Origin of the sequence: Marivivens marinus (genome assembly GCF_035969385.1) — a bacterium.
Lineage (GTDB): Bacteria > Pseudomonadota > Alphaproteobacteria > Rhodobacterales > Rhodobacteraceae > SELP01.
This window is the reverse complement of record NZ_JAYKKJ010000004.1, coordinates 56,674-113,351: the sequence shown is the minus strand read 5'-3', so window position 1 is coordinate 113,351 and position 56,678 is coordinate 56,674. Positions and strand designations below refer to the sequence as shown.

53 protein-coding genes and 1 other RNA gene (2 of these 54 only partly in view) are annotated in these 56,678 nt (G+C 64.1%); 26 read left to right on the top strand and 28 right to left on the bottom strand.

Annotated elements, in window-relative coordinates; translation table 11 throughout:
* The 8 genes from U3648_RS07525 to U3648_RS07490 all read left to right on the top strand — a co-directional run.
* On the top strand, positions 1–599 hold the 3' portion of the coding sequence (locus U3648_RS07525; RefSeq protein WP_420858635.1) for a FadR/GntR family transcriptional regulator. It extends 145 nt beyond the left edge of the window; only the last 599 of its 744 coding nucleotides appear in the window; the start codon falls outside the window, past its left edge; the stop codon is at positions 597–599.
* A gap of 202 nt (positions 600–801) precedes the next feature.
* Positions 802–1,153, top strand: a transfer-messenger RNA (tmRNA) gene (gene ssrA / locus U3648_RS07520).
* 75 nt (positions 1,154–1,228) lie between these two features.
* Positions 1,229–1,864: a sulfotransferase family protein gene (locus U3648_RS07515; RefSeq protein ID WP_420858634.1), complete on the top strand. Its 636-nt coding sequence runs from the start codon at positions 1,229–1,231 to the stop codon at positions 1,862–1,864.
* A 21-nt stretch (positions 1,865–1,885) separates the two neighbouring features.
* Entirely contained in the window at positions 1,886–2,536 is a 651-nt protein-coding gene (locus U3648_RS07510; protein WP_420858633.1) for a DUF1194 domain-containing protein, read from the top strand.
* Between the two features lie 85 nt (positions 2,537–2,621).
* Positions 2,622–3,110, top strand: coding sequence for an SspB family protein (locus U3648_RS07505; protein WP_420858632.1), 489 nt, complete (start codon positions 2,622–2,624; stop codon positions 3,108–3,110).
* Between the two features lie 79 nt (positions 3,111–3,189).
* Entirely contained in the window at positions 3,190–4,584 is a 1,395-nt protein-coding gene (gene fumC / locus U3648_RS07500; protein WP_420858631.1) for a class II fumarate hydratase, read from the top strand.
* Between the two features lie 162 nt (positions 4,585–4,746).
* Positions 4,747–4,926, top strand: coding sequence for a DUF4169 family protein (locus tag U3648_RS07495; protein ID WP_420858630.1), 180 nt, complete (start codon positions 4,747–4,749; stop codon positions 4,924–4,926).
* The gene (locus U3648_RS07490) at positions 4,923–5,156 is read left to right on the top strand and encodes a ribbon-helix-helix domain-containing protein (RefSeq protein ID WP_420858629.1); all 234 of its coding nucleotides are present in this window, start codon (positions 4,923–4,925) and stop codon (positions 5,154–5,156) included. The genes U3648_RS07495 and U3648_RS07490 overlap by 4 nt, the downstream gene beginning before the upstream one ends.
* 17 nt (positions 5,157–5,173) lie before the next feature.
* On the opposite strand, the gene U3648_RS07485 is transcribed toward U3648_RS07490, so the two are convergent.
* From U3648_RS07485 to purC, 12 genes are all read right to left on the bottom strand, one after another.
* A complete protein-coding gene (locus U3648_RS07485; RefSeq protein ID WP_420858627.1) occupies positions 5,174–5,368 on the bottom strand; it encodes a hypothetical protein in 195 nt (64 codons plus the stop codon).
* Between the two features lie 273 nt (positions 5,369–5,641).
* Positions 5,642–6,955, bottom strand: a complete 1,314-nt coding sequence (locus U3648_RS07480) for a cytochrome P450 (protein WP_420858905.1) — start codon at positions 6,953–6,955, stop codon at positions 5,642–5,644.
* Between the two features lie 53 nt (positions 6,956–7,008).
* Positions 7,009–8,286: a hypothetical protein gene (locus U3648_RS07475; RefSeq protein ID WP_420858626.1), complete on the bottom strand. Its 1,278-nt coding sequence runs from the start codon at positions 8,284–8,286 to the stop codon at positions 7,009–7,011.
* Positions 8,287–8,361: 75 nt separating this feature from the next.
* Positions 8,362–9,114, bottom strand: a complete 753-nt coding sequence (locus U3648_RS07470) for a cytochrome c biogenesis CcdA family protein (protein ID WP_420858625.1) — start codon at positions 9,112–9,114, stop codon at positions 8,362–8,364.
* A gap of 242 nt (positions 9,115–9,356) precedes the next feature.
* The gene (locus tag U3648_RS07465) at positions 9,357–12,095 is read right to left on the bottom strand and encodes an Rne/Rng family ribonuclease (protein WP_420858624.1); all 2,739 of its coding nucleotides are present in this window, start codon (positions 12,093–12,095) and stop codon (positions 9,357–9,359) included.
* A 432-nt stretch (positions 12,096–12,527) separates the two neighbouring features.
* Positions 12,528–12,851 (bottom strand): hypothetical protein, encoded by a 324-nt coding sequence (locus U3648_RS07460; protein WP_420858622.1) that lies wholly within the window; start codon positions 12,849–12,851, stop codon positions 12,528–12,530.
* A 2-nt stretch (positions 12,852–12,853) separates the two neighbouring features.
* Positions 12,854–14,188, bottom strand: coding sequence for a sigma-54-dependent transcriptional regulator (locus U3648_RS07455; RefSeq protein WP_420858621.1), 1,335 nt, complete (start codon positions 14,186–14,188; stop codon positions 12,854–12,856).
* Positions 14,189–14,209: 21 nt separating this feature from the next.
* A complete protein-coding gene (locus U3648_RS07450) occupies positions 14,210–15,967 on the bottom strand; it encodes a sensor histidine kinase (RefSeq protein WP_420858620.1) in 1,758 nt (585 codons plus the stop codon).
* 46 nt (positions 15,968–16,013) lie between these two features.
* Positions 16,014–16,682, bottom strand: a complete 669-nt coding sequence (purQ, locus tag U3648_RS07445) for a phosphoribosylformylglycinamidine synthase subunit PurQ (protein ID WP_420858619.1) — start codon at positions 16,680–16,682, stop codon at positions 16,014–16,016.
* A 279-nt stretch (positions 16,683–16,961) separates the two neighbouring features.
* Positions 16,962–18,005 (bottom strand): zinc-dependent alcohol dehydrogenase family protein, encoded by a 1,044-nt coding sequence (locus tag U3648_RS07440; RefSeq protein ID WP_420858618.1) that lies wholly within the window; start codon positions 18,003–18,005, stop codon positions 16,962–16,964.
* A gap of 71 nt (positions 18,006–18,076) precedes the next feature.
* Complete coding sequence (purS, locus tag U3648_RS07435; RefSeq protein ID WP_129680520.1) at positions 18,077–18,307, bottom strand: phosphoribosylformylglycinamidine synthase subunit PurS; 231 nt, start codon at positions 18,305–18,307, stop codon at positions 18,077–18,079.
* 35 nt (positions 18,308–18,342) lie between these two features.
* Positions 18,343–19,104 (bottom strand): phosphoribosylaminoimidazolesuccinocarboxamide synthase, encoded by a 762-nt coding sequence (gene purC, locus U3648_RS07430; RefSeq protein ID WP_129680519.1) that lies wholly within the window; start codon positions 19,102–19,104, stop codon positions 18,343–18,345.
* A 148-nt stretch (positions 19,105–19,252) separates the two neighbouring features.
* Between purC and U3648_RS07425 the strand changes: the two genes are divergently transcribed.
* From U3648_RS07425 to U3648_RS07410, 4 genes are all read left to right on the top strand, one after another.
* Positions 19,253–19,567 carry a DUF1476 domain-containing protein gene (locus U3648_RS07425; protein WP_420858617.1) on the top strand — a complete coding sequence of 105 codons (315 nt, stop codon included), beginning with the start codon at positions 19,253–19,255 and terminating at the stop codon, positions 19,565–19,567.
* A gap of 144 nt (positions 19,568–19,711) precedes the next feature.
* A complete protein-coding gene (locus U3648_RS07420; protein ID WP_420858615.1) occupies positions 19,712–21,691 on the top strand; it encodes a phosphatidylglycerol lysyltransferase domain-containing protein in 1,980 nt (659 codons plus the stop codon).
* Positions 21,663–22,679 (top strand): betaine--homocysteine S-methyltransferase, encoded by a 1,017-nt coding sequence (bmt, locus tag U3648_RS07415; protein WP_420858614.1) that lies wholly within the window; start codon positions 21,663–21,665, stop codon positions 22,677–22,679. The genes U3648_RS07420 and bmt overlap by 29 nt, the downstream gene beginning before the upstream one ends.
* Positions 22,666–23,121, top strand: coding sequence for a hypothetical protein (locus U3648_RS07410; RefSeq protein WP_420858613.1), 456 nt, complete (start codon positions 22,666–22,668; stop codon positions 23,119–23,121). Before bmt ends, U3648_RS07410 begins: the two co-directional genes overlap by 14 nt.
* A 3-nt stretch (positions 23,122–23,124) precedes the next feature.
* Here the strand turns inward: U3648_RS07410 and U3648_RS07405 are convergent, their stop codons facing one another.
* On the bottom strand, positions 23,125–24,216 hold the full coding sequence (locus tag U3648_RS07405) for a PA0069 family radical SAM protein (RefSeq protein ID WP_420858612.1): 1,092 nt from the start codon (positions 24,214–24,216) through the stop codon (positions 23,125–23,127).
* A gap of 184 nt (positions 24,217–24,400) precedes the next feature.
* On the opposite strand from U3648_RS07405, the gene U3648_RS07400 reads away from it, so the two are divergent.
* Positions 24,401–25,102, top strand: a complete 702-nt coding sequence (locus U3648_RS07400; RefSeq protein ID WP_420858610.1) for a corrinoid protein — start codon at positions 24,401–24,403, stop codon at positions 25,100–25,102.
* A gap of 62 nt (positions 25,103–25,164) precedes the next feature.
* Here the strand turns inward: U3648_RS07400 and U3648_RS07395 are convergent, their stop codons facing one another.
* Both U3648_RS07395 and U3648_RS07390 read right to left on the bottom strand, forming a co-directional pair.
* On the bottom strand, positions 25,165–25,632 hold the full coding sequence (locus U3648_RS07395; protein ID WP_420858608.1) for a DNA polymerase III subunit chi: 468 nt from the start codon (positions 25,630–25,632) through the stop codon (positions 25,165–25,167).
* A 4-nt stretch (positions 25,633–25,636) separates the two neighbouring features.
* Complete coding sequence (locus U3648_RS07390; protein WP_420858607.1) at positions 25,637–27,109, bottom strand: leucyl aminopeptidase; 1,473 nt, start codon at positions 27,107–27,109, stop codon at positions 25,637–25,639.
* Between the two features lie 147 nt (positions 27,110–27,256).
* Between U3648_RS07390 and lptF the strand changes: the two genes are divergently transcribed.
* The 6 genes from lptF to rsmA are packed head-to-tail and all read left to right on the top strand — an operon-like array spanning position 27,257 to position 34,646.
* A complete protein-coding gene (gene lptF, locus U3648_RS07385) occupies positions 27,257–28,399 on the top strand; it encodes an LPS export ABC transporter permease LptF (protein WP_420858606.1) in 1,143 nt (380 codons plus the stop codon).
* Complete coding sequence (lptG, locus tag U3648_RS07380) at positions 28,396–29,481, top strand: LPS export ABC transporter permease LptG (protein ID WP_420858605.1); 1,086 nt, start codon at positions 28,396–28,398, stop codon at positions 29,479–29,481. Before lptF ends, lptG begins: the two co-directional genes overlap by 4 nt.
* Entirely contained in the window at positions 29,481–31,589 is a 2,109-nt protein-coding gene (locus tag U3648_RS07375; protein WP_420858604.1) for an LPS-assembly protein LptD, read from the top strand. The genes lptG and U3648_RS07375 overlap by 1 nt, the downstream gene beginning before the upstream one ends.
* A gap of 23 nt (positions 31,590–31,612) precedes the next feature.
* Entirely contained in the window at positions 31,613–32,833 is a 1,221-nt protein-coding gene (locus U3648_RS07370; RefSeq protein ID WP_420858603.1) for a peptidylprolyl isomerase, read from the top strand.
* Entirely contained in the window at positions 32,830–33,801 is a 972-nt protein-coding gene (gene pdxA, locus U3648_RS07365; protein WP_420858602.1) for a 4-hydroxythreonine-4-phosphate dehydrogenase PdxA, read from the top strand. Before U3648_RS07370 ends, pdxA begins: the two co-directional genes overlap by 4 nt.
* Positions 33,798–34,646, top strand: a complete 849-nt coding sequence (gene rsmA / locus U3648_RS07360) for a 16S rRNA (adenine(1518)-N(6)/adenine(1519)-N(6))-dimethyltransferase RsmA (protein WP_420858601.1) — start codon at positions 33,798–33,800, stop codon at positions 34,644–34,646. Before pdxA ends, rsmA begins: the two co-directional genes overlap by 4 nt.
* Positions 34,647–34,671: 25 nt before the next feature.
* On the opposite strand, the gene U3648_RS07355 is transcribed toward rsmA, so the two are convergent.
* A complete protein-coding gene (locus U3648_RS07355) occupies positions 34,672–35,433 on the bottom strand; it encodes a methyltransferase domain-containing protein (RefSeq protein ID WP_420858600.1) in 762 nt (253 codons plus the stop codon).
* Between the two features lie 67 nt (positions 35,434–35,500).
* On the opposite strand from U3648_RS07355, the gene gloB reads away from it, so the two are divergent.
* The 3 genes from gloB to U3648_RS07340 all read left to right on the top strand — a co-directional run bounded on the left by gloB (position 35,501) and on the right by U3648_RS07340 (position 39,784).
* Positions 35,501–36,268 (top strand): hydroxyacylglutathione hydrolase, encoded by a 768-nt coding sequence (gene gloB / locus U3648_RS07350; RefSeq protein WP_420858599.1) that lies wholly within the window; start codon positions 35,501–35,503, stop codon positions 36,266–36,268.
* A 172-nt stretch (positions 36,269–36,440) separates the two neighbouring features.
* Positions 36,441–38,771 carry an ATP-dependent Clp protease ATP-binding subunit ClpA gene (clpA, locus tag U3648_RS07345; protein ID WP_420858598.1) on the top strand — a complete coding sequence of 777 codons (2,331 nt, stop codon included), beginning with the start codon at positions 36,441–36,443 and terminating at the stop codon, positions 38,769–38,771.
* Between the two features lie 53 nt (positions 38,772–38,824).
* Positions 38,825–39,784 (top strand): M23 family metallopeptidase, encoded by a 960-nt coding sequence (locus tag U3648_RS07340; protein WP_420858597.1) that lies wholly within the window; start codon positions 38,825–38,827, stop codon positions 39,782–39,784.
* Here U3648_RS07340 and U3648_RS07335 read toward each other — a convergent pair.
* From U3648_RS07335 to U3648_RS07325, 3 genes are all read right to left on the bottom strand, one after another.
* Positions 39,781–41,946 carry a peptidoglycan -binding protein gene (locus U3648_RS07335; protein WP_420858596.1) on the bottom strand — a complete coding sequence of 722 codons (2,166 nt, stop codon included), beginning with the start codon at positions 41,944–41,946 and terminating at the stop codon, positions 39,781–39,783. The two genes, U3648_RS07340 and U3648_RS07335, sit on opposite strands and share 4 nt — an antisense overlap.
* Before the next feature lie 3 nt (positions 41,947–41,949).
* A complete protein-coding gene (locus tag U3648_RS07330) occupies positions 41,950–43,077 on the bottom strand; it encodes a biopolymer transporter ExbB (protein WP_420858904.1) in 1,128 nt (375 codons plus the stop codon).
* Positions 43,078–43,239: 162 nt separating this feature from the next.
* Positions 43,240–43,767, bottom strand: a complete 528-nt coding sequence (locus tag U3648_RS07325; protein ID WP_420858595.1) for a gamma-glutamylcyclotransferase — start codon at positions 43,765–43,767, stop codon at positions 43,240–43,242.
* A gap of 68 nt (positions 43,768–43,835) precedes the next feature.
* Between U3648_RS07325 and U3648_RS07320 the strand changes: the two genes are divergently transcribed.
* Positions 43,836–44,828 carry a DUF2125 domain-containing protein gene (locus U3648_RS07320; protein ID WP_420858594.1) on the top strand — a complete coding sequence of 331 codons (993 nt, stop codon included), beginning with the start codon at positions 43,836–43,838 and terminating at the stop codon, positions 44,826–44,828.
* Here the strand turns inward: U3648_RS07320 and U3648_RS07315 are convergent.
* The 3 genes from U3648_RS07315 to U3648_RS07305 all read right to left on the bottom strand — a co-directional run bounded on the left by U3648_RS07315 (position 44,825) and on the right by U3648_RS07305 (position 47,107).
* Entirely contained in the window at positions 44,825–45,532 is a 708-nt protein-coding gene (locus U3648_RS07315) for a DUF4336 domain-containing protein (RefSeq protein ID WP_420858593.1), read from the bottom strand. The genes U3648_RS07320 and U3648_RS07315 overlap by 4 nt on opposite strands.
* A complete protein-coding gene (locus U3648_RS07310; RefSeq protein WP_420858592.1) occupies positions 45,529–46,308 on the bottom strand; it encodes an extensin-like domain-containing protein in 780 nt (259 codons plus the stop codon). Before U3648_RS07310 ends, U3648_RS07315 begins: the two co-directional genes overlap by 4 nt.
* A gap of 73 nt (positions 46,309–46,381) precedes the next feature.
* Positions 46,382–47,107: a ZIP family metal transporter gene (locus U3648_RS07305; protein ID WP_420858903.1), complete on the bottom strand. Its 726-nt coding sequence runs from the start codon at positions 47,105–47,107 to the stop codon at positions 46,382–46,384.
* 177 nt (positions 47,108–47,284) lie between these two features.
* Between U3648_RS07305 and U3648_RS07300 the strand changes: the two genes are divergently transcribed.
* Positions 47,285–48,451, top strand: coding sequence for an alpha-hydroxy acid oxidase (locus U3648_RS07300; RefSeq protein WP_420858591.1), 1,167 nt, complete (start codon positions 47,285–47,287; stop codon positions 48,449–48,451).
* A 196-nt stretch (positions 48,452–48,647) separates the two neighbouring features.
* Here the strand turns inward: U3648_RS07300 and U3648_RS07295 are convergent, their stop codons facing one another.
* Positions 48,648–49,799, bottom strand: a complete 1,152-nt coding sequence (locus U3648_RS07295; protein WP_420858590.1) for an MFS transporter — start codon at positions 49,797–49,799, stop codon at positions 48,648–48,650.
* 158 nt (positions 49,800–49,957) lie between these two features.
* On the opposite strand from U3648_RS07295, the gene U3648_RS07290 reads away from it, so the two are divergent.
* Both U3648_RS07290 and U3648_RS07285 read left to right on the top strand, forming a co-directional pair.
* Positions 49,958–50,590, top strand: coding sequence for a 50S ribosomal protein L25/general stress protein Ctc (locus tag U3648_RS07290; protein ID WP_420858589.1), 633 nt, complete (start codon positions 49,958–49,960; stop codon positions 50,588–50,590).
* Positions 50,591–50,760: 170 nt separating this feature from the next.
* Entirely contained in the window at positions 50,761–51,129 is a 369-nt protein-coding gene (locus U3648_RS07285) for a DUF7716 domain-containing protein (RefSeq protein WP_420858588.1), read from the top strand.
* 82 nt (positions 51,130–51,211) lie between these two features.
* Here U3648_RS07285 and dusA read toward each other — a convergent pair whose 3' ends face one another.
* From dusA to U3648_RS07260, 5 genes are all read right to left on the bottom strand, one after another.
* A complete protein-coding gene (gene dusA / locus U3648_RS07280) occupies positions 51,212–52,204 on the bottom strand; it encodes a tRNA dihydrouridine(20/20a) synthase DusA (protein ID WP_420858587.1) in 993 nt (330 codons plus the stop codon).
* 63 nt (positions 52,205–52,267) lie between these two features.
* Entirely contained in the window at positions 52,268–53,701 is a 1,434-nt protein-coding gene (locus tag U3648_RS07275; protein WP_420858586.1) for a C69 family dipeptidase, read from the bottom strand.
* A complete protein-coding gene (locus tag U3648_RS07270) occupies positions 53,698–55,314 on the bottom strand; it encodes an amidohydrolase (RefSeq protein WP_420858585.1) in 1,617 nt (538 codons plus the stop codon). The genes U3648_RS07275 and U3648_RS07270 overlap by 4 nt, the downstream gene beginning before the upstream one ends.
* The gene (locus tag U3648_RS07265) at positions 55,311–56,297 is read right to left on the bottom strand and encodes an ABC transporter ATP-binding protein (protein WP_420858584.1); all 987 of its coding nucleotides are present in this window, start codon (positions 56,295–56,297) and stop codon (positions 55,311–55,313) included. The genes U3648_RS07270 and U3648_RS07265 overlap by 4 nt, the downstream gene beginning before the upstream one ends.
* A protein-coding gene (locus U3648_RS07260; RefSeq protein ID WP_420858583.1) for an ABC transporter ATP-binding protein crosses the window boundary here: on the bottom strand, positions 56,294–56,678 show its 3' end. 587 nt of this gene lie beyond the right edge of the window; 385 of the gene's 972 nt are visible here — the last part of the coding sequence; its start codon lies beyond the right edge, outside the window — the gene reads right to left on this strand; the stop codon is at positions 56,294–56,296. Before U3648_RS07260 ends, U3648_RS07265 begins: the two co-directional genes overlap by 4 nt.

Here is a 56,678-nt window from a genome sequence, read left to right as displayed (position 1 = left end):
TGTCACGCCCAACCGTGCGCGAGGCGCTGAAACGGCTGGCCGCGCAAAACCTGATCCGCACCCAGCGCGGCGCGACCGGTGGCGCCTTTGTCAACCGGCTGTCGTTCGAAGAGGCCTATGGCCAGCAGATCACCACATCGACCCTGCTTCTGTCGATGAACCAGGTCGATTTCGAAACCGCCTGCGAGGCGCGTTATACGCTGGAACGGGCGGTCGCCCGGCTGTCGGCGGAACGGCATGACGCCGATCAGATGGCCACCATGCGGGCGGAAATTCACCGGCAGGCCCAGCCGGGCCTGTCCGACGAAAGCTTCTGCGCCTCGGATGTCGCCTTTCACCGGGCGCTGGTGGACGGGGCGCAGAACCCGGTGCTGTCCTATCAACTGGCCGGCGCGGTCGAAGCGATGCAGCCCCTGATGAACATGATCACCTTCACCCAACGCAACCGGGCCCGGATCGTCGACCTGCACACGGCGATTGCCGACGGGATCGAAGCCGGTGATGGCAAGGCGGTGGACGAAAACCTCGCCGCGCTGTGCGACTACACGATCACGCTCGGGGTCGCGGCAATGGAGGCACGGGCGGCGAAGAACGGCTAGACGCGGCTATTAAGCGTGCAGACTGTAGTTTGTTCGGGACATCCGACCAGCGGCAGCGTGGACTGTCGCCGCGCCTGAACCGAGGGGCGGAAGCAAAGCGCCCGCCCCGTGGGGGCGGTTCGGGCGCTGCCAAATCTTTGATTTGGCATTCATCGCTATGCTATTGCTTACGCTTTTGCACAGTTGGAGCGCCTTCAATCGCCCCCTTTTCAAACACCCCCGCGCCCCCTATATCTAACCTGTCTCCCTCGGGGGACTATGGGCATAAACGTGCGTGAAATAAGCGGATCGGACCCGGGGGCGGTACCCGGCGGCTCCACCAAACATCCCTCGTTGGGGGCAGATGGGGCCGAAACAGGATCGACGAACGTGTAAAGACGTGGCTTTGTCCCGGTGAGCTACCACCGTTATCGGTGCGAAAAGTACAATTGCCAACGACAATCGTGCTCCGATCGCTCTGGCTGCCTAAGCAGTCCGAAAGATCGAAATCTAAGTCCTTGGGCTTTGCAGCCTAAGGCGGGGTTCGGAGGTACCTGGCAACAGAAACCTCCACTTTCCCAACAGACTAAAGGCCAGCGTTGATCCAAAACCGCATCCCCTGCATAGTCTGGGGAAAGGATGGGGATTGCATGGCACTGGACATCATCGGCGCCGGATACGGCCGCACCGGAACGGAGTCGCTGCGCAGCGCGCTGGAAATGCTGGGCTTTGGCCCCTGCCACCATATGCACGCGATCCGTGACACGCCCGCCCTGCTGCCCGTCTGGCAAGAGTTTGCGGACGGCAAGCATCGGGATTGGGACCGCCTGTTTGACGGGTTCCGGTCGCAGGTGGATTTCCCCGGCGCGGCCTATTGGCGGGACCTGATCGCCCACTACCCCAAAGCCCGCGTGATCCTGACCATCCGCGACCCTGAAAAGTGGTACGACAGCGTTCTCGCCTCGGTTCTTGAGTTGATGGCGGAGCGCGAGACCCTGTCGAACCCACACCACAGGGCCGTTCTGGACCTGTCTGACCGGCTGGTCGGCGAGGGCTATTTCGGGGGGCGCGGGCCGGACCGGGACCACATGATCGCCCGCTTCCAGCAACATACCCAAAATGTCATCGACACGGTGCCAGCCGACCGGCTGCTGGTCTATCAGGTGGCCGAAGGCTGGGGCCCGCTCTGCGCCTTTCTGGACGTGCCCGTTCCCGATGCGCCCTTCCCCCACGCCAATGACGCGGCCTCCTACCGCGACCACTGGGACGGGCCGTCCCCCGGCTGATCCAAGATGTGAGGATCGAAAATGCTCCTGCGCGCCGCACTGCTTGCCCTTACCCTGCCTTTCGAGCCGGTCCGTGCATGCGAAACCGCGCTTCTGCTGGCCATTGATGTGTCGAACTCGATCGATGTGGCCGAATACCGGCTCCAGACCGACGGGCTGGCCGATGCGCTGCGCGACCCGGAAATCATCGACGCATTGGTTCAGGGACAGGTGGCGCTGGCTGTTGTCCAGTGGTCCGGGGTGGACCGGCAGGAACTGACGATCCCGTGGGAACGGATGACCAGCCCAACCGAGGTGGAGCTGTTTTCCAACCGCGCCCGGGTCATGCCGCGGGCCTTTGTCATGTCCGACACCGCCCCGGCCGAGGCAATCACCTTCTCCATCTCGCAATTCGACTCGGTTCGGGATTGCCGCCGCCACATCATCGACGTGTCGGGCGACGGTACCGCCAACGCGGGGGCCGATGTGCGCCGCCTTCGGACCGAGGCGGAACGGCGCGGAATCACCATCAACGGGATCGCGATCGAGTCGATGGGTCTTGCGATCACCGGGTTCTTCCAGCGGGCCATCATCACCCGCGACGGGTTCGTGATCACCGCGCGCGGCTACCGCGACTACCCGGACGCAATCCGCACAAAGATCCTGCGAGAGGTCAGCCGGATTTTCGGCTAGCCCCCCGCCCCTGACCCCCGACGCCCCCTTTCATCCGGTTCCGAATCCCGTATGCTGCACCCAAGCGACCAAAGGGGGCCACCGCGTGCGACACTCCATCGATTACGGATCACTCATGCATCAGGCGATGCGTGGCCTGATCCAGGGCGTTCTCGAACGGGTGCAGCGCGAAGGCCTGCCGGGCGACCATCACTTCTTTATCACGTTCGACACGCTCCACCCCGATGTGGAACTGGCCGATTGGCTGTCCGACCGCTATCCGGGCGACATGACAATCGTCATTCAGCACTGGTTCGACAAGCTGGAGGTGACGGACGACGGCTTTGCCATCACGCTCAATTTCGGCAATCAGCCGGAACCGCTCTATGTTCCCTTTGACGCGATCAAGACCTTCGTCGATCCGTCGGTCGAATTTGGCCTGCGCTTTGAAAGTCAGGACGCCTCGGACGAAGACGACGAGGACGACATCGAGGACGAGGACAACGAAGCCCCGATGGATGAGATGGTCGAACCCGATGCTGCGCCCAAGCGCGGCGAGGCCGAGGTTGTCAGCCTCGACAAGTTCCGGAAATAACCTTTGCGGCATTTCGCCCGTTGCCCGGTGGGCCGCGCGGCGCTAAACGGCATGCAACGGCATACCAAAGGATCATGACATGTCCCAGACCCGTACCGAATCCGACAGCTTTGGCCCGCTCGAGGTCCCCGTAGACCGCTACTGGGGCGCCCAGACCCAGCGCAGCCTGATGAACTTTCCCATCGGCTGGGAAAAACAGCCCGTCGCGGTCGTCCGCGCCCTTGGCGTGATCAAGAAAGCCTGCGCCATGGCCAACAAGGCCAGCGGCAAGCTGGACGCGAAACTGGCCGACGCGATGATTGAAGCCGCGACCGAAGTCATCGACGGCAAGCTGGACGATCATTTCCCGCTGGTGGTTTGGCAGACCGGCTCCGGCACCCAGTCGAACATGAACGCCAACGAGGTGATCTCGAACCGGGCGATCGAACTGCTGGGCGGCGTGATCGGGTCCAAGGATCCGGTGCACCCCAACGACCATGTAAACATGGGCCAGTCGTCGAACGACACCTTCCCCACCGCGATGCATATCGCCGCGGCCATGACCGCGCGCGACGTGCTGCTGCCGGGGCTTGAGAAATTCGCCGCCGGGCTGGAAGCCAAGGCCGAGGAATTCAAGGACATCATCAAGATCGGGCGCACCCACACGCAGGATGCGACGCCCCTGACGCTCGGGCAGGAATTTTCCGGCTATGCCAAGCAGGTCCGCAACGGGATCGAGCGGATCAAGCTGGCCCTGCCCGGCATCTACGAACTGGCGCAGGGCGGCACCGCCGTCGGCACAGGGCTGAACACCGACAAGGGTTGGGACACCACCGTTGCGGCGAACATGGCCGAGATCACCGGCCTGCCCTTCGTCACCGCCCCCAACAAGTTCGAAGCGCTGGCCGCCCATGACGCCATGGTCTTCATGTCCGGCGCGATCAAGACCGTGGCGATGGCCGCCTACAAGATCGCCAACGACATGCGCTTCCTCGGTTCCGGTCCGCGGTCGGGTCTTGGTGAGCTGATCCTGCCAGAAAACGAACCCGGATCGTCGATCATGCCCGGCAAGGTCAACCCGACCCAGGCTGAGGCGATGACCCAGGTCTGCGCCCATATCCTCGGCAATGACGCGGCGATTTCCTTTGCCGGGTCGCAGGGGCACTTTGAGCTGAACGTCTATAACCCGATGATGGCCTATAACCTGCTGCAATCCATGCAGCTTTTGGGCGACGCGGCGGACAGTTTCACCGAACGGATGCTGATGGGCACCCGCGCCAATGAAGAGCGGATCGAGAAGCTGATGAAGGAATCGCTGATGCTGGTGACAGCGCTGGCACCGACCATCGGCTATGACAACGCAACGACCGTCGCCAAGACCGCGCATAAGAACGGCACCACCCTTCGGGAAGAGGCTGTCAAGCTGGGGTTCGTGGATGAAGAGACCTTTGACCGGGTCGTGCGCCCCGAACAGATGATCGGCCCGAAAGGCTGACAACAGACAAAATCGCATCATAGACCCGCGCCAACCGGCGCGGGTTTTTTTGTTTTATTTCATAAGGCTTTGACCCAAACCTCATTCAAAGCACGAAGAATGCCTCTTGAATGTGGCGCGGTTTCGATGTTCCCTGATCTTCCCGCAACAAGGTGGTCCCCCATGTCCGAGATCGTCAATCTGAACCGGTTCCGCAAGCAGGTCACCAAGGCCGAAGAAAAGGCGCAGGCCGATGCGAATGCGGTCAAGCACGGGCGCACAAAGGCCCAAAGACTGCTTGAAGCCGCGCTTGAGGAAAAGGCGCGCGCGCGGCTGGACCAGTTGAAGTTCGAAGACGAATGACCGCCCCGCCCGCAGGCCGCCCGGTGAAGCATTCACTGACCCTGCGCGGGCATCGGACGTCGGTGTCTCTAGAAGCGGAATTCTGGGCTGCCTTCCGGCTGGCCGCCGACGAAGAGGGTAAGGCGATCAACGAACTTGCCGCAGAAATCGACGCGACCCGGGGCGATGTCGGCCTCGCCTCTGCCATACGGGTCTGGGTTCTGAACAGGTACAGGTCGGCGCGGTCCTGACCGCGCCGAACGATCACTCAGGCTGCTTCCTGCGGATAAAGCGCGGAACGTAGGCTATCCAATTCCTGACGCCCCTTGGCGTTTTCCCGTTCGAGATCCCGCACAACCGGGCGCGGCCCCAGATCCGCGTCATCCGATTTCTCAGACAGCATGAAGCGGTCGGTCAGCGACGCTGCGCTTGCCTTGATAAGCTCGAAAAACTGAACTGCCATTGGCCGGTCCCCACTTACTGGTACGGCCCCCACGCTTCAACTTTAGCCCAAAATGCGGCCATGAAACCGCCTAATTTCAGGCGCGTTGCGCGGCACCAGCGTTAGGACTTTCTTAATACATTGATTTACTTTGCATTTACCGAACTTCACACGAAGAATGACGCCAAAAGATGACAAGTCTGGCCGATCTTTCCCCGTTTTGCCGTTGGATGGTTGGAAACAGTTCTTCCAGGCCTTCAAGGATCGTCGTGAATCAGGAAACCGGCGGTCGAATCACCGCCCAGATTCGGCCCCGCGTCGGTCCAGCCGCAGCCAGATGCCATCCGCCGCCCGGACAGTCAGATGTGCGACCGGGACCGGGACGCGCCCTTCGACCGGGGTAACCCGGAACTCCCGCAGGATCATTGCCAGCAATAGCGGCCCTTCAACCATCGCAAACCCCGCCCCAGTACAGACCCTCGGGCCTGCGGAAAACGGCATATAGGCGTCACGCATACAGGTCTTTCCGTTCTCTGTGCCCCAGCGCGCCGGGTCGAACCCATCTGGGTCGTCCCACATCCGTTCGTGCCGATGCAGATGCCAGGGCGACAAGACAACCTGCGATCCGGTCTTGACCGCCCTGCCCCGGAACTCCTCCGGGCAAGTGGTTTCGCGCACCATCATTGGCACAGGTGGATAGAGGCGCAGCGCCTCGCGGAACACATCCCGTGCCACCCGCAGGCGGGACACGGCAGAGAACTCGGGCGTCAGACCCTGCGCCTCCTCCGCCAGCCGGTCCTGCCACTCCGGGTGGGTTGCCAGCAGGTACAAAGCCCATGCAAGGGCCGAGGCAGATGTCTCATGCCCAGCCAGAAAGAAGATCGCCACCTGGTCGATCATCTCGGCCAAGTCGAACCGGTCGCCGGTTTGCGGATCCGTGGTGGTCATGATCTTCGTTGCCAGATCATCCGGGGCGGTCCCGGCCTCGATCTCGCGCAGGCGGGCCTCGGTCAGTTCGCCGATCAGCCCCCGGATCACCTTGGCCGTGCGCCGGGTTTCGCGGCTATAGAACCTGGGCATCCAGCGGGGGCCTGCGATAAAGGCACGAAGGTTCAGGATTGGCTGTTCGCGTTGATAGGCGCGGAATTCACGAAACACCCGCGCGGCGATGTCATGGTCAATCGGGATCGAAAACAGGGTCCGAAAAATCACATCGGCGGCAGCGTGGCTGGTCTCTTCCTCAATCTCGACAGGGGCACCCCCCGCCTTGCCGGCAAGCCGCGCATTGGCCGCCTCTCCGGCCGCCCACATGGCCGGGAAGGTATCGCGCAGCCGCCCGCCTTCGAAGGCCGGGTCGATGATCCGCCGCTGCCGTTTCCAGACCGCGCCATTGGTCAGGAAGACCGAATTGCCCAGCAGCGGGCGCAGCCCGGCACCGACCCGGTCCGACTTTGGGAAATCATCAGGCCGTTCGTTCAGCACCCGTTTCAGCAGCGCCGGATCATTCACCATGTAGCTGCGAAAGAACGGTGTTCGAAACTCTGCCATCCAAGCGCGATAAAGCTTGGCTGGCTGGGCCGACAGGATGTCCTGCCGAAACAGCCGCATATAGCGCCAAAGCGACACCCGATCGGGCCGCGACGGGGGCTTTGGCGGCAGGGTCACGGGGCGACCACCGTGGTATATTTCGATGCCGCCACATCGATCCGGCTTTGTGACGGGGCGCGTCCATCGTATCGGTCGGCCAATGTGACCGGCCCGGCGGTGATCTGGAAATAGTCATAATCGCCCGGTCGGTCAAAGGCGCACAGATATTGGAAATGCAGACGGAAGAACCGCCAGCGCAACTCTTTCCACCGTTCCGGGCTGAGGGTCTGGGTAAAGGCCGCAGACAGGACCAGCGGCCATTTCTGCCCGCGCGGGGCCACCCCCGACACCGCCACCGGATCGCACAGCGCAAAGGCGCAGCCGTCCCCCGGCGCGGTCACATCGATCCAGGCCAGTTCGCGCCGTTGCGACAGGAACATCAGGTCGCCGCGAAGTCGCCACGCCCGAGGCAGGAAGGACACCATCGGCACCACCTGCCCAAGGCTGAGGAACCCCAACGCGGGGCCAGTGGCGGGCACCCTGCCAGCCCGGATCAGGTCGGCCAGGATCGACACGCCAAGATGCGCGCCGGACGAATGTCCGACCACAAGAACCTCGTCCACTGTGGGATCGTTCAGCGCATCTGCGATCTGGTCGCCAAACTCGGCCATTCGCGCCTCCAGCTCGGGCGGGTTTTCCCCTTTCCAACGGGCGGAATAGGCGTAGTCGTGCATCAGGTAATAGGCGAACAGCTTACCATCGCGGGCCTTGAACCAGCGCAGGACAAGCGGGACGATGACTAGGAAGGGCACCCAGAACCCCGCCGTTTCCAGAAAGAGGCGCAGTCCAAGGCGGCTCCCTCCATCGCCCCAGAGCGGGAGCAACCCGGGAATTGCGCTAACGATCCGCCCGGCGATGACGCCCAGCACCACCCCGATCAGAAGTTGCAGGATCAGCATCCCGACCGGGTAAAGCGCGGCGATAACCGGCCCCTTGCGCATCCACATCAGCCGCCGCAGCGTGCCGCTGGCAATATAGGTCCAGGCCGTGCGGACAAGTTGCAGGTAAGTGGCCGGGATCGTGTTGGACATGGACCCGCGCACGATGTCGGACCAGACCAATACCTCGACCGAAGCATTGACCGGCGCTTCGTCGATCCGGGCCTCCACCTCCCAGCCATAGGCGCCATCGCCCTGTTTGGGGGAAATGCCGATGTCATAGCCTGAAATCTCGGCCTGTGCCGCGCTTTCCTTGCGGTACAGCTCGCGGTAGCGGCGCGGATGAATGGGATCGTAGCCGGGGATATAGAACACCCGGCGTCTGCGCACCTGCCGTTTTGCCTGCTCTGCCATGTGTCTGCCCTGGCTGCCTTTGGCAGCAGGATAGCCCAAGAACCCGGCAGGATTAAGACGGCAATTCGGGTGGGCCTAGCCGAGCGCGGCAAGCCCCGGGAAGGTTTCCAGCAACCAGTAGGAGAAGGTGGAAAACTGGCCCGTCAGCATCATCAGCCCAACGGTCCAAAGTAGCAGACCCGAGACCCGTTCGATCCGGTCCATGTGCCGCTTCATCCAGCCCATCGCCCCCTTCAGCCGCGGGAAGAACGCCGCGACCAGAAGGAACGGGATGCCCAGACCCAGCGCATATGCCGCCAACAGGGCGGTGCCTCGCGCAATGTCGCCTTCCAATGTCGCCAGCCCAAGGATCGCGCCAAGGATCGGACCAAGGCAGGGGGTCCAGCCAAAGGCGAAGGCCAGACCAAGAAGATAGGCGCCGAGTGCCGATCCACCCCGGTCGCCCGCGTCCACCCGCGCCTCGCGCATCAGAAACGGGATACGGAACACACCGATGAAATGGGCGCCGAAGACCATGATCAGGATCGCAGCGCCATAGTAGAACCAGTCCTGCGCCGACAGATACATCCGCCCGATGCTGGAAAAGGCGAACCCCAGAAGCAGGAACACCGTCGACAGCCCAAGGACAAAGAACACCGCCGCAAGGAACACGCGCCCACGTCCACCGCCGTCGTCCATGTCCCGCACCGACACGCCCCCCATATAGGCCAGATAGGGCGGCACGATGGGCAACACGCAGGGCGACAGGAACGACAAGACCCCCGCCGCCAGCGCAATCACCAACGCGGGCAGAAGTGAGGCATCCAGAAAAGTCGCGGCGTCCAACATGTCGGCTCCTGTTTTCTCTCACATAGGCGATGGTTTGACAGAGGTCACGAGGCAGGTGGTCGCATCCGGTCACAAGTTAGCGTGTTCAGTTCAACTGGAGACGAAAGAAGGCTGCCTCTCGCTTGCGCTTGAACGCGTATTCGATGTTCTTTTGTTTTTATGGACCTGAACCCGCTCTAGCGACAGGTTGAAAGGAAAACGCCGCCCCGGTCAGGGCGGCGTTTCCGGTTTCATCGGTCAGCCTAGCGGCCCATCGACCACCAACCACGGCGCTTGGGCTTGTCGTCCTTGGCCGGGGCCTCGGCGGTCACTGCTTCGGCCTCCGCCATGGCCGGTTCTGGCTGTGGCTCTTCGGAAGCCGGCGATTCCTTGGCGGCCGGGGTCGCTTCCGGCTGCGGTTCGGGCTCGGCCGGGGCAGCCTCTGCTTCTGCCGGGGCTTCCGGGGCCTCTGCCTCGGCAGGAGCTTCCTCAACCTTCTTCTTGCGAGACCGGGTCGCCCGTTTCTTCGGCTTTTCCTCGGCCTCGGCTGGGGTGTCCGCCGCTTCCTCCGTGGTCTCGGGGGCCTCAGCCTCTGCCGGGGCCTCCTCGACCTTCTTCTTGCGGGTCCGGGTCCGCTTTTTCGGCTTCTCCTCGGCCTCGGCCGGGGCTTCCGCCGCCTCTGACGGGGTCTCGGTCGCCTCGGCCTCAGCCGGGGTATCCTCGACCTTCTTCTTGCGGCTGCGGGTGCGCTTCTTCGGCTTCTCTTCGGCCTCGGCGGGGGCTGCGGCATCGTCCGGCGCATCGCCCGCGCCGTCGTCCGCACTAGTCTCATCAGCCTCGGACTGCGCGTCCTGCCCTTCGGCACCATCCTTGGCCCCGCCCCGACGGCGGCGACGCCGACGGCGCTTTTTCTTGGGCTTGTCGTCATCCGCGGCCTCCGATGCCTCGGGCGCATCCTGCGCCTCGTCATCGGCCTCCTCGGCAGCCAGCGCATCTTCCGCCTCTTCCATCAGGGCGGCGGCCCCGGTCACGACCGGCGCGGCCTCGGGCACGATGCGGGTCGCGGTCTTGAACTTCTCAAGCGCGTAGTCGGGCGACACCATCAGCGGGTCCGCCTCGATCCGGACAGCCATACCATAGCGGGCCTCGATCTCGGCGATGTGTTCGCGCTTCTGGTTCATCAGGAAGTTGGCGATGCCCACCGGGGCCTTGACCAGAACCTCGCGCGACCGGCCACGCACGCCTTCTTCTTCCAGCTGACGCAGAATACCAAGGGCCACGTTGTCGTCTGACCGCAAGAGACCAGTGCCATGGCAATGCGGGCACGGCTGGGTCGTCGCCTCGAGCATGCCGGGGCGCAGACGCTGGCGCGACATTTCCAATAGGCCAAAGCCCGAAATGCGGCCCAACTGGATGCGGGCGCGGTCGGTCTTGAGCTTGTCTTTCAGGCGCTTCTCGACGGCGGCGTTATTCTTGCGCTCGTCCATGTCGATGAAGTCGATGACGATCAGCCCGGCCAGATCGCGCAGACGCAGCTGGCGGGCCACTTCCTCGGCCGCTTCAAGGTTGGTCTTGAGTGCGGTCTGTTCGATCGACCCTTCCTTGGTCGCCTTGCCAGAGTTCACGTCGATGGCAACCAGCGCCTCGGTGATACCGATCACGATGTAGCCGCCGGACGGCAATTGAACCGTCGGGTTGAACATCCCGCCAAGGTAGCCTTCGACCTGATAGCGCGCGAAAAGCGGCAGCTGTTCGCTGTAGAATTTCACGTTCTTGGCGTGGGACGGCATGATCATCTTCATGAAGTCCTTGGCCGAGCGATAGCCGGCCTCGCCCGCGACGATCACCTCGTCGATCTCTTTCGAATAAAGATCGCGGATCGTGCGTTTGATCAGGTCGCCCTCTTCGTAAATCTTCGCAGGGGCGATGGATTTGAGGGTCAGTTCGCGGATCTGTTCCCACATCCGCTGAAGGTATTCATAGTCGCGCTTGATCTCGGCCTTGGTCCGCTGGGCGCCCGCGGTGCGGACGATCAGGCCCGCGCCTTCCGGCACGTCGATCTCGGCCGCGATTTCCTTGAGCTTCTTGCGGTCGGCGGCATTGGTGATCTTGCGGGAGATGCCGCCGCCACGGGCGGTGTTCGGCATTAGCACGCAGTAACGGCCAGCCAGCGACAGATAGGTGGTCAGGGCAGCACCCTTGTTGCCGCGCTCTTCCTTGACGACCTGAACCAGCATGATCTGCCGGACCTTGATCACTTCCTGGATCTTGTACTTGCGGGGGCGCGGTTTGCGGACCGGGCGCACCTCTTCGCTGTCATCTTCTTCGGCGACACTTTCGATGGTGTCGTCCTTGTCGACAGACTGAACCACGGCGTCATCGTCGGTGTCCTCGTCCTCCTCCTCGCCTGCGGCGGGGGTTTCGACTGGGGTCTCGGCGACGGTCTCCATCGGGCTGCTGCCCTCTTCGACGACCATCTCACCGGCTTCGGCCTCATCCTCGCCCAGATCAAGGACTTCCATCCCCTTGATATCGCCAGAGATCACCTCTTCCGGCGCTTCCTCGGGCAGCTCGACCTCGGCGGTGGCGATTGCGTCGCCATTGGTCGCATCGGCGGCTTTGGCCTTGGACCGGCCGCGCCCGCGACGGGACCGGCTGACCTTCTTGGCCTTCTTTTCCTCTTCGCTCTCTTCCTCGGCCTTCAGGCTTTCGGCATAGGCGCGTTCCTCGGCCAGAAGCGCCTCGCGGTCGGCCACAGGGATCTGGTAGTAGTCGGGATGAATTTCCGCGAAGGCAAGGAACCCGTGGCGGTTGCCACCGTAGTCCACGAACGCCGCCTGAAGCGACGGTTCGACCCGTGTTACCTTTGCAAGGTAGATGTTGCCGGCCAGCTGCCTGCGCGACTGGCTTTCGAAATCAAATTCTTCGACCTTGTTTCCATCCACCACGACAACGCGGGTTTCTTCCGCGTGCGTGGCATCGATCAGCATTTTCTTTGCCATGTTGTCCAATTGCATGGCGCAAACCAGCGCGCGCCCCGGGGGGCGCGGAAGATCTTGCGGCATGTCTGATTAGGGCGAGCGGGGTCGCGCAGTTAGACAACACAACAGGGGACGGGCCACCAAGGGCCGCCTGCATCCTGCCTGTATCACCTGCGCGGTGCATCGCGTTTCTTCTCCGATCCCGGCCGAATTGGTGGCGGGACCCATTCACTGGCCCGGGCGCGTCCGATCAATCCTCGCGCGATCCAGGGCGTTCTTCTGGCCCAAATGAGCCAAATCCGTTCCATCGTCGGGGTTCCGCCGGGTCATTGCCCGCGAACACCCGAAGACGGGTAAAATATCCGGGCGGCATCGCGCAGCGTCGCGCGAACGTCCGTATCCTCTACATAGGGGAGGAACCCGGCAATTGACAATGGGCAATCTTTGGGCGGCTCAGGCCCAATCGTGACGATCGAACGACAAATCGCCCGATGTGGCCCGCAGGATGACCCGCGAAAACGCCTGCCCGCTAGGGCTGCGCTGCGCCTCGCGCACTGCGTTCAGATGACGGGACAGGACAGCACAGATGTCGGCGTCAATCTCGGGACCGCCCCCGTCGAACCGCACGACGAACAGACGATCTGCCCCGCGCGTCGCTTCGGCCCGCCAGTTGCGCGGGTCAACGGCCAGCGCCGACAGCGCATCGAACAGCGCCCTCAGATGGGTCGCGTCGGCCAATTGCCCGGCCTTGCCCCGCTGAAACAGCCCGCCAAACACGCCTAAAGGTAGTCGGACCGTTGCAGGCCGTACTTGGCCATCTTTTCGTTCAGGGTCCGGCGCGGCAGGCACAGTTCATCCATCACCGCCACAATCGACCCCTTGTGCCGCCGCATGGTATTGTCGATCAACATCCGTTCAAAGGCTTCGACGAATTCCTTAAGCGGCTTGCCTTCGGTCGTGATCGCCGGTTTCTGGCTGTCGTCCGCATCCGCCATGAGGAGCGAGGTGATGGACCCCGTCCCGCGCCGGTTCTGCAGCACCGCGCGTTCCGCCACGTTGATCAGCTGGCGCACGTTTCCGGGCCAGGGAGCCTGCAGCAGCTGCGCCGCTTCCTGTGCGCTGACCTGTGGCGCGTCACAGCCGTATTCTTCAGAAAACTGTTCGCCCAGCTTGGTGAACAGGGTCAGGATATCCTCGCCCCGCTGGCGCAGCGGCGGCACGGTGATCCGCAGCGCGGCCAGCCTGTAGAACAGATCCGGGCGCAACACGCTTTCGCAGGTCTTGCCTTCGTCCTGAAGGTTACAAATGGCAACGATCCGGGTTTCGGCCGGGGTGCCCTGATCGTTGATCGCCGTCAAAAGCCGGGCCTGAAGGCTGGTCGACAGCGCCTCGATATCCTCCAGAACCAGGGTGCCACCGCGCGCCTCTTCCACGGCGGGGATCGGTTCATCTTCGTTCGCGGGGCCAAACAGGCGGCGGCCAAGGCTGTCCTCGTCATAGGCGGAACAGGAGATCAGGACGAATTTCTTCGACGCGCGCGCACCAACCGCGTGCAGCGCATGGGCCACGAGGGTCTTGCCCGTGCCGGTTTCCCCTTCGATCAGCACATGGCCGTCCGCCTGCCCAAGATCGAGGATATCTTCCTTCAGACGCTCCATCACCGGGCTGGTGCCGATCAGTTTCTTCATCAGGGCCGATCCGTCCGACAGTTCCTTGCGCAGGGCACGGTTGTCCAGTGTCAGTCGGCGGGCATTGCTGGCCTTCTTGGCCAGTTCGGTCATCCGGTCGGGGTTGAAAGGCTTTTCAAGGAAATCGAAGGCACCGATGCGCATTGCTTCCACCGCCATGGGCACATCGCCATGGCCCGTGATCATGATCACGGGAAGGGCACTGTCGACGCCCTTGAGCTTTTTCAGGAACTGCATCCCATCCATGCCCGGCATCTTGATGTCGCTGACCACGATCCCCGGATAATCCGGCCCCAACCCCTTCAGCGCGTCTTCGGCGCTGGCATAGGTTTCGGTATCGAACCCCGAGAGGGCCAGCCACTGGCTGATGGACTGGCGCATATCCCGTTCGTCGTCGACGATGGCGATCTTCATGGCCTTGCTCATGGCCAGGTCCCTTTCTTCGTTCTACTCGGCCGCTTCGGCCCCTGCCTTCAAGATAGGAAGCTGCAATTCGAATACAGCCCCCCCTGCGGTCGCGTTTCGCGCGGTCAGCCGCCCCCCAAGGTCGTTGACGATGCCAGAGGAAATGGCAAGCCCCAGCCCGACCCCTTCGCCCGGCTGCTTGGTGGTGTAAAACGGTTCGAACAGGGCATCGAGGTCGTCGATACCCGGCCCGTTGTCCCGGATCGTAAGCCGCACGGTTTCCCCCACTGCAAGCAGGATGTCGATGCGGGGCTCTTCGGCCGCCTTGGTCGCGTCCAGCGCATTGCGCAACAGGTTCACGATCACCTGTTCCAGCCGCAGCCGGTCGCCGAGGATCATCGACGGTTCGGTCGGTAGGGTGCGGGTGATTTCGACCTTCCGCACCTTCAGCTGCGGTTCCATCATCGCCAGTGCGGATGACAGCGCATCGCGTGTATCCACAGGTTCAAAGGCATCCGCGCCCTTGCGGGCATAGGATTTCAACTGCCGGGTAATCGCCCCCATCCGGTCGATCAGATCGTCGATCCGCTGGAAGGACGACAGCGCCTCGTCCGGACGCTTGCGCTGAAGCAGAAGACGGGCCCCGGCAAGGTAGGTCTTCATCGCCGCAAGCGGCTGGTTCAGCTCGTGACTGACCGCCGCCGACATCTCGCCCAGCACGGCCAGTTTCGAACTTTGCGCCAGCGTCTGTTCGGCCACCTCAAGGGTCTTTTCGACCTTTTCACGTTCGGCGATTTCCCGCTGGAGACGGATGTTCAACTGGCGAAGCTCCGCCGACTCGCGCTGGAAAAAGATCAGGCGCGACGCTGCCTTGCGCGATGAAACCCAGAAGACCAATGCCAGCAGAATCGCGAACCCCATGATTTCGAGGGCAAGAATACCGTTCACCCGCTCGCGGACGCTGGCATAGGTGGTGTAGGTGACCATCTTCCACCCCTGAAACGGGATCCGCGCCTCGCGGCGCAAGACGGCCTCGCCCAGCAGGTAGGCGTCGATCGGAACCGCGGCCCAGTCCTGCGTTGCCCGAACCGCCCGTTCAATGGCCGACGGGGCCGACTGGCGCTCCAGAGCGGCGGTTTCCTCAAGCCCCCGCCAGCGGGGTTCGGTGGACAGGATAATGAGGCCCGCGCTGTCGGTCACCAGCACCGCATCCGAGATATTGGCCCAACTACGTTCCAGTTTGGCCAGATCGACCTCGACCGTGATGACCCCAAGGCCGGTGCCCGCATCATCGACCCTGCGTGAATAGACGAAGGAATAGCCGCCGTTGTCCCGAGGGCTGACGGTAAAGACAGTCGTATTGGTCCGCAACGCGTTGACGTAGTAGGCATCTGTCCGGTGGTTTTCACCCAGCCGGTTGCGGTCGGTCGCGGCCACCGTGCGCCCGTCCCGGTCCAGAAGCATAAGGGACGCCGCCCCGATTTCATCGACAAAGGACAAAAGCCGCTGGGTGGACCGGGAATACTCCGCCGACCGAAGGGCACCGATCAGTTCCGGGTCGCGCGCCAGAAGCTGCGGCACGATGGAATTGCGCTGCAACTCGCTCAGCAGGTTGCCCGCGTAGAGGGTCATCCGGACCTCGGCCCGGTTGCGCGTGGTTTCGGTGAACCGTTCAGTCAGTAGCTGGTTGGTGACATAGATCACCGCGACCGCGATCGCGACAAAGGCGATCATCGCCAGCCGAAGAACCCAGACGGTCCGGCGAGTGCGGTCCAAACGTGCCTGCGATGCGCGTGCCATGGGGACGATCCTAGGGCCCTGCCCCGCCCGTCACAAGACGGCCGCGTCAGGCGTTGGCAAGCTGACCGATCAATCCGCGGAAAAGCGCCTGCCCATCGGTGCCGCCGTGGCCTTCGTCCACCGCGCGTTCCGGGTGCGGCATCATCCCCAGAACCCGCCGGTTGTCCGACAGGATCCCGGCAATATCGGCGACCGCCCCGTTGATCGGGGTTTCATAGGTGAAGGCAATCCGGTCTTCGCCCCGAAGACGGGCAAGAGTGTCGGCGTCGGCGTAGTAATTGCCGTCGTGGTGGGCCACCGGGATATTGATCACGTCGCCCGCATTATAGCCTTCCGTGAAGGCCGAGACAGAGGTGGTCACCCGCAGGGGCACCACGCGGCTGATGAACTTCAGCCCTGCATTGCGCATCAGCGCGCCGGGCAGAAGCCCGGTTTCGGTCAGAACCTGGAACCCGTTGCAGACACCCAGAACATATCCGCCCCGCTTCGCATGTTCGACCAGCCCCTTGCAGACCGGCGATTGGGCCGCGATGGCCCCGCAGCGCAGGTAGTCGCCAAAGGAAAACCCGCCCGGCACCGCCACAAGGTCCAGCCCCTTGGGAAGCTCGGCATCCTTGTGCCAGACCATGGTCACATCGGCCCCCGCCTGTTCCAGCGCGACCTTCATGTCGCGGTCGCAGTTCGATCCGGGGAAAACGAGGACGGCGGCTTTCATGGCGGGTCCTTTCGGGAAGCACGAGTCGTTGGGCGAGCGTTTAGCCGCTTTTGCTGCAAAGGCAAAGGGGCGGTGGGTTAAAACCCACCTTACGTTTAAGGGGCGCTGCCCCTCTGGCCCTTTGGGCCATTCACCCCGGGATATTTATTGACCCAAAGAAGGGGCTGGACTCAGCGTCCCTTCTTCTTGGGTTAGAAATATCCTCTGGGGGGCCATGAATGATTTGATGGGGGGCGAAGCGCCCCCGGGTAAGGTGGGTTTTAACCCACCACGCCTGGGTCACGACTGGAAGTCGGTGATTACGGCCACGCCGGGCGGTGCGGGGTGGTTGAAGGCTTCCAGTTCCGCGTTCACCCCAGACAGGCCGATCCGCCGCGTCACCAGCGGCGACAGGTCCGCCTGTCCGGCCTCGATCAACGACAGGAGCGACGGGTAACGATGCGCGGGCATTCCGCGTGTGCCGAAGATCGCCAATTGCCCGGAATAGACCGCGTCCATCGGGATCGGCATGGTCGTATGATCGCCGGCGGGCATCCCCACCTGCACCATCCGCCCCAGTTTGCGCAGGGATTTCAGGGCCGGGATCGTGGTCGCCGGAATGCCCAGCGCCTCGATCGCCACATGGGCGCCGCCGCCGGTGATGTCCCGCACCGCCTCGACCGCGTCGACCCGTGCTGCGTTCACCACAGCATCGGCCCCCAACCCTTTGGCAAAATGCAATTTTTCCTCAACCACGTCGACAACGACGACCCGCGCGCCCAGCGCCCGGCCGAGGATCAGCGCACAGGTCCCGACCCCGCCGCCCCCGAACACGGCCAGCCATTCGCCCCCCGCCAGCGCCGCCCGCCCGGTCAATGCGTGCCACGCGGTCGTGGCCCGGCAGCCCAGCGCGGCGGCAAGCGCAGGGTCCATCCCATCCGGCAGGGCGGTCAGGTTGTGGTCGGCATGCGGGACCGAAATCATCTCGGCAAAGGCGCCGTTTTGCGTGAAGCCGGGCACCACCTGGGTCGGGCAGGTCGTCTGTTGCCCCGCCGCGCAGGCCGGGCAATTGCCGCAGGCAAGAATGAAGGGCGCGATCACCCGGTCCCCGACCCGCCAGCGGGTCACCAGCGGGCCGACCTCGACCACTTCACCGCAAAATTCGTGCCCGGGAATATGCGGCAGCACCACCTCCGGGTCCGCCCCGGTCCAGGCGTGCCAGTCGGACCGGCACACGCCGCAGGCCATGACCCGCAGCACCACGCCATCCGGCGCACAGCCCGGGTCCGCGACAGACGTAATCTCGAGCGGGGAATTGTAGGTGGTCAACAGGGCCGCGCGCATCATACCTCTCCGCTTTGGTCAGCGGCAGAGTGGCGGGCGGCGGGCGCCGGGGCAAGCCCCGGCGACAGGCCTCAGGCCATTTCGATCTGGTAGCTTTCGATCACCGTGTTGGCGAGCAGCTTTTCGCACATCTCTTTCACGGTGTCCTCGGTCGTGCCATCGGCAAGATCCAATTCGATGATCTTGCCCTGACGGACCCCGCCGACCCCGTCGAACCCGAGCGAGCCAAGCGCGTGGCGCACGGCCTCGCCCTGCGGGTCAAGGACACCGTTCTTCAGCATGACATGAACACGGGCTTTCATCGGTCAGTTCCCCCTCGGGTCGTGTGTTGGTGCGGTCAGTTGACCAGCGTCGGCTTGTGGGTATGCGTCACATTGGACGGCAGAACCCCAAGGCGGCGGGCCACTTCGGTATAGGCGTCGGCAAGGTTGCCAAGATCACGGCGGAACACGTCCTTGTCCAGCTTCTGGCCGGTCTCGATGTCCCACAGGCGGCAACTGTCGGGGCTGATTTCATCGGCCACCACGAGGCGCATGAAATCATTGTCCCAGATCCGGCCAATCTCGATCTTGAAGTCGATCAGCTTGATCCCGACCCCATGCATCACGCCCGACATGAAATCATTCACCCGCAGGGCGATCGCGACGATATCGTCCAGATCCTGCTGAGCGGCCCAACCAAAGGCGATGATATATTCCTCGGGAACCAGCGGATCGCCCAGGGCGTCGTTCTTATAGGAGAACTCGACAATCGGGCGCGGCAGCGGCGTGCCTTCTTCCATGCCCAGCCGCTTGGCCATCGAGCCTGCGGCAAAATTGCGCACGATCACTTCCAGCGGGATGATCTCGACCTGCCGGACCAGCTGTTCGCGCATGTTCAGCCGCTTGATGAAGTGGGTCGGCACCCCGATGGACTGCAGCCCGGTCATGAAGAACTCGGACAGGCGGTTGTTCAGCACGCCCTTGCCTTCGATCACAGCCTTTTTCTCGGCGTTGAAGGCAGTTGCGTCATCCTTGAAATATTGCACGATCGTGCCCGGTTCCGGGCCTTCGTAAAGGATTTTGGCTTTGCCTTCGTAAATCTTCTTGCGCCGGGCCATGGTCACCTCTTGTCCGCGCAATCGGACCCTCGGGCAGAGTCGCGTTCAGGCGCGGTATGCGGCCTCATAAGCCAAGCCCCTCTTGCGGGCAAGCGCATCCGCGGGCATATCAGTCCTGACACAGACGCAAGCGCAAGGACCAAGGCCAATGACCACCTTTGACGATCGCGAGAACGCCTTCGAGAACAAATTCGCCCATGACGCCGAGATGCAGTTCAAGGCCGAAGCCCGCTGCAACAAGCTCTTGGGCCTTTGGGCCGCCGAAAAACTGGGCAAGACCGGCGATGATGCCGCCGCCTATGCCAAGGAAGTCGTGGTTTCCGATTTCGAGGAAGCCGGGCACGAAGACGTGGTCCGCAAGGTCGCGGGCGATCTTGGCGATCTGTCCAGCCCCGACGAGATCCGCGCCAAGCTGGCCGAGCTGCTGCCGATCGCCAAAGCGCAGCTGATGGAAGAGCACTAGGCCACAGCCCCAAGAGACAAGGATGGCGTCCGGTTTCGGGCGCCATTTCTTTATGTAAAATCCAACGTTTAACGCCCCCTTCACCCACCGCCGTCTAGACCGGTTGGGCGATGCCGGGCTGTCCGGCCCTGACCGGAGCCAAAGATGCCGACACGCCGCCGCACTGCCCGCGCCATATCCGCCACAGCCCCGCTGATGCCACCATTACGGGCCGCCCTGTCCAAGGGTCTTCCACCATTGGCGCTGGTGCTGTTTGGCTGGCTTCTTTGGCGGAAGGTCGATGGGCTTGATCCCGTGGAAATCAGGCAGGCTGTCAGCGCTGTGCCCCTATCCGGGTGGATCGGCGCAGCCATCGCTACGGCAGGAAGTTTCGCAGCGCTTGGCCATTATGACGCGGTGCTGCACCGGGTCATGGGCACAAGGGTGGGTGGCCGCGCGGCGCGATGGACCGGGATGCAGGCCATCGCGGTGTCGCAGTTTCTGGGATTCGGTGTGCTGACCGGCGCGCTGGTCCGCTGGCGGCGATTGCCGCAACTGTCCCTTTGGCAGGCGACCCGGCTGTCGGCCATGGTCGCCCTGTCCTTCCTTGCGTCCTGGGCGATGGTTACGGTCGTGGCCGTCCTGATCGCCGGGGCGCCCTTGGCGCTGCACCCGGCCCTCCGGATCGGCGCGGGGATTGCCCTGTCCGGGGTTTGCATCCTTCTGGCGCTTCGGCAGGTCCTGTCCCTTGGCTGGCTGTCCCGGTTCCGGGGGGCGGATGCCGGGCGGTTGCTGTTCTGGACCGCTGTGGACACCGGCTGCGCCGCGCTGGCCCTGGCCTGCCTGTTGCCTGCGGACTTGCTGCCGCCGATTCCGGTCATCTTCGCGGCCTATCTCCTCGCCCTGGGGGCCGGGTTGTTGTCCAACGCCCCGGGCGGGGTGGGGGCGTTTGAACTCACCCTCCTGGCCCTGTTGCCGCACGTCCCGGCCGAAACCCTTTTGGGGGCGGTTCTGGCGTTCCGGGTTGTCTATTACCTTGTGCCTGCGGTTCTAGGGCTATTGGCGCTGATCCCACAGCCCCGGGAGCCGGCCCCGTCCCGGCTTGTCACGATGGGGCCGGAGGCAGAGAGGCTTTCCGCCCAGACCGGCGCGCCGTCGGAATGGGGCTTGGTCCGTCAGGGCGGGACCATCGCCATGATGCCCGATGGCCAGTCGGGCTGGTTGTTTCGAGATATTGCCGACTACAGGACCGCGATCGGACCGGGCTGGGGGCAGCCGGACTTTGCAGGTTTCGCCCGATTGGCGGCCGCCGACGGACAATCCCCGATCCTCTACAAATGCAGCCGGGCAGAGGCCGCCCGTGCCCGCAAACTTGGCTGGGCCGTCCTACGCTGCGCAGATGAGGCGCAGGTGAACCTGCCGGGTTTTGACCTTGGCAGCCCAGCCCATCGGCAATTGCGGCGCAAGCTGCGCCACGCGGAAAAGGCCGATATCCGGGTTTTGCGGGCGGCCAGCCCTCTCCCCCTCGCCCAGATGGCCGCTGTTCATCGGGACTGGACCCATGCGCAGGGCCGTGAACGGGGCTGGTCGATGGGGCAATTCGATCCCGCACTTCTGGCCGGACAGGCCGTGTTTCTGGCCAGCCACAACGGACAGCTTCTGGGCTTTGTCAGCTTTCACCGGGGCCGATCCGACTGGACGCTCGACCTGATGCGGCACCGCACCGACTTGCCCGACGGCACCATGCACGCGCTGATCGTCGCCGGGCTAGAGACCGCCCGGGCCGAAGGGGTGCCAGTTGTATCGTTGGCCGCCGTGCCCATGTTTCCCGGCTTGGCGGGCCAGATCGCCAACCGTCGCAGTGCGGGCCTGCGCCAGTTCAAGCAAAGTTTCGGCCCCGAATGGGCGCCCCGCTACATTGCCGCCCCGACCCGCGTCGACCTGCTTCGGGCCGGGATCGCTGTGGCCCGGGCGATCCACCGCCCCGGCCCTCTTCCCTCGACGTGCCCCGGTCCTGCCCCCGGTTTTCAGTTTGATCCCGACCGCGCTTCGTGCGATGTGCTGGCTGAAAACCATGACCTTCGGGCCACCGCCCGGCAACGCGCAGGACACCCCCATGTCGAACGCCCTTTCCCGCCTTCTTGAAACCCGCGACTGGCTGATGGCCGACGGGGCCACCGGCACCACGCTGTTCAACATGGGGCTCAGCTCTGGCGACGCGCCGGAGATGTGGAATATCGACCATCCCGACCGGATTACCGCGCTGTATCAGGGGGCGGTCGATGCCGGATCGGACCTGTTCCTGACCAACAGCTTTGGTGGCAATGCAAGCCGTTTGAAACTGCACGGGGCCGAGGGCCGGGTTGGCGAATTGAACCGCATCGCCGCCGAGATCGGGCGCGAGGTGGCCGACAAGGCGGGCCGCCCGGTCGTCGTGGCCGGATCGGTCGGCCCCACCGGCGAAATCATGGCGCCCATGGGCAGCCTGACCCACGACATCGCCGTCGAAATGTTCCACGAACAAGCCGAAGCCCTGAAAGAGGGCGGCGCCGACGTGCTGTGGGTTGAAACCATTTCCGCATCCGAGGAATTCGCCGCCGCCGCCGAGGCCTTCAAGCGCGCCGATATGCCGTGGTGCGGCACGATGAGCTTTGACACCGCCGGGCGGACCATGATGGGCGTCACCTCGGCCGATATGGTCAAAATGGTCGGCAAACTGGACCACCAGCCGCTCGCGTTTGGTGCCAACTGCGGCGTCGGCGCGGCGGACCTGCTGCGCACGGTCATGGGCTTTGCTGCCGCCGGGCCGGAACTGCCGCTGATTTCCAAGGGCAACGCCGGCATCCCGAAATATCACGACGGGCATATCCATTATGACGGCACGCCCGAACTGATGGCCGAATACGCCGTTCTTGCCCGCGATGCGGGCGCGACAATCATCGGCGGCTGCTGCGGCACCACCGCCGACCACCTGCGCGCCATGCGCGAGGCGCTGGAAACCCGTCCGCGCGGCGACCGCCCGACGCTCGAGGCGATCGCGGCTGCGCTTGGCGGCTTCTCCTCTGCCTCGGACGGGACCGGCGACGACGCGACGGCCAAGCGGGTCACGGGGCGCAGACGTGGCCGCGATTAGGGCCCTGTTCGAGGCCGCGTTTTCGGGTCTCCTCGGGACAGCGGGTGTAGCAGAAGTTCCGGCCTGCACAGGCCAGGGCTGTAGCAGCTTTGCCGCCTGTGTTCCCGACACTCGGGAATTGATCGTCGGGACCAGTTTCGGACGTGACTCGGGCCCTATCTATGCCAAAAGCGACAGCGGGACGTTCTGCACAGGCGACTGGCGGCGCACGGTGATGGGAATCGGCGTCGCACAATTCACCTGCGACGACGGGCGGCAAGGGCAGGCGGTCTATACCTGGCTTGACCCGGACACCGGCACGGCGACCGGCACCGGAAGATTTAACAACGGCACCCTGGTGCGGTTCTGGTCGGGCAATGACCTGGCCCGCTATTTCAGCTCTGCAGACCCGGCAGACCTGGCCGTGGCCGATTGCACCCCCGCCGAATTGTTTATGTCCTGAGCCTCAAAAAAGCGAAAGCTGATCGCCGGGGCGCGGTGGTGCGCGAAACAGACCGGTCCGCAGGGGCGGCAAGGTCGTTTTCAGCCCCAACCGCCGCACCGCGACATCGAACCGGGATTTCATCAACGCGGCCCAATGCCCCTGCCCGCGCATCCGGGTGCCCCATTCCGGATCATAGTCGCGCCCACCGTGCAACTCCCGCACGCGGCCCATGATCCGGGCCGCGCGGTCGGGAAACTCGGCCTCGACCCAGTCGCGGAACAGGCTGGCCACCTCGCGCGGAAGGCGCAACACGATCGACGAGGCCGCAATGGCGCCCGCATCGCGGGCCGCCTCGAGGATCGCCTCCATCTCGTGATCGGTCAGGGCCGGGACGATGGGGGACACCATGACCCGCACCGGGATGCCCGCATCGGTCAGGCGCCGGATGGTCTGCAATCGCCTTGCCGGGCCGGGCACGCGCGGTTCCATTTTCCGCGATATGGCCGGTTCCAGCGTGGTGACGGAAATCCCCACCCGCACCAACCCCTCTGCCGCCATGTCGGACAGGATATCCGCGTCGCGCTCGATCAGGCTGCCCTTGGTCACGATGCCCACGGGATGGCGGAAATCGCGCAAAACCTTAAGGCAGTCGCGCATGATTTCCCGTTCTTTTTCAATCGGCTGATAGGCGTCCGTGTTGGTGCCGATGGCAATGGTCGCCACCCGGTAGGACCTGGCCCGAAGTTCCTTTTCCAATTGGGCGGCCGCCCCCGGACGCGCCACCAGCCGGGTTTCGAAATCCAGCCCCGGTGACAGTCCAAGATAAGCGTGACTGGGCCGGGCAAAGCAGTAGATGCAGCCGTGTTCACAGCCCCGGTATGGGTTGATGGACCGATCGAAATTCAAGTCCGGCGAAGTGTTGCGGGTAATCACCCGGCTGATCCGTTCGTCCGACACTTCAGTCCGCAAGACCGGCAGATCATCCTCGGCCCGGTCCCAGCCGTCATCTGCCCAGACCCGCGCCAGGGGATCAAAGCGGACCTGCGGGTTCGACCCCGCCGCGCGGCCCCGCGCCCGCGCCCCCAGCAGATGTTCAACGTCTTTCCCGGCCATGCCGCATGATAGAACATAAAGGGAACACATGAACAGACCTCACGTTCAAAGCCCGAATTTTTCATTTGATCCTTCGTCGGTTCAGGGGCAGGCAGTGTCGCAATCGGTTCAGACCAATGGCGCAAACGGGCGCAAACCCGGTTCAATCGGCCCCGGCCCTACAACTTTTCAGGAATCACGACCCATGTCCGACGAAGATGAAATCATCCTCTCCGAGCTGAACGACGAAGAGCTTGTGCAGCAGATGTTCGACGACCTTTATGACGGTCTCAAGGAAGAGATCGAAGAAGGCGTGAATATCCTGCTGGAACGCGGCTGGGCCCCCTACCGAGTTCTGACCGAGGCGCTGGTTGGCGGCATGACCATCGTGGGTCAGGACTTCCGCGACGGTATCCTTTTCGTTCCCGAAGTGCTGCTGGCCGCCAACGCGATGAAGGGCGGCATGGCCATCCTGAAGCCGCTTCTGGCCGAAACTGGTGCCCCGCGCGTCGGCAAGATGGTCATCGGCACCGTCAAGGGCGACATCCACGACATCGGCAAGAACCTCGTCTCGATGATGATGGAAGGCGCAGGCTTTGAAGTGGTCGATCTGGGCATCAACAACCCGGTCGAAAACTACCTTGAAGCATTGGAAACCGAAGGTCCGGATATCCTTGGCATGTCCGCCCTGCTGACCACCACTATGCCCTACATGAAGGTCGTGATCGACACGATGATCGAAAAGGGCGTGCGCGATGACTACATCGTGCTGGTTGGCGGCGCGCCGCTGAACGAAGAATTCGGCAAGGCCATCGGTGCCGACGCCTATTGCCGTGACGCCGCCGTGGCCGTGGAAACCGCGAAAACGCTGGTCGCCCGCAAGCACAACCAGGGCGCAACCGCCTAATCCTCGCGGAAACTCGATTTCGAAAGGCGCGCCGGTCTGGCGCGCCTTTTTCGTTTCCGGGGTCAGCTGTCGCCCTTTTCGGCCTTCTTGACCCAGCGCCCGCCGTCCTGCGCCCAATATTGCGCGGCGCAGCCCGCGTCGGTGAGGGCCTTCCATTGGGTGCGGGCGTGGGCCACGGCGTCCGGGTTGGCCCCGTCAAAGATCACGCAAAGCCGCTCCAGCGCCTGCGCTTCTTCCGCCGAAACCTCGGCCCCATCAACGGCCATGACACAAGCGGGGCTGTTCGCCGCCCCCTGTCCCAGCGTGAACAGGATCGGCTGGTCGGCGTCATGCGGCCCACCCGCCATCCCATGTGGCAGGAACCCGTCCTCGGGCCGTTCCCACAGGATCTGGTCCAGCCGGTCAAGCCGCGCCCTGTCGGTGCCGCGCAATTCGATCCGCCAGCCCCGTTCCCGCGCCTTGCCCAGCAAAAGCGGCAGCGCCGCCTCGAGCGGGCTTTCGGTCAGGTGGTAAAAGAACGCGGCCCCCATACCCCTAGCCTTCGCAGGTGTCGGCGATCAACCGGTTCAGCGTCATCACGCCCCAGCCCGTCGCGCCCTTGGGCGCAAGGGTCGATGCGGATTTGAGAGAGGCAACCCCGGCGATGTCGATATGGCACCACGGGGTTTCATCCTTGACGAAGCGGCGCAGGAACTGGGCCGCGGTGATCGACCCGGCGGGCCGTCCGCCCGTGTTCTTGATGTCGGCAATATTGCTGTCGATCAGCTTGTCATAGGCAGGCCCCATCGGCAGACGCCACGCGCCTTCACCCTCGGCCCCGGCGGCCTTGATCAGATCCCCGGCCAGATCGTCGCTGTTGGAAAACACGCCCGCGTTTTCATGGCCCAGCGCGATGATCATCGCCCCGGTCAGGGTGGCAAGGTTGATCATGCCGCGCGGCTTGAACCGTTCCTGCGCGTACCAAAGCACATCCGCCAGCACCAGACGCCCTTCGGCATCGGTGTTGATCACCTCGATCGTATCGCCCTTCATCGAGGTCACCACGTCGCCGGGCCGGGTCGCCGTGCCCGACGGCATGTTTTCCACCAGCCCGACAAGCCCCACCACATTGGCCTTGGCCTTGCGCAGGGCCAGCGTTTTCATCACGCCCGCGACGACGCCCGCGCCGCCCATATCCATGGTCATGTCTTCCATTCCGGCGGCCGGTTTCAGGCTGATCCCGCCCGTGTCGAACACGACTCCCTTGCCTACAAAGGCAAAGGGCGCATCGTCCTTCTTGCCGCCCTTCCATTGCATGACGACAACCTTGGACGGGCTGGCCGACCCCTGCCCCACGCAAAGAAGCGACCCCATCCCCATCTTTTCCAACTGGTCTTCCTCCAGCACTTCGACCGTCAAGCCAAGGGCTTCCAACCCTTTCAATTGCTTGGCGAATTCGGTTGTCGTCAGGACGTTGGCCGGTTCGTTGACCAGATCGCGGGTGAAATAGACCCCTTCGGCAATGGCGGACAGCGGCGCAAAGGCCGCCTGCGCCTCTTCCACGTCCTTGACCCGGAAGGTCACGGACCCGTCCGGCCCGGCATCGGGGGCGGATTTCCATTTTGTGAACGTATAGGATTTCAGCACCAGTCCCAGCGCCACTTCCTCGGGCGCGCGGACCCCGGCGCACAACACATGCAGCGCCCCTTTGCCCCGCGCGGCGGCAAGGGCGGCACCGGCCTTGCGCCCGTCCTCCACGCTTGCCCGGCGCGGCAATTTCACGATCAGCACGGCCTCGGCCTGCATGCCGCCCGGAACTGCGATTTCGACAACCTCGCCCGGTTTCATCCGTTCGAACCGGTCAGAGTCGATCATCCGCTCTACCGCCTTGCGGGTCAGGCTGTTCAGCTTGCGCCCGTCCGGCCCGATCTTGCCGTCCTCGCTGGCGAAAATGGCCACGCGCCCGGCCAATTGGGCAAGGTCATCCGTCCGGGCCTCTTCGAACTGGATCGGGGTCGGTCTGGTCATGGTGCGGTTCCTTTGGAAATGGCGGCCCGGCGGGCCGTTATGGCGGATCGGCGGCAGCCTGCCAGCCTGTGATTGGCAGTTCAATCCCCTGTCGGGATCGTCTAATGTCCCACCAGATTTAGTATGTCTTCGGGGGGATCAACAGGGGTGTCGCGATTCGACAGATATCTGCTGTCGCAGTTGATGGTCCTGTTCGGGTTCTTCTCGCTCGTGCTGATTCTGGTCTATTGGATCAACCGCGCGGTGATCCTGTTCGACCGGCTGATCGGCGACGGGCAATCGACCTGGGTCTTCCTTGAATTTACCGCATTGTCGCTGCCCGGCATCATCCGTCTTGTTCTGCCGATCGCCGCGGCGGTGGCCGCCATCTATGTGACCAACCGGATGAGCGCGGAATCGGAGCTGACCGTGGTTCAGGCGACCGGATTTTCGGCATTTCGGCTGGCCCGTCCCTATGTCGTGTTCGGTCTGATCGTGGCGGTTCTGTTGTCGGTGCTTGCGCATTACCTCGTGCCCCTATCGAACAAGGTCTATTCCGAACGGTATCGGGAAGTGAGCGAAAACCTGATTGCCCGCCTGCTCAGCGCGGGCGAATTCCTGAACCCCACGGATGGGGTGACCTTCTACATCCGCGACATCACCCCGCAGGACGAACTGCTGGATGTCTTCCTTTCGGACACCCGCAGCCCCGACGAGAGCGTCGTCTACATGGCCAGTCGCGCGTTTGTGGTGAATACGGAATCCGGACCGCAATTGGTCATGATCGAAGGCACCGCCCAGACCCTGCGCCACCCAAGCCAGCGGTTGATCGTCACCCGGTTCGACGATTTTGCCTACGATATCAGCAGTTTCATCGACACGTCGGCGACCATCGCACGGGCCCCACGTGAACTGCCGACATGGTCGCTTCTGTCGCCCGGCGCGGACATCCTCGCAGAAACCGGGCAGGACCGCGCAACGCTGGTTGCGACCGGCCATCAGCGGATTGCAGAGGCTTTGCTGCCGGTGGTCGCCGTTCTGATCGGGTATTCGACGCTTGTGCTTGGCGGGTTCAGCCGGTTCGGGGTCTGGCGGCAGATCCTGACCGCCGTCCTTTTGATGATCGTGGTCAAGATGGTGGAAACCGCCTTTGTGTCGACCATCCGCGCGACCCCTGCACTATGGCCCCTAAGCTATGGAACCTTGGCGTTTGGCCTGTTGGTCACATGGTTCCAGCTTTTCTGGTCCGGGCGTCCCTACCTGTTCCGGCGCTATCGCCCCTTTGCCCCGGCAGAGGAGGAGCCCGCATGATCCTGCATCGGTATTTTGCCTACCGTTTCGCCCTGACCTTTGGCGGGGTACTTGGCATTTTCATCGTCATGCTGACCCTTCTGGACCTGATCGACCAATTGCGCAGCTTTTCGTCCGATGCCACGTTTCAGGAGGTGCTGAGCCTGACCCTTTTGTCGGCGCCACAGGGTCTTTACCGGATGCTGCCCCTTATGATGATCCTGACCACCATCGCGCTGTTTCTTGGACTTGCGCGAACGTCAGAACTGGTTGTGACCCGCGCCGCGGGACGGTCGGCATTGCGGGCCCTTCTGGCCCCCTTGGCTGTCGCCATGCTGATCGGGGTGTTGGGGGTCGCAGTGTTCAACCCGATCGTCGCCGCCACAAGCAAAGAATACGACCGGCGGGCCGACGACCTGCGTGGTGTGGCCAGCGTGCTGCGGATTTCATCGGATGGCTTCTGGTTGCGGCAAGGCAGCGCTGAACGCCAATCGGTCATCCGCGCGGTGGCAACGAACGTGGATGGCACCCAACTGCGCGGCGTGACCTTCATCACTTTCGAAGACGGCCCCGTTCGCCGGATAGAAGCCGCCCGCGCGACCCTTGTCGACGGGGCGTGGGAACTGGAGGACGTCAAGCTTTGGCCGCTTGGGGATACTCCAAACCCCGAAGCCGCCGCCGAAACCCATGCGCGGTTCAGCATCCCGTCGACCCTGACCCCGGACCAGATCCGCGACAGTTTCGGAACGCCGTCGTCAATCGCCATCTGGGACCTGCCCGGGTTCATCGACCGTCTGGAGACCGCCGGATTCGCCGCACGGCGGCACCTGATGTGGTTTCATTCCGAACTGGCCCAGCCGCTGTTTCTTATGGCCATGGTGCTGATAGGCGCGGGGTTCACCATGCGTCACCAGCGGGGCGGCCGGACCGGGTTGATGGTCCTATTCGCGATCCTGTTGTCCTTTGGGCTGTATTTCCTGCGCAACTTCACCGCCGTTCTGGGCGAAAACGGACAGTTGCCCGTGGCGCTTGCCGCATGGGCGCCACCCTTCGTCGGCATCGGATTGTCACTTGGCCTGTTGCTTCATCTGGAGGACGGATGATGCGTGCCTTTCTGATGGCCTTTCTGTTCCTGATCCTGCCCCTTGGTGCTGCGCAGGCCCAATCTGCGCCGCCGGCGACAATGATCGCGGATACCGTGGCGGTGGACGCAACCGACAGGCTGACCGCGTCCGGCAATGTCGAGGTCTTTTTTGACGGAACCCGGCTTTCCGCAACGCAGGTGATCTATGACCCGGCGACCGACACCTTGCAGATCGTCGGGCCGATCATCATTGAAACAGCAGATGGGCAGGTCTTTCTTGCGGACCGGGCCGAGATTGACCCGCGGCTGGAAAACGGCCTGCTTCTGGGCGCACGGCTGATCCTTGAACGACAGCTACAGATCGCGGCCAACCGCATCGACCGGGTCGATGGGCGTTACACCCAAATGACCCGCGCCTCCGCCTCGTCCTGCGCGGTTTGCGGCACAGAAGACCCGTTGTGGGAAATCCGCGCCCGCCGGGTCATCCACGATCAGGACGAACAGCAGCTTTACTTCGAAGATGCGCAATTCCGGGTGCGAGGCGTGCCGATCTTCTGGCTGCCACGCATGCGTTTGCCCGACCCCACATTGGACCGGGCGACGGGGCTTTTGATCCCCCAGATCCGGTCATCGGACCTGTTGGGGTTTGGCCTGAAACTGCCCTATTTCATCACCCTTGGGGATCACCGGGACCTGACGATCACGCCCTACCTGTCCCCGGAAACCCGGACAGTCGAACTGCGCTACCGGCAGGCCTTTGCCTCCGGTTCGATCCAGTTTGACGCGGCGGTCAGCGATGACCAGCTACGCCCCGGTGCTACCCGGTATTATTTCTTTGGCGAAGGATCGTTCGACCTTGGGAATGACTACCAGCTGGATTTCACCGTTCAGAACGTGTCGGACGACGGCTATCTTCTGGACTACGGCTATTCCAGCGCGGACCGGCTGGAAAGCGGCGCGACGATCACCCGGATCCGCCAAAACGACCTGTTCCTTGGAAAGGCCGTGACCTATCAGGGGCTGATCCCGCTGACGACATCGGAAAGCACCCCGCAGGTTCTAAGCGATCTGCATTATGAACGGGCGATCTACCCCGCAGCGGGCGGACGCGCGACGCTGCAGTGGGATTTTGAAACCCATATCCGCACCGACAACAGCGGCGTGGAACGGGATGTGGCTCGCCTTGGGCTGGGTGCGGATTGGACAGGAAGCCGGGCCACCGCATCCGGCCTGGTCTTCCGCTATGGCACGGGGCTTGAACTGGATGCCTATGCCACATGGGACGACCCCTTGGCCGATGCTTTTGTTGGACGGGCAACCCCCTGGGCCATGGCGGCCCTGTCCTTCCCGCTTGCCCGGACCGAAATGTCCGGGGCCACACAGATCATCGAACCTGTCATCGCAGCCAGTTGGTCCGACACGATGGGGGGCACACCCGTCAACGAAGACGGCACCCGAAGCGAATTCGACGAAGCGAACCTGATCGCCCTATCCCGGTTCAGCGGCGAAGACCGGTCTGAAACCGGTGTGCGGATCGCCGCAGGTGGCAGTTGGAGCCGCCTGTCCCCGACTGGCTGGTCGGCCCGCCTGACCTTTGGCAAGGTCTGGCAAGAGGCCCCGGCAGACGATTACACCCTGTCGTCCGGGCTCGACAGCGGGTTTTCGGACTTGTTGGTGGCAGGTCAACTTGACCTGCCAAACGGGTTGTCCGTCGACGGCCGGGCGCTGTTCGATGCTGATTTCCGCCCCACGAAATCCGAAGTCCGGGTGGACTGGCAGGCAGAGCGTTTCGATCTTGGCGCGGCCTATACATGGCTTGATGCCGATACCGAAGAAAACCGCCCAACGGCCGTATCCGAATGGGAAATCGAAGGCGCCTACCGGATCAACCCCAACTGGGAACTGGGGGTGTCGAGCCGCTACGACGTGGCCGCCGACGAACCGGCCGAGGCGGGCCTGCGCGTGAATTGGCGCAACGAATGTGTCACGGTTGAGCTTTCGGCCTCGCGCCGCTTTACTTCTTCGACTACGGTGCAACCGTCCACGGACTTCGGCCTGACCATCGGGTTGGCTGGTTTCTCGGCTCAGGCTATGGGGGCGACCCCGGCCCGGACCTGTATGAACTGAACGACGATGACGACGAGGGTAATATGAACTGGTTCGCCCGCCTCCTGACAATCGGCCTTCTGGCCCTGCCCCTGTCCGCGCCGGCACAGGGCCTGTTTTCACCGGCAGTCACCGTGAACGACAAGGTCGTCACGAATTACGAGATCAATCAGCGCGTTCTGATGCTGCAACTGTTCCGCACCCCCGGTGACCTGACGGAACTGGCCCGCGAACAGCTGATCGACGACCGGCTGAAGGCGCAGGAACTGGAACGCGCCGGTTTGCGCCTGACGGAAGAGGCGCTTGAGTCCGAGATGACCGCCTTTGCCCAGCGCGCGAACCTGGGCCTTGACGAATTCGTGGCCCAACTTGAAAGCGCGGGCGTGGCAGAGGCAACTTTCCGCGATTTCGTCGCCACCGGGGCAGCATGGCGAGAATACATTCGGTCGCGGTTTGGCGCCCGCGTCGAGATTACCGAAGCCGACATCGACCGCGCCCTGGGCCAGTCGGCGGGTAATGGCATTCAGATTCAGGTTCTTCTGTCCGAGATCATCATTCCGGCCCCGCCAGAGCGGCCCGAGATGGTCCAGCGCGCGAACGAGGCGGCAAACACCATTTCGCAAATGACAACAACCGGCGCATTCTCGGCGGCAGCCCGGGAATATTCCGCCCTGCCGTCCCGCGAAAACGGCGGTCGGCTTGGCTGGCTGCCGATCACGAACTACCCGCCGCAATTGCGTGGAATGATTTTGTCCCTGGATCAGAACGCCGTTTCTGCACCGTTGCAGATCCCCAATGGCGTGGCCCTGTTCCAGATGCGCGGCGTCCGCGAAGTCACCGGTCCCGCCCCCGAATTCGGGGCCATCGAATATGCCGCGCTTTACCTGCCGGGTGGCCGGACCGAGGCCGGGCTGGCCGCCGCCGCCCGCATTCGCGATGCGTCCGATACCTGTGACGACCTTTACGGTGTCGCCAAGGACATGCCGGCGGAAGCGCTGGAGCGGATCACCCTGCCCCCGTCGGAGGTTCCGTCGGACGTGGCGATCGAACTGGCCCGGCTGGACCCCGGCGAGGTGTCGACCGCGCTGACCAGCGCCGATGGCCAAACCCTTGTCTTCCTCATGCTCTGCGGCCGCACCCCGGTACTGGAGGGCGAAGTGGACCGTGGCGCGATCCGCAACCAGTTGCGCGGCCAGCGCTTGACCGGTCTGGCCGACGCGCTGATCGCGGACCTGAGGGCCTCGGCGACCATCGTCACACAATGACCGTCGCGATCAGCTGCGGTGAACCCGCCGGGATCGGGCCAGAGGTCGCGGCCAAGGCCTGGGCCGTGCTGCGGGACGAGGTGCCGGTTCTGTGGATCGGTGACCCGGCGCATTTGCCCGCAGGCACCCCTTGGGAGCCCGTCATCACCCCAGCCGACACCCCAAAGATCAGCCCCCGCGCCCTGCCCGTCCTTGCCCGCGACTTCGGGCAGGATGTGACGCCTGGTGCGGCAAACCCGGCCCATGCCGCCGGGGTGGTGGCTGCAATCGAAACCGCTGTCGATCTGGTGCGCAGCGGACTATGCGCAGCACTGTGCACCGCGCCGATCCACAAGAAGGCGCTGGCCGATGGGGCTGGCTTTGCCTATCCGGGACATACCGAGTTTCTGGCCCATCTGGGCGGGGTCGACCGGGTCGTGATGATGCTCGCCTCTGACCTGCTGCGGGTCGTGCCCGCCACCATTCACATCCCCCTGTCCGAGGTGCCAAAGGCCCTGACCGCCCGGCTTTTGACCGATACGATCCTCATCACCCACGCCGCTTTGCGCCGGGACTTCGGCATTGCAGCGCCCCGGATCGCGGTGGCCGGGCTGAACCCCCACGCGGGCGAAGGCGGGCGCATGGGGCAGGAGGAGATCGACCTGATCGGCCCCACGCTAGACGCGCTGCGGGCCGAGGGGCTGGATATCGCCGGCCCCCTGCCCGCCGATACGATGTTCCACGCCGCCGCCCGCGCCCGCTATGACGTGGCGATGTGCGCCTATCATGATCAGGCGCTTATCCCGATCAAGACGCTTGCGTTCGACGACGGGGTGAACGTGACGCTGGGCTTGCCATTTGTCCGAACCTCGCCCGACCATGGCACCGCCTTTGACATTGCAGGCAAGGGCATTGCGAACCCATCGTCGATGATCGCCGCCATCCGCATGGCCGCGAAAATGGGCGCCGCACGAAAGGACCGCGCATGAGCCAGATCGACGGGCTACCGCCCCTGCGCGACGTGATCGCCACGCATCAGCTTTCGGCTAAGAAATCCCTGGGGCAGAACTTTCTGCTGGACCTGAACCTGACCGCCAAGATCGCGCGCATGGCAGGCGACCTGACGCAGGCTGACGTACTCGAGGTCGGCCCCGGTCCCGGCGGTCTGACCCGCGGGCTTCTGGCCGAAGGGGCGCGCAAGGTTCTGGCAATCGAAAAAGACGCTCGCTGCATGGCGGCGCTGGCCGAAATCGAGGCGGCCTATCCGGGGCGACTCGAGGTGATCAACGCCGACGCGCTTGAGGTGGACCCGCTGGCCCACCTGACGCCTCCGATCAAGATCGCGGCCAACCTGCCCTACAACGTGGGCACCGAACTCCTTGTCCGCTGGCTGACCCCGACGGATTGGCCCCCGGTCTGGGAAAGCCTGACCCTGATGTTCCAGCGCGAGGTCGCCCAGCGGATCGTGGCGGACCCGGGCAGCAAGGCCTATGGCCGCCTCGCGATCCTGTCGCAATGGCGCACCGATCCGCGCATTGTCATGGACCTTCCGCCCGAGGCATTTACGCCCGCGCCCAAGGTCTGGTCGGCGGTGGTGCATATCAAGGCGCTGCCCGAGCCGAGGTTCCCGGCCAATCCGGCAACACTGTCACGGGTCGTCGCCACGGCCTTTAATCAGCGGCGCAAGATGCTGCGGTCCTCACTCAAGGGGGTGTCGCTTGATATCGAGGCGCATCTGACCGCGGCGGGCATCCCGCCTACGGAACGGGCCGAGCAAGTCAGTCTCGAAGCCTTCTGCGCCCTGGCGCGGTCTTTGGACTCAGCCAAGGGTTAGGGTGGGTTGAAACCCACCTTACCTGTCACTTGCTCGGTTCGACGGCCCGGCGCGCCGGTTCGACGCGCGGCGGTGCCAGGACCTGCAATGGTCGTTTCACCGCTTCGGGCAGACCCGGCCGCCGGGGCGACAGCACCTGTTTCGAGGCTTCGATCATCAGCACGCCTCCGGCCCGGAAAAACGGCACGTGGCGCCCCATCGTTTCCACCACGCCGGCCATTCTGCGCCAGGACCGGCTGGTTGACGGTGGCTGATACAGGGTCGAGATCGCCCGCTCGGTCACGAACCCATGCCGCCGCAGCTGGGTTTCCAACTGTCCCAGCGAATAGGGCCGCCCATAGCCAAAGGGGGTCTTGTCCGAGCGGGACCAGATCCCGGCCCGGTTCGGCACCACGACGATCATCTTGCCGCCCGGCCCAAGCACCCGCCAGCATTCTTCCAGAACGGCGGTCGGCTGTTCAGAGGTTTCCAGCCCGTGCATCAGGACCAGCTTGTCCACCAGCCCGGTGGACAGGGGCCAAAGGGTTTCTTCGCAAAGAACGCTGACATTCGGCAGACCCGCGGGCCAGGGCATGACCCCCTGCGGCCCCGGCATGAGCCCGATCACCCGCCGGGCATCGCCAAGGTAAGGCCGCAACAGTGGCACGGCGAACCCGAACCCCGCCACTGTTTGCCCATGCGCCTCGGGCCAGAATTTCAGCAATTCGTCGCGGACTACTTTCTGCGCCGCCCGCCCCAGTGCGCTGCGATAGTAGAAGTTCCGAAGGTCGAGCACGTCCAGATGCATTGCTCTTGCCGGTCCTTTGCGCCAAGTTTGGCCTTACCCTGCCTTCAAGACCGGAGAACGACAAGCCATGCCGCTATCCCTTGTGACCATTCCGTGCCTTGCTGACAACTACGCCTACCTGATCCACGACGCGGAAACCGGCGAAACAGCCCTGATCGACGCGCCCGAACCCGGCCCGATCCTTGCCGCCCTTACCGAACGTGGCTGGCAGTTGACCGATGTGATCCTGACCCATCACCATTGGGACCACATCGACGGGCTGCCCCCGATCGTCGAGGCCTTTGCACCCCGCGTCATCGGTGCCGCGGCGGACGCGCACCGCCTGCCGCCCCTTGATCTGGCCGTGCGCGACGGCGATGCCGTGACCATCTGCGGAGAGACCGCGCAGGTGTTTGATGTCTCCGGCCATACCGTCGGCCATATCGCCGTGCATTTCCCCACCTCCGGCCTTGTGTTCACGGCCGACAGCCTGATGGCCCTGGGCTGCGGCCGCCTGTTCGAAGGCACCGCCGCGCAGATGTGGGCCAGCCTGTTGAAACTGCGGGCGCTTCCGGACAGCACCACCGTCTGTTCCGGCCATGAATATACCCTTGGCAACGCCCGGTTTGCCCTGACCATCGACCCAGACAACGTGGCCCTGCAATTGCGCACCGCTGCAATCGAGGAAGCCCGCGACGAAGGTCGGCCTACCGTCCTGACCACCCTTGGCGAAGAAAAGGCGACAAACCCCTTTCTTCGCGCCGATGCGCCGGACCTTCAGGCCGCGATTGGCATGGTCGGGGCCGAGCCGGCGGATGTTTTTGCCGAGGTTCGGACCCGGAAGGACAATTTCTAGGCGTTTTGAGGGGTCAAATCACGATATCGGGTGCCGTTGTCGTGATTTGTGACCAGATTTTCGAAAAAACTCCTTGAAGGTTCGGTCAGAAAACCAAACTTTAAGAGGTATGAGGCCACGGTCAGGACGGGGCCAGTCCCTTCCCGACCCCGACACGAAAGGAGCACGCAACGTGCCGTCTTTTTCGACCACGCTCGAGCAGTCCATCCACGCAGCCCTCGCCATTGCGAATGCGCGACGGCACGAGTTGGCGACGCTTGAACATCTTCTTCTGGCCCTGATTGACGAACCCGACGCGGCCCGCGTCATGAAGGCCTGCGCCGTGGATCTGAATGACCTGCGCCGCACCCTTGAAGAATTCATCGAGGATGACCTGTCGACCCTGATCACCGACGTCGAAGGATCTGAGGCCGTGCCGACCGCCGCCTTCCAGCGGGTGATTCAGCGCGCCGCGATCCACGTCCAGTCCTCGGGCCGGACCGAGGTGACGGGGGCGAACGTCCTTGTCGCGATCTTTGCCGAACGGGAATCGAACGCCGCCTATTTCCTGCAGGAACAGGACATGACCCGCTATGACGCGGTGAATTTCATCGCCCACGGCGTGGCAAAGGACCCAGCCTATGGCGAGGCGCGGCCAATCACCGGGGCCGAGGCGGGCGCGGATGGCTCCGACACCGCCTCCGCCGCCGAGGTCGAGGAAAAGGAAAGCGCCCTTGGCAAGTACTGTGTCGACCTGAACGCCAAGTCCCGCAAGGGCGATGTCGACCCGCTCATCGGGCGCGATCACGAAGTGGAACGCTGCATTCAGGTGCTGTGCCGCCGTCGCAAGAACAACCCGCTTCTGGTGGGTGATCCCGGTGTGGGCAAGACCGCCATCGCCGAAGGGCTGGCCTACAAGATCGTCAATGGCGCGGTGCCCGATGTCCTGTCGGAAACCACGATCTACTCGCTCGACATGGGCGCGCTTCTGGCCGGCACCCGCTATCGCGGCGATTTCGAAGAACGGCTGAAGGCCGTGGTGACCGAGCTTGAAGATCACGACGACGCGGTGCTGTTTATCGACGAGATTCATACGGTGATCGGCGCCGGGGCCACCTCTGGCGGGGCGATGGATGCCTCCAACCTGCTCAAGCCCGCGCTTCAGGGCGGCAAGCTGCGCTGCATGGGGTCGACAACCTACAAGGAATTCCGCCAGCATTTCGAAAAGGACCGCGCCCTGTCCCGCCGGTTCCAGAAGATCGACGTCAATGAACCTTCGGTCGAAGATACCGTGAAAATCCTCAAGGGCCTGAAGCCCTATTTCGAGGAACACCACGACATCAAATACACCTCCGACGCGATCAAGGCGGCGGTGGAGCTGTCCGCCCGTTACATCAACGACCGCAAGCTGCCCGACAAGGCCATCGACGTGATCGACGAGGCCGGCGCGGCGCAGCACCTTGTGGCCGAAAGCAAACGGCGCAAGACCATCGGGTTGAAAGAGATCGAGGCCGTGGTGGCCAAGATTGCCCGTATCCCGCCCAAGAACGTCTCGAAAGACGATGCGGAGGTGCTCAAGGACCTCGAACGCAGCCTCAAGCGCGTGGTCTTCGGGCAGGATACCGCAATAGAAACCCTCTCTGCCGCGATCAAGCTGGCCCGCGCGGGCCTGCGCGAACCGGAAAAGCCCATCGGCAACTACCTGTTTGCCGGGCCGACCGGCGTTGGCAAGACCGAGGTGGCCAAGCAGCTGGCCGATACGCTGGGCGTGGAACTCCTGCGCTTTGACATGTCGGAATACATGGAAAAGCACGCGGTTTCGCGACTGATTGGCGCCCCTCCGGGCTATGTCGGGTTCGATCAGGGCGGCATGTTGACCGACGGGGTCGATCAGAACCCGCATTGCGTGCTTCTGCTGGACGAGATCGAAAAGGCCCATCCGGATGTCTACAACATCCTGCTGCAGGTCATGGACCACGGGAAACTGACCGACCACAACGGCCGGACGACCGATTTCCGCAACGTGATCCTGATCATGACCTCTAACGCTGGGGCCGCCGAACAGGCGAAAGAGGCGATCGGCTTTGGCCGTGACCGGCGCGAGGGCGAGGATACCGCCGCCATCGAACGGACCTTCACCCCTGAATTCCGCAACCGTCTGGACGCGGTGGTGGCCTTTGCGCCCTTGGGCAAAGAGGTGATCCTGCAGGTGGTCGAGAAATTCGTCCTCCAGCTTGAGGCGCAGTTGATGGACCGCAACGTCCACATCGAACTGACCCGACCCGCCGCCGAATGGCTGGCCGACAAGGGCTATGATGACAAGATGGGTGCGCGGCCACTGGCCCGCGTGATCCAGGAAAACATCAAGAAACCCCTGGCCGAAGAGCTGTTGTTCGGCAAGCTGACCAAGGGCGGCCTGGTGAAGGTTGGCGTGAAGGATGGCGCGCTTGACCTGCGGATCGAGGCCCCGGAACAGGGCAAGATCGGCAAGTCGAAAAAGCCACCTCTGCTCACCGCGGACTGATCGAAACGGCAACGGCCCCCACGCGGGGCCGTTTTCCTGCGTGACGGACAATAATGCTGCGCCTATCCTGTTTCCTGTTTCTGGCCACGGCCTTGCCCGCCGCCGCGCAATCGCCCCTGTTCGGCTGGCCGGTCGACTGTGATCTGGACCAGACCTGCTATATCCAGAATCTCGTCGATCACGATCCCGGACCGGGTACCGCCGATTTCCGCTGCGGCGCGCAGGGATATGACGGGCACAAGGGGACCGATATCGCCCTGCCCGATCTGCGGGCGCAGGCGGCGGGGGTGTCGGTTCTGGCCGCCGCGCCGGGCACCGTGCGCGCGGTGCGGGATGACATGCCAGACATCCTGCAAGGGCAACCCGGTGCACCGGACACCACCGGGCGCGAATGTGGCAACGGCGTTGTGATCCGCCACGGCGGCGGCTGGGAAAGCCAGTATTGCCATATGGCGCTGGGAAGCATCACGGTCCAACCGGGCGATCGTGTGGCGATGGGCCAGCCTTTGGGCCGGATCGGCCTGTCGGGGCAGTCCGAATTCCCGCACCTTCACTTTGAACTGCGCCGCGACGGCGCGCGGGTCGATCCCTTCGATCCTGACGGCGAGGAAAGCTGCACGCTCGACCCCGCGAACACGCTTTGGCTGACGCCCGAAAACCCCGCCGCCGGCGGGCTGATTTCCGTCGGGTTTTCGACCGGCGTTCCGGACTACAGCGCGGTCAAGGCGGGAACCGCCGACCGTAGCCTCACAACAGATGCGCCGATTGTCCTGTGGGGCTATGCCTTTGCCACCCGGCCCGGTGACATTCTGCAAATCGTCATCGACGGGCCGGACGGCCGGGTTCACCTGCATGAGGAAACGCTGGAGCGGGCACAAGCCCAGATGTTCCGGGCCTCGGGCCGCCGCGCCCCGGCGGGCGGCTGGGCATCCGGCAGTTACATCGGCACGGTTACCCATCTGCGGGGGGCGCAGGTTCTGGGTCAAATGACTGTGCAGGCCGACCTGCCCTAACGTTCGGTCAGCTTCAGTTCGATCCGCCGGTTCTGGGCGCGGGCGTCGTCGCTGTCCTCGGCATTGATCGGCTGATATTCCCCGAACCCGTTTGCGGCCAGACGGTTGGGCGCGATTCCTTCGGCGTCGATCAGATACAGAACCACGGCAAGCGCCCGGTCCTGGCTCAACCGCCAGTTCAGCTCTGCCGGGCCGGTGTCATCTGTGTGGCCGTCCACCCGGATCACCCAGTCGATCCCGTCCGGGATATCGGCGGCGATATCGCGCAGCACCCCGGCAACGCTGGACAATTGCGCCTGCCCGGCCTCCGATAGGGTGGCAGAGCCAAGCGGGAACAGCACCTCGGACGAAAAGACGAACCGGTCGCCGACCACACGGATATCGTCCCGATCCTCTAGGATCGACCGCAATTCCCCAAAGAATTCAGACCGGTAGCGGGCAAGGTCCTGCGCCTCGGCGGCCAGACGGTCGCGTTCCTCTTCCAGCCGGATGCGCTCTGCCTCTTCCAACTGGCGGCGGCGGCGCTCCTCCGCGGCGGCGCGGGCCAGCGCGGTGTTCAACTGCGCGCCCAGTTGTTCGATCTGCACCTGCGCCTCGCGGTCGGCCTCGTCTGCGATGTTCAGCAGCGATTGCAGGTTCGTCACCTGCCACCGCAGTTCCGACACCTGCGCATTCAGGGCCTGCACTTGCCGCTGACTTTCCGCCGACAGGGCCTCTTCTTCCGCCAGCGCCGCATTGGCCTGCGCCAAAAGCGCGGCCTGCCGCTCGGCCTCGGTCATTTGGGTTTCGGCGGTCGCCTCTGCCGCCGCTATGGCGGCCAGCGCCTCGGCCAGACGGGCCTCCAGCGTGGCGCGATCCTGCTGGGTTTCGCTGCGGGCCTCGGACAGCGACGCAACCTGCGCCTCAAGCGCCTGCTGCGCCAGAAGCGCCTCGGCCAGCCGTTCTTCCAACGTCGCCCGCGCGGCCTCGGCCTCGCCGCCTTCTGCCCGGGCGGCTTCCAGTTCAGCCTCCAGCGCCTGACGCGCCAGAACCGCCGAGGCAAGGCGCGCCTCGATCTCGGATTTCTCGAGTGCAGAGGTGGACAGCGCCTCTTCCAGCGCCGCCTGCGCAGCCTCAAGATCACCCGCCGCGATGTCGCGTGCGGCAAGGGCAGCGGCCAGCCGGTTGGCCAGATCCTCGCGTTGACTCTCGGCTAGCGCCAGTGCCTCGCGCGCCTCGGCCAGTTCAGCGGCTGTCTGATCCTGCAGGGACAGCGCGGCAACCAGCCGCGCATCCAGATCGTCGCCTTCGTTCAGCGCGCGGGTCAATTCGTTCTCGGCCTGCTGGCGGGCCAAAAGGGCGGCGGCAAGGTTGCGGTCCAACTCGTCCCGCGCGGCCTGTGCGGCGGCCAGCAGGGTCAGGGTGGTTTCCGCCTCGCGCCGCTGTTCTTCCAGCGCCAATGTCATCGCGGTCAGTTCCGCATCCGCATTCGCCAGCCGCTCGCGCAGGGCCTCGGCGGCAGCCGCGTCGGCCAGACGGGCGGCCTCCAGCTCTGATATCTGTTCGGCATCGGTTTCGCCTTCTGCCTCAAGCTGGGCAACCAGCGCCTCCAGCGCCTCGCGCCGCGCAGCGGCAAGCCGGGCCTCTTCCGCCTGCGCATCAATCTCATCCCGCGCGGTGGCAAGGGCGAGGTTCAGCGCCTCCTGTTCCGACAGCAGTTCCGCCTCGCGTCCTTCCAGCCCGGCCACCTGTGCCTGCAAATCCGACCGCTGCGCCAGAAGGCCCGCAACCTGCGCCTCGAACCCGGTGATCCGGTTCTCCGCCTCGGCCAGCGCCACCGCCTGCGCATCCCGCTCAGCCGTCAGCGCGGCAATCAGCGCCGCCTGCGCGTCAGCCTGATTGGTCAAGGCGTTCAGATCGGTCGTCAGCGTCGCCACCTGCCCGCCAAGGACAGAGGACCGGGCCTGTTCCAGCCCCAGCGCCTGCGTCAGCGAGGCGATCTCCTCGGTCAGTTGGGTAAGGCGGCTTTCCTGCCCGGTGATGGTTTCCCGCAGGACGAATTGCAGCACCATGAAGATGGCCAGCACGAAGGTCAGCACCAGCAGAAGGCCGGTCATGGCATCGACGAAACCGGGCCAGATGGCGGCGCTGAACCGGTTCGCCCCTCTGCGGCTCAGGGCCATGGCCTAGCCCTCTTCGCTGGGTTTCGGGCGGGGCGGACGGCCGGGGCGCGGCGCGGCCGCCGTGGCGCGCAGGGCACTGGTCAGGGCCGCAATATCGCCGCGCAACTCGGTCAGGCTTTCCTGCCGCCCGGCGGTCATTTCTTCCAGAACCCGCAGCAATTGCACGTCGATCGACCGCAGCCGCATCCGGCTTTCGGCGTCGATCCCCTCCATGCCGCTGTCCTTCAGCTTGTCCACCAGACGTTCCTGCGCATCGGCCACGCGAGCCAGCGCATCGCGGGTGTTATCCTGATCCAGCTTGCGCGACAGGGTCGTCATGGCCCCGGCCAGTTCGCCCAGCTTGTCATCCACCGCCGCACGGCTGATGTCGGATTGAGTGAACATCTGGGCCAGGGATTCCATCTGCTCGGCCATATGGTCCACGACCTGCGCCAGCAGGCTGGTATCGGCACCGCCGCCCTCTTCCCCGCTGGCAAAGCCCAGCCGGGTGATCGACGATAGCCATTCTTCCAATTCGCGATAGAACCGGTTCTGACCGTGCCCCGCGAACAATTCCAGAAGCCCCACAACCAACGACCCCGCCAGCCCGAGGAGCGAAGAGGAGAAAGCCGTGCCCATGCCGCCAAGCTGGCTTTCCAGCCCTGCCTGAAGCCGCACGAAGATATCTGTCGCGGTTTCCCCTTCGACCGGAGTCAAGGACCGGATGGTTTCGACCAGCGCCGGAACCGTCGTCGCCAGCCCGTAAAAGGTGCCAAGCAGGCCAAGGAAGATCAGCGTCGACCCAAGATAGCGGGTAATCTCGCGGTCCTCGTCGATCCGGCTGGCGACGGAATCAAGGATCGACCGACTGGAGGTCGACGAGATCTGCGCCCGCGCACCCCGCGACCGCATCAGCGTGGCAAGCGGCGCCAAAAGCGACGGGGCCGCGTTGACGTCGCGCGCGCGGGCGAACCCTTCGATCCAGCGGACGGAATACATCAGCTGCGCCACCTGCGCGAAACAGGACAGCACCCCAAGGACAAAGACCACGAGGATCAAACCGTTCAGGTAGACGTTCGACAGAAACACGGCGGCAATCGCCCCAAAGGCCACATAGGCCCCCGCGCCGACAAGCCCGAGGGCAATCAGCATCGACGTGATCTGCCGCACGGGCTGGGTGAAATAGACGTTGGTGTCCGGTTCGGTCTCGCGGATGTCCGTCACGGGACTTTATCCTCGGCTTTTTCTGCTCGGCCCCAACATAGTGGGGATGCCCCCAAAACCCAACCAAAATATCGGGTAGGGCGTCCGCCGCTATTTGCCGTCCAGAAGGCGCCGGACACGGGTCGTCAGCCATTCCATTTCCGTGTCACGGATGCCCATTTCCGCAAGATGGTCGGCGGTGTTGAACAGGTATTCGGTATTCGGCCCCCGCCCGCCCACGGCGCTGGCGATCATCTGCGCCTGTTGCTCCAGCGGGAACTGGCAATATTGCTCATGCGCGCCGTCGATCACATAGGCCAGCGCCTCGACTTCGGCGCCGTCGTCCAATGTCAGGCCCACATGCCGCTCGACATAGGCGGAGGAGATCAACTCCCGCTCCCGAAGGTAGGAGAGAACCGTGTCCTCCTCATCCTGGCGCACCTGAAAGGCGACGCCGGTGCAGGTCGCGCCCGGCTTTTCATCCAGCGCAAGGACAAGCCCCGGATGGTCCACGGTGCCCCGGTGATGGATCGACAACATGCAGAAGGACCGGTGATAGTCGGCCAGAACCGCGCGGCGCCGCGCCGCCGGGTCAAACCCGGGGTTCCACAAGAGCGATCCGTATCCGAAAACCCACATGCCTCTGGCCCTTTGCTTTGTGGCCCCTATAAACACGTTTCGAACCCAATGGGAAAGGCCCTGCCCCGATGCGCAAACTGATCGTTCTCGCCCTCGTCCTCGCCGGGCTTTATGGCGGGTATTGGGCCGTTGGTGCCAGTCAGATCCGCGGTGGCGCGCAGGCCGCGCTGGACGGGATGACCGCTGACGGGCTGACCGTGCAATATGCCGCTCTGACCACGCGTGGGTTTCCAAGCCGGTTCGACACCACGCTGACCGATTTCACCATTGCCGATCCGGCCACCGGCGCAGGCTGGTCCGCGCCCTGGGTGCAGGTCCTGGCGCTGTCGTACCGGCCCAACCACGTCATTGCCGCCTTCGCACCCGAACAGGTGATCACCCTCGCCCCCGGGCAGACGATCACCGTCACCGCGGACGGGTTGCGGGCCAGCGGGTCGGTTGATCTGTCAACCGATCTGCCCCTGACCGCGCTGACCGCAGAAACCGGACCGATCCGTCTGGCGCTGCCCGATGGGACCGCACTGGCCGCCGCGCGCGGTCTTGCCGCCCTGCGCCCGACCCCGGCGGAGGATGGCGCGACCTATGACCTGTTCACCGATCTGGAGGCCATCGCCCTGCCGGAGACGGTCAAGGCCCTGATCGACCCGAAGGGCACCCTGCCCGGCACCGTGACCATGATCCGGGCCGACAGCGCCCTGACCCTTGACCGCCCACTTGACCGTCACCTTGGGTCTGGTCCGGCACCGGCGGTTCAGGCGATCACCCTGCGGGACGCGCGGGTCGTTTGGGCCGATATGACTCTCGCCGCGACAGGTGACTTGACCATCGCCCCGGACGGCACCCCGGACGGGCGGATCGAGATTGGCGCGACGGGCTGGGAGCGGATGATCGACCTTGCCGTCGCGGCAGGGGCGATCGACCCCGGCGTTGCCCCAACATGGGTCAACATGGGCCGCAGCATGGCCCAAGGCGGGCCGACCGTGACCCTGCCGCTGGTGTTCCAGAATGGCCGCATGAGCCTTGGTCCCTTCCCGCTGGGCCCTGCGCCGCGCCTGCGCTAGGGGCGCAGCCAGAGGAAGGCACGGGCCAGAAAGGTGGGGGCGTCATGGGTGACAGGAGCGCCATGCGCCATCACGACCCGCTTTGTGCGCCAGTTCAGGATCTGGCGCACCGCATTCCGCGCGGCCGCCCGGTCGCGCAACGCCACCCGAAATTTTCGGGGCACGGCGGGCTCTACCCCAACCATCCCGTCCAGCCGGGCAACCAATCCCCGCCATCCCCGGAACCACCCCGGCGGATGCTGTTGCAGCAGATCGGTGAACAGAACCGTGCCGCTGTGTCGGTGAAACAGGACCGCCTCGGTCATGATCTTCGTCTCGATCAGGACGCAATCAAGAACCCCCTCCCAACCGGCAGGGTAGGCCTGACGCAGGTCCGCCGTGACCCGCAGTCCCGGAACCTGATTCTGTACGCCGGGCGCCACGATCACATCCGCCTGCGGATAGGCAGCCGCCCAGTCCGCCACGAACATATGATGCAACCCGTTCGGTGCGATGACCTGCCGGACCGGTCCCACCGCGTCAACCGACCGCCGCAAGTCCGGCGTCAGGGCAACAGGCGACCAGACCAGCACCCCGCCATCAGGCAGGCCCAAGACCGCCATCCGCGTTGGAAAGCGGAACCCCAGCGCCCCGTCGACAACAGGTCCATCCGCCAGCCAAAGGCCGGGGGCAAATTCACTCAGGGCGCTGTCGTCTTCGGTCATCTACAATAACTCCCGCTGCGATATCGGGCCGTGTCGAAATGGAAATGGTCCCGGTGATAGGCATTCGCCTCTGGTCCCAGCACGGTGCCGAAGGTGCCGCAGGCCGCGCGGTGCATCTGCCGCAGTTGCGCCCCGTCATCCCCTGTACCCCATCCCCGCAGGACCGAGATCTGCGACCCGTCCCGCAGGGTCATGCCGCCCACATCCACCGCCCGGCCAAAGGCATGTTCCGACAGGCGCGCGCCCTGCTGATTGTTCCGGCCCCGGCAGGCGTAATGGCCCATGACCTGCAACTGCGCGATGCCGCCGCCTTCGTTCCCGACCGCCGGGATCGCGCCACGCGCCACCCATGTTTTCAGCGCGCGCGCCGTGGTGCAATCCATCACCGCGCGCTGGCTCAGCCGGACGCCAAGGATTGACCGGACCCGAACCGCGCCCTCTACCCCGCAGGCCCCGGCGCCGCTGACCGTGCCGATCTCTTCGCCCTGAATGTCAGGATCACCGCAGACCTGTCCGCGCAACCGGGCCAGACGCGCCTCCTCGGCCCGGCGCTCGATCGCGGTTGGGCGGCGAGCGGGACGATACGACCGGGCCACGGCAAGCGGCGACAGCGCCACAATCGCCCGCTCGGCGCGGGCCTCGGGCAGGGTTGGATCGGCAGGGGCGGTCAGCGGGCGGGCCACCGGGCGCAACGACCGGCCGGGGGCATCGGCCCCAAGAGGGGCGGCAGAGACGGCAATTGCCGCAACAAGAACCAGAACCGAAGGTAACCGCATGAGACTCGCCAGATGAGGGATGTCGGTCAGTATCGCCGAGGGGCCCGGAACTGGCAACCGGCACCGGCGGCGATCAGCCCAGTGTCACGTCCAGTACCATCATCAGGATCAACCCCACGATAAACCCGGCGGTCGCCCGTTCCTGATTTCCCTTACGGTGGGTTTCGGGGATGATCTCGTGGCTGATGATGTATAGCATCGCGCCCGCCGCGAAGGTCAGCCCGATCGGCAGAATGTGCACCGACACATGGATCAGCCAGACCCCCAGAAGCCCGCCCAGGGGTTCGATCAGACCGGTCAGGGCGGCGATGATAAAGGCCCGACCCCGGCCATAGCCCTGCGACATCAGCGCCACCGCAACCGCCAATCCTTCGGGCGCATTCTGCAGCCCGATCCCCGTGGCCAGCGAAAAGCCATTTGACAGATCGCCGCCGCCAAACCCGATGCCCACGGCCATGCCTTCGGGAAAGTTGTGGATGGTGATCGCGATCACGAACAGCCAGATCCGCGCCAACCCATGCGGATCCGACCCTTCTGGCCCGGTTTGAAAATGCTCATGTGGCAGCGCATGGTTCAGCGCCGCAACTGCCGCCGCCCCCAGCGCGATCCCGACCGCCGCGATCCCGGCCGCCACCGCGACCGATCCATAAAGCCCCTCTGCCACGCCGATCCCCGGCAGGATGAGAGAGAAGTATGAGGCCGACAGCATCACCCCGGCGGCAAAACCCAAGAGCATGTCGCCCGACCGACGCGACATGGCCCTGCCAAATAGAACCGGAAGCGCCCCAAGTGCCGTCATCATGCCTGCACCCAGGCTGGCCAGAAGGCCGATCAGTATGATGGACACATCAGGCCCTCCGGTTGCGGTTGCGACCTTTGCACACCCGCGCCCGCGGCAAGACAAGGGCAAAATGTCACTTGAGCCACATTGTCGATTTTGGTAATATCTTTTTACCAATTTCAAGGAAACGCGTCCATGCCCGTGATCACCTGTATTGACGACCTCAAACGCCTGCACAAACGGCGGGCCCCGAAGATGTTCTACGACTACGCGGAATCGGGCAGCTGGACCGAACAAACCTTCCGGGAAAACACCTCGGATTTCGAACAGATCCGGCTGCGGCAGCGGGTGGCGGTCGATATGTCGAACCGGACGACCGCCGCGACCATGATCGGGCAAGATGTGGCGATGCCTGTCTCGCTCGCCCCGGTCGGGATGCTCGGGATGCAATGCGCCGATGGCGAGATAAAGGCCGCCCGCGCGGCCGAGAAGTTCGGGGTGCCCTACACCCTGTCCACTATGTCGATCTGCTCGATCGAGGACGTGCGCGAACACACGAAAGCGCCGTTCTGGTTCCAGCTTTATGTCATGCAGGACGAGGATTTCGTCGACAATATCATCGCGCGGGCCAAGAAGGCGGGTGTCTCGGCACTGGTCATCACGCTGGACCTGCAAATTCTGGGCCAGCGGCACAAGGACCTGAAGAACGGCCTGTCCGCGCCGCCAAAGCTGACCCCCGCGACCCTGCTGGATCTGTCGATGCGCTGGCGCTGGGGATTGGGCATGCTGGGCACCAAGCGGCGCAGCTTCCGCAATATCATCGGCCACGCGAAAAGCGCCTCTGACATGCGGTCCCTCTCGGTCTGGACGGCGGAACAGTTCGAACCCAAGCTTGACTGGTCGATGATTGCCCGGCTCAAGGAGAAATGGGGCGGCAAGGTGATCCTAAAGGGCGTTCTCGATGTCGAAGATGCCCGCAAGGCTGTCGAGATCGGGGCGGACGCAATCATCGTGTCGAACCACGGCGGTCGACAACTTGATGGGGCGCTGTCCTCGATCCGGGTGCTGCCCTCCATCGTCCGGGCTGTGGGGGATCAGACCGAGGTCTGGCTCGACAGTGGCATCCGCTCCGGACAGGACGTGCTAAAGGCGCTGGCGCTGGGGGCCAAGGGCACGATGATCGGACGTTCCTACATCTACGGGCTGGGCGCCATGGGCGAGGCGGGCGTGACCAAGGCGCTGGAGGTGATCCAGAAGGAGCTGGATATCTCCATGGCCCTGTGCGGCCGCCGGGACGTGAAGACCCTGGACCGCGACGTGGTTCTGGTGCCCGAGGATTTCGAAGGACGCTGGCAATCCTAGGGCGGGGTGGGTCAAGCCTCACCTTACACGGGGGCGCTTCGCCCCCCACCAGATAATTCATGGCCCCCCCCAAGGATATTTGTAACCCAATGAAGACTGGACGCTCAGTCCAGCCCCTTCTTTGGGTCTATGAATATCCCGGGGTGAATGGCCCGGAACGGGCCAGAGGGGCAGCGCCCCTGACGTAAGGTGGGTTTTAACGCACCGCCCCCTTGCCCCGCCGCCGCACGGCAAGCGCAAGAGGGATCGCCATCAACAGCAGGATCGCAACGCTGGCAAAGGCCACCCGCAGCCCGAACAGCTGGCTGAGTGTGCCCATCAGGACCGGCGCCACGAAAAACCCCGAAAACCCCATCACCGCCGCGCGGGCAATCGCGTCGGTCCGATGCCGCGCCGCCACGGCCTTGCCCGCCAGCGCCAGTCCCACCGGCCCGATCACCGAGACCCCAAGGCCAAGCACGCCAAATCCCGCATAGGCCACGACAGGCGTGGGCGCGGTCGCGACAATTACCGCCCCGGTTGCCGCCATCAGCGCGGCCACGACGATGACCGTCAGTTCCGAGAACCGTTCCGACAGGGCCTGCCCACCGAACCGCCCCACCGCCATGGTCAGCCCCAGCGTGGCCGGGCCAAGCGCGCCCTCGGCCGCGCCGCCGCCAAGGGTCCGTTCCACGTGCAGCGCCGACCAGGCCTCGACCGTGGCTTCCGAGGTGAAGGCCACGAACACCACCGCCCCACAGAGGAAAACCGGCCAGAACGGGAAAGCCCCGGTATGGCTGGCCTCTTCCTCGGACAGGGTGTCGCGGTCCATCCGCAGGATCAAGGCCAGCGCGACGATCCCCATTGCAAGCGCGGCAAAAGCCTGCTCGGGAGGCCAGCCCGCCTCGCGGAAGGCCCCGGATAGCAGCGCCGACAGGCCATAGGCCAGCGAAAACATCCCGTGGTTAGCGTTCATCAGCGCCCGGCTATGCCGCGCTTCAAGGTCGGCAACACGGGCATTCATGATCACGTCCAACAGGCCCGACGCCATGCCCACTGCGACCATCGCCAGGGCAAATGCCATCCCGACCGTCGCCATCCCCGGCAGCAGCACCGCCCCCGCGAAAAGGGCCGCCGCCACCTGCATTCCGCGCGCGCCAAAGATCCGGTCGGCCCGCGGCGCCAGCCACATGGCGGTGACCAGCCCCACCGCGGACCCGAGCAAAAGAAGGCCAAATACCGCGTCATCGACCCCAAGACGAGCCTTGATCACCGGCACATAGGCGGCGAATGTACCCCAGAACAACCCCACCGCCGCGAAGGCGGCAGAGGGGCGGCGGGACAGGCTGATAGCGCTCACAACAGACATGAGCGGAGACTTGGGCGGGAAACCGCCCCTTGGCAAGTCACATTCGGTTTCGCGCGGCAACATTTGCCCTTCCCAAACCGGGGAATCGGCCTTATACGCGCGGCTTCTACCGGGTCGCACACCCTTGGAGGGCGACCCATAACCCAATGGAGAAAACCATGGCTCGTGAGATCCCTGATCTGAACGCCACGGTACGGACGGGGACAGGCAAGGGGGCCGCTCGTCAAGCTCGCCGTAACGGCGACGTACCAGGCATTGTTTACGGTGGCGGCGCTGATCCGCTTCCGATCAACATCCCTTTCAACGCTCTGCTCAAGCAGCTCAAGGCCGGTCGCTTCCTGTCGACCCTGTTCAACCTGAAGGTTGATGGCCACGATGACGTCCGCGTCATCTGCCGCGGCGTGCAGCGCGATGTCGTCAAAGACCTGCCGACCCACGTCGACCTGATGCGCCTGAAGCGCACCAGCCGCGTGAACATCTTCGTGCATGTCGAGTTCGAAAACGAAAAGGCCGCTCCGGGCATCAAGAAGGGCGGCGTTCTGACCGTCGTTCGTCCCGAAGTGGAACTGAACGTTCTGGCCGGCGACATTCCGGAATCGGTGACTGTCGACCTGACCGGTCTGCAGGTTGGCGACGTGATCCACATCAACGACGTGACCCTGCCGAGCGGCGCCAAGCCGACCATCGACCGGAACTTCGTGATCGCCAACATCTCTGCCCCGTCGGGCCTGCGTTCTTCCGAGAACGAAGAAGGCGACGCTGAAGGCGAGGCGGAAGCCGCCGAAGAGTAAATCCTCCGGTAATTCTGATCTTTGGAAACGGGGCCTTCGGGTCCCGTTTTCTTTTGTAGGTGGCCGTTCTCGCGGCCCCCCAAGACAAAGCCCCGAACCGGCAAACCTCCACTTTGCCGGACCAAGCGGACCTTGAAAATGCCTGAAAACCTAGAAATACTAAGCGAAGTTTGAGCAACTATCGCAACCACTTTATGTCGCATATCAAAACCACTATTGGAGAACTGCTTGAGAAGCTTGAGCAGCATAACTGGCGACACTCGGTTTACGTCAATGAGCCAGAAGACACATCGATCCATACGGTCTGTTTCGTTATCGATACGGATAGTGCTGAACTAGAAAATGATGTCTTTACGCCATCCATTGCTGCACAAAATGGATTGAGGGAATTTTTGCCTGTGCATGATCTTCAGGGTGTGCGGGAATATTTGGCGAACGTAGGTGTGTCGGGGACCCCTGAAGCGGAACTATTTGCCATTATGCATTACTTCAAATGGGACACGTATCCCTCGGAACGGGAGCTTGCAGCTTACCAATAGCGTTGCAACAAGGCGGTTACTATGGGCTCAAAGCCGCCTTTCGCTGTGCCCCAAGAGAACGGCCATTTCCCTTCGTTCCGCGTCAGCGTTCGACGAAACCCAACGCCGCCTCGACCACCTCGGGCCCGGCGCCGTCCCGATGGGCGTTCTCCGACAGGTGCCGCCGCCAGCCGCGCGCGCCGGGCCGCCCTGCGAACAGTCCCAGCATGTGCCGGGTGATCTGGTTCAACCGGCCACCGGATGACAAATGCGCCTCGATATAGGGCAGCATGTCGCGGGCGGCCTGTTCAGCTGTCCGCCCTGCCCCGCCATCCCCCCAGATCCGCGCGTCCGCCGCGCCCAGAATGTCGAAGGGCTGGTGATAGGCTGCGCGCCCGACCATGACCCCGTCCATCCCGGCGTCCAGAAATTCCTCGGCCTGATCCAGCGATGTGATGCCGCCGTTCACCGACAGGTGCAATTCGGGGAACCGCGCCCGCATCCGCAAAACCAGATCATAGTCCAGCGGCGGGATGTCCCGGTTCTCCTTCGGGCTAAGCCCTTCCAGCCAGGCCTTGCGCGCGTGGATCGCAAACCGCCGACAGCCCGCAGCGGCCACCTTTTCGATGAAGTCGGGCAGAACCGCCTCGGGGTTTTGTTCATCGACCCCGATCCGGCATTTCACCGTGACTTCTGCCCCGGCCACGTCCTGCATCGCGCGGACACAGTCGGCCACAAGTCCGGGCGATTTCATCAGCACCGCCCCGAAGGCACCGGATTGCACCCGGTCCGACGGGCAGCCGACGTTCAGATTGATCTCGTCATAGCCATAGGCGTTGGCTACACCTACAGCCGCCGCCAGTTCCGCCGGGTCTGACCCGCCCAGTTGCAGGGCCACGGGGTGTTCCGCCGGATCATAGGCCAACAGCCGGTCCCGGTCGCCATGCAGGATCGCCGGGGCCGTCACCATCTCGGTGTAGAGAAGCGCGTTGCGCGACAAAAGCCGATGCAGATAGCGGCAATGCCGGTCCGTCCAGTCCATCATGGGGGCAACGGACAGGCGCGCGGCCCTGGTGATCTCTTGCGTTTGTTCCATGGCCGCTCTCTATCGTCGCGCGGGCCGTTTCGCCAGACCATCCTTGGCGCGCAAGTGACCGCCCTACCAGATCTGAGGAAACCCGACCGGATTGCCGGGCGTGCCCGCTATCGGTGCGGCAGCGGCGGCCTGCACGGATAGACCCGTGGCAAGATCGCGCACAAGCGACAGCGCAGACCCAAGCTCGCTATTGGAAAAGGCCGACAGGACGGCAATGGCCTCGGCCCTGTGCCCCGCGCGGATCGCGCTGCCTGCCACGCGAAGCTGGGCTTCGGTCAGTTTGGCAAGCCGGGCCTCCCGGCCCACAAACGCGCCATGCACCGGGGCAAGCGTATCGTCACCCAGGACCTGCATCAGGTACATCAGGCGTTTGCAGTCCTGAAATGCGCCAACGGAGGTTTCATTGATCTGCGACACCAACGAAACCGTGTCCAGCCCACCGCTGACCGCCTTGCGCATATCCTGAAACCGATGGGATTCGCCGGTGGTCAGGTAGCGGTGCGGCCCGTATTCCGCAGGCACCGTATCCTGCCCCAGAAAGACCGGCGAAAACGGCGCCGCCAGCGCCCCGCAGGCCGCGTGCCACATCATGGCAAGGGCCGGATCGGCGGCGCGTTCCAGCGGCACGACCTGCCCATATCCCGCCGTATCCCCGGTCAGCTTCTCTGTCCGCACCGCCCAGATCATATCGTCCAAGCCGATCTTTTCCGGGCGGGTGGCGCGGGCCTGCATTTCGGCCTCGATCCAGCGGATCCCGTCCCAACGCCCCTTGCCGTCACCATAGATCGCATTGGCGTCGAACGGGCCGCTGTCATACCAGCCCATATCGCGGGCAAAGCTGACGAAATTCGGGGACCATAGAAAATCCGGGTGATCGGGATCGTGCACCGGAACTTCCAGCACATAGCCAGGACGCGAGGCGCGGATACTGTCGGGGCCAAGCCGTTCGGCCACCCAAAGCCCCTGCCCGCCCGCGAACTGGATCATGACCCAGGCCTCCTCCGCATCCGCGAACAGATGCGAATTCCCGCCATAGGTCGCCTCGCCATATTCGGCGATAAGATGCGCGCAGAGCTCCACCGCTTCGCGGGCGCTGGTCGCGCGTTCCAGAACGGTGCGGGCGAGGTCGGAATAGTTGAACCCGGTCTGATCCTTCGGGGTCATGTCCCGCAATTCGGCGCGCGAAGTAGACCAGACGTCGCGCACGGCAAGGCCTGCTTCGTTCACGCCGCCATTGGTGATCGGCGCGGGCACCCCAAGGTAGTAGGAGTAACTGACGCGCATATGGCGCAGGGTCCGCGGCGCCTGCGGCACGGTGATCCGGCGGCCGGGCATGTTCGCCCCCGGGCCAACGCCCACCTCTATCATCGTGCCGTCGGGATGATCGGCGGCAGGCACGATTTCCAGCCAATGGGACGAAGGTTCATCCCCGTAGCCGGCCAGCCAGGCGTGGCCAGTCCTGCTGTGGTTCTTGCCGATATAGAGTGCATAGCTCATGCCGGTTCACCAACTTTCGTTGCCTCGCGTCGAAAGACCCTTGTGCCACGGCGCCAGGTTTCGCGCACCCGGATTGTTTTTATCGTTTCCGGGCGGGTCAGCGGATTGCCGTCAAGGATAGCCAGATCGGCCAGTTTTCCCATCTCGATCGACCCGCGCTCTGCGTCCCGAAAGACCTGCCACGCGGCGTCGATCGTATGGGCGCGCAAGGCTGCCAGCGGCGTTATCCGCTGATCCGGGCCAAGCAGCCGCCCGCTTTGGGTGCGCCGGTTGACGGTGGTGTGGATCAGTTCCAGCGGCCGGGTTGGCGTGACCGAGGCATCGTTGTGGATGGTGAACCGCAGGCCCGCCGCCGCCGCCCATCCGGTCGGAGAGATATCTTGCGCCCGCTCTGGTCCAAGAATGTCGTCGTAGTGCTGATCCCCCCAATACCAGACATGGGCCGGGAAAAAGCTGATGGTCACGCCCAGATCGGCACAGCGGGAGATTTGGTCACGCCGCATGACCTGCCCATGAATGATCGTGTGCCGATGGTCGTCGCGGGGGTGGTCGTGCAGGGCCGCCGCAACCGCGTCAAGGAACATGTCGGATGCCGCATCGCCATTGCAGTGGCAGTGAATCTGATGCCCAAGGCGATGCAGCTTTTGAACCTCAGCCCCAAGTTGATCCCGGCTCATATAGGCAAGACCACTGCCATCGGTCCCCGGATAGGGCGCCGTCAAAAGCGCGGTTCGCATCAGGAACGACCCGTCGGTCAAGAGCTTGCGAGGGCCGAGCGCAATCTCCCCGGCTGGCCAGTCCCGCCCGATCCCGGACTGGCACAGCGCAGGTTCGTCCTCGGCCACGGGCAACAGGATCAGGTCGATACCCGGATCGCCCTGATCCGCGATCCGACGGAACAGGCGCAACAGCGGCAGCGCGGTCCAGGAATTCTGCGCCAGCGTCACGCCCTGCGCCAGATATTCGTCACGCGCCGCCGCAAAACACCCCGCGAATGCCCCTTCATCCAGCAGGAAATGAGTATCCCCCATTTCACCCATGGCCGACAGTCCTTCGATCCCGCCGGTCAGACGACCGGAGCCATCCCGCAGATAGCGGCCACCGCGCGGATCGGTGCTGTCTTCCGTGATCCCCTGCCGGGCAAGCGCCACGGAGTTGGCTACCCCGCAATGCCCTGATGCATGGATGACCCAGATCGGGTGATCGGTCGAAACCGCGTCCAGTTCGTCCCGCGTCGGCAGGCGCCTTTCGGTCAGCTGGCTTTCGTCCAGCGCCGCGCCCATGACCCAGGCCCCCGCGGCAGTATCTGCGGCCTTTGCCGCCAGCCGCCGGAACGCCTCGGCCAGAGTGGTGCAGCCGGTTCTGGCCGACAGGTCGGCCCGCAACAGCGAAACGATCGCGCTGTCGGGGAAATGCCCGTGCGGGTCGATGAAGGCGGGGATCAGGGTCTGCCCCCCAAGGTCGTGCAGCACGGCAACGGGCAAGGTCTCGCGCACCTCCGCCAGAGACCCGACAGCTACGATCCGGTCCCCGTGAATACCAATGGCGTCTGGGCGGGTATCGCCCGCGTCCATCGTCAGGATCGGCCCGCCTGCAAAGATGGTGCCGGTCATCCCGGCACCGCCTCGCCCCGGGCCCAGATGGCCGGGAAATGACACCGATGTGCCAGCGGGCCCGCCACCTCCCAGTCAGGCACATGCGTTGCACAGCTGGCCTGCGCAAAGGGGCAACGGGTGTGAAACTCGCACCCCGTTGGACGGCGCAGGATGCTGGGCGGCTCTCCCTGCAATTCGACCCGCATCAATTGTGCATCCGGGTCCGGTTCGGGGTTCGCGGCCAAAAGGGCAAGGGTGTAGGGATGCTGCGGGTTGGCAAAGACGGCTTCGGTGTCGCCCTCCTCGACCAGCTTGCCCAGATACATGATCCCCACCCGGTCGGTGATATGGCGCACGACGTTCAGGTTGTGGGTGATGATCATGATAGCAAGGCCAAGGTCATCCTGCAGCCGTGCCAGAAGGTTTAGCATCTCGCCCTGAATCGACACATCAAGGCCTGCCGTGGGTTCGTCCGCGATCAGAAGTTTCGGGTCCAGTGCCAGGGCACGGGCCACGCCGACACGCCGCGCCTGACCACCGGAAATCTGGTAGGGGTAGCGCGCCGCAAATTCGGGCGGCAGGCCAACCATCTGCAACAGGCGCTTTGCCTCGGCCTCCAGGTCGCGGTCCTTCATGCCCTGAATGCGGAACGGTTCGGTGATCAGCGATTTGATCGACAGGCGCGGGGACAGGGACCCGATAGGATCCTGAAACATCATCACAATCTCGCGCCGCAGCTTGCGAAACTGCGCTTCGGGAAGGTCGCGCAGTTCCTGACCGCGATACCGGATCGACCCGTTCGAGGCATGGTGCAGCCCCGCCACCGCCCGCGCCAGCGTGGTCTTGCCCGACCCGCTTTCGCCAACGATCCCATAGGTCTGCCCCTCTTCGATCTTCAGGCTGACCCCGGACACAGCTTCGATGCTGCCCGCGCTGCGGAACACGCCTCCGCGCACACCGAACCGCACCACGACGTCATCAAGTTCAAGCAAAGCGGTCATCCCGTCACCTCGGCGTTCAGAAGATGGCAAGCCGCATGGTGACCCGCTGCCGCCTTTGACATTTCCGGGCGCTGGGAACAGGCGGCGTGCCGTTTCGAGCAACGGTCGGCAAAAATGCATCCGCCCGGCAGGTTTACCAGATCGGGGATATTGCCCGGAATGGTCGGCAGATTTCGGGTCTTTTCCCGGATGTGGCCCGGGTCGCATTCCAGAAGCGCACGGGTGTAGGGGTGCGCCGGGGTGTGGAACACATCGCGGACCGATCCGGTCTCGACCACTTCGCCAGCATACATGACGACGACCTGATCACAGAGTTCGGCAATCACCCCAAGGTGGTGCGAAATGAACAGGATCGAGCAGCCGATGTCGTTCTGCAACTCG

What these genes read in the sequence shown, in the direction of transcription:
- U3648_RS07515 (WP_420858634.1), top strand. Translation starts at nt 1,229, where the DNA reads ATGGCACTGGACATCATCGGCGCCGGATACGGCCGCACCGGAACGGAG.
- U3648_RS07510 (WP_420858633.1), top strand. Translation starts at nt 1,886, where the DNA reads ATGCTCCTGCGCGCCGCACTGCTTGCCCTTACCCTGCCTTTCGAGCCG.
- fumC (WP_420858631.1), top strand. Translation starts at nt 3,190, where the DNA reads ATGTCCCAGACCCGTACCGAATCCGACAGCTTTGGCCCGCTCGAGGTC.
- U3648_RS07495 (WP_420858630.1), top strand. Translation starts at nt 4,747, where the DNA reads ATGTCCGAGATCGTCAATCTGAACCGGTTCCGCAAGCAGGTCACCAAG.
- U3648_RS07490 (WP_420858629.1), top strand. Translation starts at nt 4,923, where the DNA reads ATGACCGCCCCGCCCGCAGGCCGCCCGGTGAAGCATTCACTGACCCTG.
- U3648_RS07485 (WP_420858627.1), bottom strand. Translation starts at nt 5,368, where the DNA reads ATGGCAGTTCAGTTTTTCGAGCTTATCAAGGCAAGCGCAGCGTCGCTG.
- U3648_RS07480 (WP_420858905.1), bottom strand. Translation starts at nt 6,955, where the DNA reads ATGCGGCTGTTTCGGCAGGACATCCTGTCGGCCCAGCCAGCCAAGCTT.
- U3648_RS07475 (WP_420858626.1), bottom strand. Translation starts at nt 8,286, where the DNA reads ATGGCAGAGCAGGCAAAACGGCAGGTGCGCAGACGCCGGGTGTTCTAT.
- U3648_RS07470 (WP_420858625.1), bottom strand. Translation starts at nt 9,114, where the DNA reads ATGTTGGACGCCGCGACTTTTCTGGATGCCTCACTTCTGCCCGCGTTG.
- U3648_RS07465 (WP_420858624.1), bottom strand. Translation starts at nt 12,095, where the DNA reads ATGGCAAAGAAAATGCTGATCGATGCCACGCACGCGGAAGAAACCCGC.
- U3648_RS07455 (WP_420858621.1), bottom strand. Translation starts at nt 14,188, where the DNA reads ATGAGCAAGGCCATGAAGATCGCCATCGTCGACGACGAACGGGATATG.
- U3648_RS07450 (WP_420858620.1), bottom strand. Translation starts at nt 15,967, where the DNA reads ATGGCACGCGCATCGCAGGCACGTTTGGACCGCACTCGCCGGACCGTC.
- purQ (WP_420858619.1), bottom strand. Translation starts at nt 16,682, where the DNA reads ATGAAAGCCGCCGTCCTCGTTTTCCCCGGATCGAACTGCGACCGCGAC.
- U3648_RS07440 (WP_420858618.1), bottom strand. Translation starts at nt 18,005, where the DNA reads ATGCGCGCGGCCCTGTTGACCACCTACAATTCCCCGCTCGAGATTACG.
- purS (WP_129680520.1), bottom strand. Translation starts at nt 18,307, where the DNA reads ATGAAAGCCCGTGTTCATGTCATGCTGAAGAACGGTGTCCTTGACCCG.
- purC (WP_129680519.1), bottom strand. Translation starts at nt 19,104, where the DNA reads ATGGCCCGGCGCAAGAAGATTTACGAAGGCAAAGCCAAAATCCTTTAC.
- U3648_RS07425 (WP_420858617.1), top strand. Translation starts at nt 19,253, where the DNA reads ATGACCACCTTTGACGATCGCGAGAACGCCTTCGAGAACAAATTCGCC.
- U3648_RS07420 (WP_420858615.1), top strand. Translation starts at nt 19,712, where the DNA reads ATGCCGACACGCCGCCGCACTGCCCGCGCCATATCCGCCACAGCCCCG.
- bmt (WP_420858614.1), top strand. Translation starts at nt 21,663, where the DNA reads ATGTCGAACGCCCTTTCCCGCCTTCTTGAAACCCGCGACTGGCTGATG.
- U3648_RS07405 (WP_420858612.1), bottom strand. Translation starts at nt 24,216, where the DNA reads ATGGCCGGGAAAGACGTTGAACATCTGCTGGGGGCGCGGGCGCGGGGC.
- U3648_RS07400 (WP_420858610.1), top strand. Translation starts at nt 24,401, where the DNA reads ATGTCCGACGAAGATGAAATCATCCTCTCCGAGCTGAACGACGAAGAG.
- U3648_RS07395 (WP_420858608.1), bottom strand. Translation starts at nt 25,632, where the DNA reads ATGGGGGCCGCGTTCTTTTACCACCTGACCGAAAGCCCGCTCGAGGCG.
- U3648_RS07390 (WP_420858607.1), bottom strand. Translation starts at nt 27,109, where the DNA reads ATGACCAGACCGACCCCGATCCAGTTCGAAGAGGCCCGGACGGATGAC.
- lptG (WP_420858605.1), top strand. Translation starts at nt 28,396, where the DNA reads ATGATCCTGCATCGGTATTTTGCCTACCGTTTCGCCCTGACCTTTGGC.
- U3648_RS07375 (WP_420858604.1), top strand. Translation starts at nt 29,481, where the DNA reads ATGCGTGCCTTTCTGATGGCCTTTCTGTTCCTGATCCTGCCCCTTGGT.
- U3648_RS07370 (WP_420858603.1), top strand. Translation starts at nt 31,613, where the DNA reads ATGAACTGGTTCGCCCGCCTCCTGACAATCGGCCTTCTGGCCCTGCCC.
- pdxA (WP_420858602.1), top strand. Translation starts at nt 32,830, where the DNA reads ATGACCGTCGCGATCAGCTGCGGTGAACCCGCCGGGATCGGGCCAGAG.
- rsmA (WP_420858601.1), top strand. Translation starts at nt 33,798, where the DNA reads ATGAGCCAGATCGACGGGCTACCGCCCCTGCGCGACGTGATCGCCACG.
- U3648_RS07355 (WP_420858600.1), bottom strand. Translation starts at nt 35,433, where the DNA reads ATGCATCTGGACGTGCTCGACCTTCGGAACTTCTACTATCGCAGCGCA.
- gloB (WP_420858599.1), top strand. Translation starts at nt 35,501, where the DNA reads ATGCCGCTATCCCTTGTGACCATTCCGTGCCTTGCTGACAACTACGCC.
- U3648_RS07340 (WP_420858597.1), top strand. Translation starts at nt 38,825, where the DNA reads ATGCTGCGCCTATCCTGTTTCCTGTTTCTGGCCACGGCCTTGCCCGCC.
- U3648_RS07335 (WP_420858596.1), bottom strand. Translation starts at nt 41,946, where the DNA reads ATGGCCCTGAGCCGCAGAGGGGCGAACCGGTTCAGCGCCGCCATCTGG.
- U3648_RS07330 (WP_420858904.1), bottom strand. Translation starts at nt 43,077, where the DNA reads ATGCTGATTGCCCTCGGGCTTGTCGGCGCGGGGGCCTATGTGGCCTTT.
- U3648_RS07325 (WP_420858595.1), bottom strand. Translation starts at nt 43,767, where the DNA reads ATGTGGGTTTTCGGATACGGATCGCTCTTGTGGAACCCCGGGTTTGAC.
- U3648_RS07320 (WP_420858594.1), top strand. Translation starts at nt 43,836, where the DNA reads ATGCGCAAACTGATCGTTCTCGCCCTCGTCCTCGCCGGGCTTTATGGC.
- U3648_RS07315 (WP_420858593.1), bottom strand. Translation starts at nt 45,532, where the DNA reads ATGACCGAAGACGACAGCGCCCTGAGTGAATTTGCCCCCGGCCTTTGG.
- U3648_RS07310 (WP_420858592.1), bottom strand. Translation starts at nt 46,308, where the DNA reads ATGCGGTTACCTTCGGTTCTGGTTCTTGTTGCGGCAATTGCCGTCTCT.
- U3648_RS07305 (WP_420858903.1), bottom strand. Translation starts at nt 47,107, where the DNA reads ATGACGGCACTTGGGGCGCTTCCGGTTCTATTTGGCAGGGCCATGTCG.
- U3648_RS07300 (WP_420858591.1), top strand. Translation starts at nt 47,285, where the DNA reads ATGCCCGTGATCACCTGTATTGACGACCTCAAACGCCTGCACAAACGG.
- U3648_RS07295 (WP_420858590.1), bottom strand. Translation starts at nt 49,799, where the DNA reads ATGTCTGTTGTGAGCGCTATCAGCCTGTCCCGCCGCCCCTCTGCCGCC.
- U3648_RS07290 (WP_420858589.1), top strand. Translation starts at nt 49,958, where the DNA reads ATGGCTCGTGAGATCCCTGATCTGAACGCCACGGTACGGACGGGGACA.
- dusA (WP_420858587.1), bottom strand. Translation starts at nt 52,204, where the DNA reads ATGGAACAAACGCAAGAGATCACCAGGGCCGCGCGCCTGTCCGTTGCC.
- U3648_RS07275 (WP_420858586.1), bottom strand. Translation starts at nt 53,701, where the DNA reads ATGAGCTATGCACTCTATATCGGCAAGAACCACAGCAGGACTGGCCAC.
- U3648_RS07270 (WP_420858585.1), bottom strand. Translation starts at nt 55,314, where the DNA reads ATGACCGGCACCATCTTTGCAGGCGGGCCGATCCTGACGATGGACGCG.
- U3648_RS07265 (WP_420858584.1), bottom strand. Translation starts at nt 56,297, where the DNA reads ATGACCGCTTTGCTTGAACTTGATGACGTCGTGGTGCGGTTCGGTGTG.